Origin of the sequence: Mesorhizobium sp. ES1-6, assembly GCF_020164775.1 — a bacterium.
Lineage (GTDB): Bacteria > Pseudomonadota > Alphaproteobacteria > Rhizobiales > Rhizobiaceae > Mesorhizobium.
This window is the reverse complement of the sequence record NZ_JAIUGU010000001.1, coordinates 838,159-893,578: the sequence shown is the minus strand read 5'-3', so window position 1 is coordinate 893,578 and position 55,420 is coordinate 838,159. Positions and strand designations below refer to the sequence as shown.

At 64.0% G+C, this 55,420-nt stretch carries 53 protein-coding genes and 2 tRNA genes (2 of these 55 running past the window's edge); 23 read left to right on the top strand and 32 right to left on the bottom strand.

Features of this window, described 5'->3' with window-relative positions; translation table 11 throughout:
* Together LB564_RS04525 and LB564_RS04520 are read right to left on the bottom strand one after the other, a co-directional pair.
* Positions 1-43 carry the start of a hypothetical protein gene (locus LB564_RS04525; RefSeq protein ID WP_080511798.1) on the bottom strand. Its footprint begins 128 nt before the window's first position, so the window shows 43 of its 171 coding nt (coding positions 1-43); it begins with the start codon at positions 41-43; the stop codon falls past the left edge of the window.
* A 51-nt stretch (positions 44-94) separates the two neighbouring features.
* Entirely contained in the window at positions 95-880 is a 786-nt protein-coding gene (locus LB564_RS04520; protein WP_224535267.1) for a TSUP family transporter, read from the bottom strand.
* A gap of 116 nt (positions 881-996) precedes the next feature.
* Here LB564_RS04520 and LB564_RS04515 point away from each other — a divergent pair, with 116 nt between their 5' ends.
* Positions 997-1,428, top strand: a complete 432-nt coding sequence (locus LB564_RS04515; protein WP_224535265.1) for a TerB family tellurite resistance protein — start codon at positions 997-999, stop codon at positions 1,426-1,428.
* Between the two features lie 13 nt (positions 1,429-1,441).
* Here LB564_RS04515 and LB564_RS04510 read toward each other — a convergent pair whose 3' ends face one another.
* From LB564_RS04510 to LB564_RS04490, 5 genes are all read right to left on the bottom strand, one after another.
* Entirely contained in the window at positions 1,442-3,064 is a 1,623-nt protein-coding gene (locus tag LB564_RS04510; protein ID WP_224535263.1) for an ABC transporter ATP-binding protein, read from the bottom strand.
* Positions 3,061-3,930 (bottom strand): ABC transporter permease, encoded by an 870-nt coding sequence (locus LB564_RS04505; protein ID WP_224535261.1) that lies wholly within the window; start codon positions 3,928-3,930, stop codon positions 3,061-3,063. The genes LB564_RS04510 and LB564_RS04505 overlap by 4 nt, the downstream gene beginning before the upstream one ends.
* Positions 3,927-4,874 carry an ABC transporter permease gene (locus LB564_RS04500; protein ID WP_224535259.1) on the bottom strand — a complete coding sequence of 316 codons (948 nt, stop codon included), beginning with the start codon at positions 4,872-4,874 and terminating at the stop codon, positions 3,927-3,929. The genes LB564_RS04505 and LB564_RS04500 overlap by 4 nt, the downstream gene beginning before the upstream one ends.
* A 34-nt stretch (positions 4,875-4,908) precedes the next feature.
* A complete protein-coding gene (locus tag LB564_RS04495) occupies positions 4,909-6,387 on the bottom strand; it encodes an ABC transporter substrate-binding protein (RefSeq protein WP_224535257.1) in 1,479 nt (492 codons plus the stop codon).
* A gap of 161 nt (positions 6,388-6,548) precedes the next feature.
* Entirely contained in the window at positions 6,549-7,829 is a 1,281-nt protein-coding gene (locus tag LB564_RS04490) for an acetylornithine deacetylase/succinyl-diaminopimelate desuccinylase family protein (RefSeq protein ID WP_224535255.1), read from the bottom strand.
* Between the two features lie 220 nt (positions 7,830-8,049).
* On the opposite strand from LB564_RS04490, the gene LB564_RS04485 reads away from it, so the two are divergent.
* On the top strand, positions 8,050-8,478 hold the full coding sequence (locus LB564_RS04485; protein WP_224535254.1) for a L,D-transpeptidase: 429 nt from the start codon (positions 8,050-8,052) through the stop codon (positions 8,476-8,478).
* 169 nt (positions 8,479-8,647) lie between these two features.
* On the opposite strand, the gene LB564_RS04480 is transcribed toward LB564_RS04485, so the two are convergent.
* The 10 genes from LB564_RS04480 to LB564_RS04435 all read right to left on the bottom strand — a co-directional run bounded on the left by LB564_RS04480 (position 8,648) and on the right by LB564_RS04435 (position 19,385).
* Entirely contained in the window at positions 8,648-9,631 is a 984-nt protein-coding gene (locus tag LB564_RS04480; protein WP_224535252.1) for a lipid A biosynthesis lauroyl acyltransferase, read from the bottom strand.
* Between the two features lie 126 nt (positions 9,632-9,757).
* Positions 9,758-10,786, bottom strand: coding sequence for a zinc-binding dehydrogenase (locus LB564_RS04475; protein ID WP_140701675.1), 1,029 nt, complete (start codon positions 10,784-10,786; stop codon positions 9,758-9,760).
* 36 nt (positions 10,787-10,822) lie between these two features.
* Positions 10,823-12,094 (bottom strand): beta-ketoacyl-ACP synthase, encoded by a 1,272-nt coding sequence (locus LB564_RS04470; RefSeq protein WP_224535250.1) that lies wholly within the window; start codon positions 12,092-12,094, stop codon positions 10,823-10,825.
* Positions 12,095-12,140: 46 nt separating this feature from the next.
* Positions 12,141-13,331 carry a beta-ketoacyl-ACP synthase gene (locus tag LB564_RS04465; RefSeq protein ID WP_224535248.1) on the bottom strand — a complete coding sequence of 397 codons (1,191 nt, stop codon included), beginning with the start codon at positions 13,329-13,331 and terminating at the stop codon, positions 12,141-12,143.
* 55 nt (positions 13,332-13,386) lie between these two features.
* Complete coding sequence (locus LB564_RS04460) at positions 13,387-13,668, bottom strand: acyl carrier protein (RefSeq protein ID WP_010909964.1); 282 nt, start codon at positions 13,666-13,668, stop codon at positions 13,387-13,389.
* A gap of 177 nt (positions 13,669-13,845) precedes the next feature.
* Positions 13,846-14,988, bottom strand: coding sequence for a slipin family protein (locus tag LB564_RS04455; RefSeq protein ID WP_224535246.1), 1,143 nt, complete (start codon positions 14,986-14,988; stop codon positions 13,846-13,848).
* A gap of 356 nt (positions 14,989-15,344) precedes the next feature.
* Positions 15,345-15,412 (bottom strand) — tRNA-Met (locus LB564_RS04450).
* A gap of 2 nt (positions 15,413-15,414) precedes the next feature.
* Positions 15,415-15,488: transfer RNA gene (locus LB564_RS04445), tRNA-Tyr, on the bottom strand.
* Positions 15,489-15,715: 227 nt separating this feature from the next.
* Complete coding sequence (locus tag LB564_RS04440; protein WP_140701672.1) at positions 15,716-16,264, bottom strand: histidine phosphatase family protein; 549 nt, start codon at positions 16,262-16,264, stop codon at positions 15,716-15,718.
* Positions 16,265-16,364: 100 nt separating this feature from the next.
* The gene (locus LB564_RS04435) at positions 16,365-19,385 is read right to left on the bottom strand and encodes a caspase family protein (protein ID WP_224535243.1); all 3,021 of its coding nucleotides are present in this window, start codon (positions 19,383-19,385) and stop codon (positions 16,365-16,367) included.
* Positions 19,386-19,491: 106 nt separating this feature from the next.
* Between LB564_RS04435 and LB564_RS04430 the strand changes: the two genes are divergently transcribed.
* The 3 genes from LB564_RS04430 to LB564_RS04420 all read left to right on the top strand — a co-directional run bounded on the left by LB564_RS04430 (position 19,492) and on the right by LB564_RS04420 (position 23,190).
* Positions 19,492-20,442: an AEC family transporter gene (locus tag LB564_RS04430; RefSeq protein WP_224535241.1), complete on the top strand. Its 951-nt coding sequence runs from the start codon at positions 19,492-19,494 to the stop codon at positions 20,440-20,442.
* A 183-nt stretch (positions 20,443-20,625) separates the two neighbouring features.
* Complete coding sequence (locus LB564_RS04425) at positions 20,626-22,083, top strand: NAD-dependent succinate-semialdehyde dehydrogenase (protein ID WP_224535239.1); 1,458 nt, start codon at positions 20,626-20,628, stop codon at positions 22,081-22,083.
* 84 nt (positions 22,084-22,167) lie between these two features.
* A complete protein-coding gene (locus LB564_RS04420) occupies positions 22,168-23,190 on the top strand; it encodes an aldose epimerase family protein (protein WP_224535237.1) in 1,023 nt (340 codons plus the stop codon).
* 4 nt (positions 23,191-23,194) lie between these two features.
* On the opposite strand, the gene LB564_RS04415 is transcribed toward LB564_RS04420, so the two are convergent.
* Positions 23,195-24,118: a sugar kinase gene (locus LB564_RS04415; RefSeq protein WP_224535235.1), complete on the bottom strand. Its 924-nt coding sequence runs from the start codon at positions 24,116-24,118 to the stop codon at positions 23,195-23,197.
* A gap of 151 nt (positions 24,119-24,269) precedes the next feature.
* Between LB564_RS04415 and LB564_RS04410 the strand changes: the two genes are divergently transcribed.
* The 4 genes from LB564_RS04410 to LB564_RS04395 are packed head-to-tail and all read left to right on the top strand — an operon-like array spanning position 24,270 to position 26,618.
* Positions 24,270-24,719 (top strand): FixH family protein, encoded by a 450-nt coding sequence (locus tag LB564_RS04410; protein ID WP_224535233.1) that lies wholly within the window; start codon positions 24,270-24,272, stop codon positions 24,717-24,719.
* Between the two features lie 7 nt (positions 24,720-24,726).
* Positions 24,727-25,926 (top strand): cytochrome-c peroxidase, encoded by a 1,200-nt coding sequence (locus LB564_RS04405; protein WP_224535231.1) that lies wholly within the window; start codon positions 24,727-24,729, stop codon positions 25,924-25,926.
* Positions 25,927-25,983: 57 nt separating this feature from the next.
* On the top strand, positions 25,984-26,307 hold the full coding sequence (locus tag LB564_RS04400; RefSeq protein WP_224535228.1) for a type II toxin-antitoxin system RelE/ParE family toxin: 324 nt from the start codon (positions 25,984-25,986) through the stop codon (positions 26,305-26,307).
* Positions 26,304-26,618, top strand: a complete 315-nt coding sequence (locus LB564_RS04395; RefSeq protein WP_140701663.1) for a helix-turn-helix domain-containing protein — start codon at positions 26,304-26,306, stop codon at positions 26,616-26,618. The genes LB564_RS04400 and LB564_RS04395 overlap by 4 nt, the downstream gene beginning before the upstream one ends.
* 4 nt (positions 26,619-26,622) lie before the next feature.
* Here the strand turns inward: LB564_RS04395 and LB564_RS04390 are convergent, their stop codons facing one another.
* Positions 26,623-27,075 carry an Lrp/AsnC family transcriptional regulator gene (locus LB564_RS04390; RefSeq protein ID WP_127872699.1) on the bottom strand — a complete coding sequence of 151 codons (453 nt, stop codon included), beginning with the start codon at positions 27,073-27,075 and terminating at the stop codon, positions 26,623-26,625.
* A gap of 163 nt (positions 27,076-27,238) precedes the next feature.
* Here LB564_RS04390 and putA point away from each other — a divergent pair, with 163 nt between their 5' ends.
* A complete protein-coding gene (gene putA, locus LB564_RS04385) occupies positions 27,239-30,847 on the top strand; it encodes a bifunctional proline dehydrogenase/L-glutamate gamma-semialdehyde dehydrogenase PutA (RefSeq protein WP_224535227.1) in 3,609 nt (1,202 codons plus the stop codon).
* A gap of 12 nt (positions 30,848-30,859) precedes the next feature.
* Here the strand turns inward: putA and LB564_RS04380 are convergent, their stop codons facing one another.
* From LB564_RS04380 to LB564_RS04365, 4 genes are all read right to left on the bottom strand, one after another.
* Positions 30,860-31,174 (bottom strand): antibiotic biosynthesis monooxygenase family protein, encoded by a 315-nt coding sequence (locus tag LB564_RS04380; protein WP_224535225.1) that lies wholly within the window; start codon positions 31,172-31,174, stop codon positions 30,860-30,862.
* A gap of 65 nt (positions 31,175-31,239) precedes the next feature.
* Positions 31,240-32,277 carry an energy transducer TonB gene (locus tag LB564_RS04375; protein WP_224535223.1) on the bottom strand — a complete coding sequence of 346 codons (1,038 nt, stop codon included), beginning with the start codon at positions 32,275-32,277 and terminating at the stop codon, positions 31,240-31,242.
* Between the two features lie 91 nt (positions 32,278-32,368).
* On the bottom strand, positions 32,369-32,806 hold the full coding sequence (locus LB564_RS04370) for a hypothetical protein (protein ID WP_224535221.1): 438 nt from the start codon (positions 32,804-32,806) through the stop codon (positions 32,369-32,371).
* Between the two features lie 6 nt (positions 32,807-32,812).
* The gene (locus tag LB564_RS04365; protein WP_224535219.1) at positions 32,813-35,002 is read right to left on the bottom strand and encodes a TonB-dependent hemoglobin/transferrin/lactoferrin family receptor; all 2,190 of its coding nucleotides are present in this window, start codon (positions 35,000-35,002) and stop codon (positions 32,813-32,815) included.
* A gap of 199 nt (positions 35,003-35,201) precedes the next feature.
* Here LB564_RS04365 and hemP point away from each other — a divergent pair, with 199 nt between their 5' ends.
* The 5 genes from hemP to LB564_RS04340 are packed head-to-tail and all read left to right on the top strand — an operon-like array spanning position 35,202 to position 39,334.
* Positions 35,202-35,408, top strand: coding sequence for a hemin uptake protein HemP (hemP, locus tag LB564_RS04360; RefSeq protein ID WP_140701659.1), 207 nt, complete (start codon positions 35,202-35,204; stop codon positions 35,406-35,408).
* 22 nt (positions 35,409-35,430) lie between these two features.
* Positions 35,431-36,492: a hemin-degrading factor gene (locus LB564_RS04355; RefSeq protein WP_224535217.1), complete on the top strand. Its 1,062-nt coding sequence runs from the start codon at positions 35,431-35,433 to the stop codon at positions 36,490-36,492.
* A gap of 11 nt (positions 36,493-36,503) precedes the next feature.
* Positions 36,504-37,397, top strand: a complete 894-nt coding sequence (locus LB564_RS04350; RefSeq protein WP_224535215.1) for a hemin ABC transporter substrate-binding protein — start codon at positions 36,504-36,506, stop codon at positions 37,395-37,397.
* 5 nt (positions 37,398-37,402) lie between these two features.
* The gene (locus tag LB564_RS04345; protein WP_224535426.1) at positions 37,403-38,503 is read left to right on the top strand and encodes a FecCD family ABC transporter permease; all 1,101 of its coding nucleotides are present in this window, start codon (positions 37,403-37,405) and stop codon (positions 38,501-38,503) included.
* Between the two features lie 39 nt (positions 38,504-38,542).
* Entirely contained in the window at positions 38,543-39,334 is a 792-nt protein-coding gene (locus LB564_RS04340) for a heme ABC transporter ATP-binding protein (RefSeq protein WP_224535213.1), read from the top strand.
* A gap of 21 nt (positions 39,335-39,355) precedes the next feature.
* Here the strand turns inward: LB564_RS04340 and rirA are convergent, their stop codons facing one another.
* Positions 39,356-39,820 carry an iron-responsive transcriptional regulator RirA gene (gene rirA / locus LB564_RS04335; RefSeq protein ID WP_224535210.1) on the bottom strand — a complete coding sequence of 155 codons (465 nt, stop codon included), beginning with the start codon at positions 39,818-39,820 and terminating at the stop codon, positions 39,356-39,358.
* 265 nt (positions 39,821-40,085) lie between these two features.
* Between rirA and LB564_RS04330 the strand changes: the two genes are divergently transcribed.
* The 3 genes from LB564_RS04330 (at position 40,086) to LB564_RS04320 (ending at position 42,670) form a co-directional block, all read left to right on the top strand.
* Positions 40,086-41,381, top strand: a complete 1,296-nt coding sequence (locus LB564_RS04330; protein WP_224535208.1) for a DUF445 domain-containing protein — start codon at positions 40,086-40,088, stop codon at positions 41,379-41,381.
* 106 nt (positions 41,382-41,487) lie between these two features.
* Positions 41,488-41,916, top strand: a complete 429-nt coding sequence (locus LB564_RS04325; protein ID WP_224535206.1) for a phasin family protein — start codon at positions 41,488-41,490, stop codon at positions 41,914-41,916.
* Positions 41,917-42,172: 256 nt separating this feature from the next.
* Positions 42,173-42,670, top strand: coding sequence for a MaoC family dehydratase (locus LB564_RS04320; RefSeq protein WP_224535204.1), 498 nt, complete (start codon positions 42,173-42,175; stop codon positions 42,668-42,670).
* A gap of 34 nt (positions 42,671-42,704) precedes the next feature.
* Here the strand turns inward: LB564_RS04320 and cml are convergent, their stop codons facing one another.
* Positions 42,705-43,922: a CmlA/FloR family chloramphenicol efflux MFS transporter gene (gene cml / locus LB564_RS04315; RefSeq protein ID WP_224535202.1), complete on the bottom strand. Its 1,218-nt coding sequence runs from the start codon at positions 43,920-43,922 to the stop codon at positions 42,705-42,707.
* A gap of 244 nt (positions 43,923-44,166) precedes the next feature.
* A complete protein-coding gene (locus tag LB564_RS04310) occupies positions 44,167-45,618 on the bottom strand; it encodes an MFS transporter (protein ID WP_224535200.1) in 1,452 nt (483 codons plus the stop codon).
* 131 nt (positions 45,619-45,749) lie between these two features.
* On the opposite strand from LB564_RS04310, the gene LB564_RS04305 reads away from it, so the two are divergent.
* Positions 45,750-46,640: a LysR family transcriptional regulator gene (locus tag LB564_RS04305; RefSeq protein WP_224535199.1), complete on the top strand. Its 891-nt coding sequence runs from the start codon at positions 45,750-45,752 to the stop codon at positions 46,638-46,640.
* Positions 46,641-46,644: 4 nt separating this feature from the next.
* On the opposite strand, the gene LB564_RS04300 is transcribed toward LB564_RS04305, so the two are convergent.
* On the bottom strand, positions 46,645-47,994 hold the full coding sequence (locus tag LB564_RS04300) for a PLP-dependent aminotransferase family protein (RefSeq protein ID WP_411910156.1): 1,350 nt from the start codon (positions 47,992-47,994) through the stop codon (positions 46,645-46,647).
* 150 nt (positions 47,995-48,144) lie between these two features.
* On the opposite strand from LB564_RS04300, the gene LB564_RS04295 reads away from it, so the two are divergent.
* Entirely contained in the window at positions 48,145-49,035 is an 891-nt protein-coding gene (locus tag LB564_RS04295) for a DMT family transporter (protein WP_224535195.1), read from the top strand.
* 6 nt (positions 49,036-49,041) lie between these two features.
* Here the strand turns inward: LB564_RS04295 and LB564_RS04290 are convergent, their stop codons facing one another.
* Positions 49,042-50,082, bottom strand: coding sequence for a zinc-dependent alcohol dehydrogenase family protein (locus LB564_RS04290; protein ID WP_224535193.1), 1,041 nt, complete (start codon positions 50,080-50,082; stop codon positions 49,042-49,044).
* A 24-nt stretch (positions 50,083-50,106) separates the two neighbouring features.
* On the opposite strand from LB564_RS04290, the gene LB564_RS04285 reads away from it, so the two are divergent.
* Positions 50,107-50,280, top strand: coding sequence for a hypothetical protein (locus LB564_RS04285; RefSeq protein ID WP_224535191.1), 174 nt, complete (start codon positions 50,107-50,109; stop codon positions 50,278-50,280).
* Between the two features lie 3 nt (positions 50,281-50,283).
* Here LB564_RS04285 and maiA read toward each other — a convergent pair whose 3' ends face one another.
* Both maiA and LB564_RS04275 read right to left on the bottom strand, forming a co-directional pair.
* The gene (gene maiA / locus LB564_RS04280; protein WP_224535189.1) at positions 50,284-50,934 is read right to left on the bottom strand and encodes a maleylacetoacetate isomerase; all 651 of its coding nucleotides are present in this window, start codon (positions 50,932-50,934) and stop codon (positions 50,284-50,286) included.
* Positions 50,934-51,629, bottom strand: coding sequence for a fumarylacetoacetate hydrolase family protein (locus LB564_RS04275; RefSeq protein ID WP_224535187.1), 696 nt, complete (start codon positions 51,627-51,629; stop codon positions 50,934-50,936). The genes maiA and LB564_RS04275 overlap by 1 nt, the downstream gene beginning before the upstream one ends.
* 227 nt (positions 51,630-51,856) lie before the next feature.
* Between LB564_RS04275 and LB564_RS04270 the strand changes: the two genes are divergently transcribed.
* The gene (locus LB564_RS04270) at positions 51,857-52,540 is read left to right on the top strand and encodes a response regulator (RefSeq protein WP_140701642.1); all 684 of its coding nucleotides are present in this window, start codon (positions 51,857-51,859) and stop codon (positions 52,538-52,540) included.
* A gap of 24 nt (positions 52,541-52,564) precedes the next feature.
* On the opposite strand, the gene LB564_RS04265 is transcribed toward LB564_RS04270, so the two are convergent.
* Complete coding sequence (locus LB564_RS04265; RefSeq protein ID WP_224535185.1) at positions 52,565-53,905, bottom strand: hybrid sensor histidine kinase/response regulator; 1,341 nt, start codon at positions 53,903-53,905, stop codon at positions 52,565-52,567.
* Between the two features lie 13 nt (positions 53,906-53,918).
* Positions 53,919-55,055, bottom strand: coding sequence for an FIST signal transduction protein (locus LB564_RS04260; RefSeq protein WP_224535183.1), 1,137 nt, complete (start codon positions 55,053-55,055; stop codon positions 53,919-53,921).
* A gap of 297 nt (positions 55,056-55,352) precedes the next feature.
* Here LB564_RS04260 and LB564_RS04255 point away from each other — a divergent pair, with 297 nt between their 5' ends.
* Positions 55,353-55,420 carry the beginning of a (2Fe-2S)-binding protein gene (locus LB564_RS04255; protein ID WP_224535181.1) on the top strand. It continues 433 nt past the right edge of the window, so the window shows 68 of its 501 coding nt (coding positions 1-68); the start codon lies at positions 55,353-55,355; its stop codon lies beyond the right edge, outside the window.

Sequence of the window (55,420 nt, the reverse complement as noted above, 5' to 3'; positions counted from 1 at the left end):
GAGAAATGATGAAAACAATCTGGGTAGGCGCGCTGAGATTCATGTCTGGTCCCTCCAACATGATTCGAACAATGTCATTGTAACAGGCGCGTGATCACACACCAATCATGACACGCAGAGGGTTGGCTGGATCGGCAAGCAGCTTCACCGCCAGGGCCACGCAGACGATGACCAGCAGCGGCTTGATCAATCTCGCGCCGATGCGCATGGCAAGGCTGGCGCCGAGCCGGGCGCCGAGAAACTGGGCAACGCCCATCATCAGGCCGATCTTCCACGAGATGACGCCGACGGCGGCAAAGACGATGAAGCCGCCGATGTTGGAGGCGAAGTTGAGCAGCTTGGTATGCGCCGTCGCCTTGAGCACGCCGTAGCCGGCAAGGGCGACGAAGGCGAGCATGTAGAAAGAACCGGCGCCCGGACCGAACAGGCCGTCATAGAAGCCGATTGCCGGCACCAGGGTCAGCCCAAACAGGAAGGGCGACAGGCGCTCGGCGCGGTCGATATCGTTCATGTTGGGCTTGAGCGCGAAATAGAGCGCAATGGCGATCAGCACCAGCGGCAGGGCCGCGCGCAACAGGTCGCCAGGCACGATGGTGGCCAGCAAGGCGCCGATGGCGCTTCCGGCAAGCGCCAGCAGCGCCGATGGCAATTGCCGGCGCAGGTCGACATGGCCCTTCGAGGCATAGTGGATCGTCGCCGAGCCGGAGCCGAACATGCCTTGCAGCTTGTTGGTTCCAAGCGCTTCGACGGGCGAGAAACCGGCCAACAGCAGTGCGGGAATGGTGATCAGTCCGCCACCGCCGGCAATCGAATCGACAAAGCCCGCCGCAAAGCCGGCGAAGGCGAGCATGGCGATGGTTTGGGTGGTGAGGTCGATCATCTGGCGCCGGGAGACATTTAGCTGGCTGGATATCCGGCGTTCGACCACGACGGCCCTGTTTGCGCAAGGCCGATTCCGCGCTAACTCTATGCATGAGGAATCGGAAAGGGTCGCCCATGGCGTTCGCATTGCTGGACCAGATACGCTCCATCTTCGACGGCGACCCGGGCGTGCGCAAGGTGGCGGACGATCCCGTCCTGTCGGCGGAACTGCTGATGCTGTTCCGCATGATCCTGGCCGACGGCACTGTGAGCGAGAGCGAGATGATTGCCTTCCGGCGCATCTGCAAGGATGCCTTCGACATTCCGGAGACCAGCATCGACGCCGTCATCGAATATCTCAACGAGTTCGGCTACGAGACCAACGGCTCGCAGGCGATCGCGCTGTTTCGCGACCTCGACATCGAGCGGCGCAGGCAACTGGCGCAGCACATGGCGGAGATCGCCAAGGCGGATTCGCAACTGGCCGAGAGCGAGGTGCGCCTGCTGCGCCGCACGCTCGATTTGCTCGACATCAGCCCGGTCGACGTGGTGAAGCCGCAAGACTAAGGGGAACGGCCGCTCACCCCTGTTCCTGCATGCGTCGCGCGATCGCGCGATGCAAATCCGGGGCAGCGGCAACAAGCGCCTGCGCCGCCTCGGATTGCGGGCGGTCCAGCACCTCGTTCGTCTTGCCGCGCTCGACGATCTTGCCGTCATGCATGACCAGCACCTCGTCCGTAATAGCGCGTGCGACGGTCAGGTCGTGGGTGATGAAGAGATAGGCGATGCCGAGCTTCTGGTTGAGCCCGGCGAACAGGTCGAGGATTTGGGCACGGATCGAGACGTCGAGGGCCGAGACCGGCTCGTCGGCGACCACCAGTTTGGGGCGGGTGATGATGGCGCGGGCGATCGACAGGCGCTGGCGCTGGCCGCCCGAGAATTCGTGCGGGTATTTGTCCATGTCAAGCTGGTCGAGGCCGACCTCGTGCAGCGCATGCGCCACCATCTCGCGGCGTTCGGCGCGCGTCGGTTTTTTCTCCAGTACATGCAGGGGTTCGGCGACCAGTTTTTCGACCTTCTGGCGCGGGTCGAAGGAGCCGTAGGGATCCTGGAAGACGACCTGCATGTCGCGCCTGGCCGGCTTCAACTCGGCTTCGCTCGTGCCGGTAATGGTTTCGCCGCGAAAGCGGATTGCGCCTGAACTCGGCCGGTCCAGCGCCAGGATCATGCGGGCAAGGGTGGACTTGCCGCAGCCGGATCGGCCGACCAGCGCCACCGACTGGCCCGGCGCGATCGACAGCGAGACGTCGTCGACGGCACGGATGTCAGGCGCGCGCCTGAACAGCGAGGTTCGGCGGCCGCGGTAGTCACGGGTGATGCCTTCGACCTGGAGCAAGGGTTGGTCCGTGCCGACGGGATGGGGCCTGGCGCGCGCCGGGACGTGCATCGAGGCCTGCGCCAGTTGGCGCGTATAGGGGTGGAGCTGTTCGGACAGCGTGCGCGCCGTGTCGCCGGCCTCCATCACCTCGCCATGCCGCAGGATGGTGATGCGATCGGCCATCTCGGTGACGACGGCAAGGTCGTGCGAGATCAGCAGCAGGCCCATGCGGCTCTCCGCGACGAGGTCGCGCAGGAGGTCGAGAATCTGTGCCTGCAGCACCACGTCGAGCGCCGTCGTCGGCTCGTCGGCGATCAAGAGCTTGGGTTTCAGCGCGCAGGCGACGGCGATGACGACGCGCTGGCGCTGGCCGCCGGACAGTTCGTGCGGATAGCGCGACAGCGGGAATTTCGCTTCGGGCAGCCCGACGCGGTCGAGCATTTTTCGCGCCCGATCCTCAGCTTCCGCACGTGTAGCCTTCGTGTGCCAGCGTATGCCTTCGGCGACCTGTTCGCCGATCGTCTTGACCGGATTGAGCGCCGCCATCGGTTCCTGGAACACCATGCCGATGTCGTCGCCGCGCAGGGCGCACATCTGGCCCTCGGTTGCCGTCAGGATATCGATGCCGTCGAATGTGACGCGCCCGGTGGCGCGGGCAGCGTGTGGCAGGAGCCGCATCACCGTCAGCGCGGTCATCGACTTGCCGGAGCCGGATTCGCCGACCAGCCCCATGACCTCGCCGGGCGCGACGGAGAGTTCAATGCTCTTCAGGATCTGCGTGTCGCCGATGGTCAGCGACAGATTGTCGATTTCAAGCAGGCTCATCGCTGCCGCCGCGATTTCGGGTCGAGAATGTCGGCGATGCCGTCGCCCAGGAGGTTCAGCCCAAGCACGGTGACGACGATCGCCATGCCCGGGAAAATCGCCATCCACGGCGCCACCACCATGCGCGTCTGCGCGTCGAACAGCATGCGGCCCCAGCTCGGCATCGGCGGCTGCGCGCCGAGGCCGAGATAGGAAAGCCCGGCCTCGGCCAGGATGCCCAGCGCGAACTGGATCGTGCCTTGCACCAGGAGCAGCGTGGCGATGTTGGGCAGCACATGTTCGATCGATATCTGCGTACTGCTCTTGCCGGCGGCGCGCGCGGCCAGGATGAATTCGCGCGGCCAGATCGCAAGCGCGCCGGCGCGGGCGACGCGGGCAAAGACCGGGATGTTGAATATGCCGATGGCGATGATGGCGTTGACGGCGCCAGGCCCGAAGATGGCGGTGATCATGATGGCCGACAGCAGCGCGGGGAAAGCGAAGACGAGATCGTTGACGCGCATCAGCGCCTCGTCGACGAGGCCGCCGCGCGCCGCGGCGAAGGCGCCGAGCGGCACGCCGACGCCCATGCCGATGCCGACCGCGACCAGCGCCACGGCGATCGAGTTGCGGGCGCCGACCATGACCATCGACAGGATATCGCGGCCGAAATGGTCAGTGCCGAACCAGTGCGCCAGAGAGGGTCCTTGCGTCTTGTCGGCTATAACAAGCCTGGTCACATCGTAAGGTGTCCAGACGTAGGACAGGATCGCCATCGCCAGGATCAGCAATGTGATGACGAAGCCGGTCACGAAAGCCGTGTTCCTGAAAGCCTTGGCCAGGATGCCTGCCAATGTCTCATCGGGGATGTCGACATGCATCGTCATGACCGGGTTCTCAAGCGGGGATCGACGACCGCATAGGAGAGGTCGACGAGGAGGTTGACGGCGATGACGGCCGCGACCAGCAGCATGACGACGCTTTCAACGACGATCAGGTCGCGCTGGGTGATCGCCTGGAACACCAGCCGGCCGAGACCGGGCAGATAGAAGACATTCTCGATGATGATGGTACCGGCGAGCAGGAAGGCGAATTGCAGGCCAAGGATAGTCAGCACCGGGATCATGGCGTTGCGCAGCGCGTGCCGCCACAGCACGGCCCGATAGGGCAGGCCCTTGGCGCGGGCGGTGCGGATATAGTCCTCGTTCAGCACCTCGATCAGAGCCGAACGGGTGACACGCGCCAGGATAGCGGCTTGCGGCAAGGCAAGCGCAATCGCCGGCAACAGCAGCGATTTCAGCGCCGCCCAGGCGCCGGCGCCCCAGCCGGGAAAACCACCGGCCGGGACCAGACGCAGCCAGACGGCGAAGACATAGATCAGCATCAGCGCGAACCAGAAATTGGGTACGGCGACGCCGAGCTGCGCCGCGCCCATCGCCACCGTGTCGCCGGCCCGTCCGCGACGGCTGGCGGAATAAAGCCCGACCGGAATGGCGATGATCGTGGAAAGAGCAAGCGCGATCAGCGCCAGCGGCAGCGAGACGGCAAGCCGTTCACGCACGAGATCGATGACTGGTACCGAATAGGTATAGGAGCGGCCGAAATCGAGGCTGAGCAGGCCGCCGGCCCAGTGCAGATAGCGCAGCACGAGCGGCGCGTTGAGGCCCATCTGGGTGCGCAAGAGCTCGACCTGGTCGGCGCTGGCATTCATGCCCAGCATCAGCCGCGCCGGATCGCCGGGAAGGATTTCCAGCACGGCGAACACCACCATCGAGGCAAGCACCAGCGTCGCGAAGGCGATGGCAACGCGCTTGAGGAGGTAGGCGGTCATGGGAGGCGAGGAAGCCGCGCGCGCACCACGAGCCTCACTCGCTCCACTTCACCTTGGTCAGGTCATTGGCCTGGATCGGCGCGTTTTCCCACAGTCCCTGCAATTTGGCGTCCCAGACGCCGACCTTGGGCAATTCGTAGAGGAAGCCGACCACGGCGTCGTCGGCGAGGATCTTCTGTGCCTCGCCCAGCAATTCCTTGCGCTTGGCCTCGTCGGAGGTGAGGTTGAGGTCGGCGATCACCTTGTCGAAGGTCGGATTGTCGTAGTTGAAGTAGTAGTCCTTGCGCGAATAGATATCGATATCGTTCGGCTCGGTGTGGGAGACGATGGTCAGGTCGTAGTCCTTCTTGGTGAACACCTGGTCCAGCCACTGCGCCCATTCGACCGGGATGATCTCAAGATTGATGCCGACGTCGCGGAGTTCCGAGGCGATGATCTCGCCGCCGAGCCTGGCATAGCCTGGCGGCGGCAGTTTCAGCGTCGCCTTGAAGCCGTTCTCCAGCCCGGCCTCCTTCAGCAGTTCCTTGGCCTTGTCGACATTATGCGGATAGAGGCCGGTGAGGTCGACATAGTCCTTGTTGGCCGGCGACATGTGTGAGCCGATCGGCAGGCCAAGCCCGGCCGAGGCGCCGTCGATGATCGCCTTGCGGTCGAGCGCGTAGGAGATCGCCTGCCTGACCTGCAGCTTGTCGAAAGGCGGCTTCTTGTTGTTGATCGACAGGATGGTTTCGCCTTCGGTCGAACCGATCACCACCTTGAAACGCGGATCGTCCTTGACCTGCGCCAGACTGTCGGGGTCGAAGAAGGGGAAGGCCTGGATGTCGCCGGACAAAAGGGCCGGCACATAGGCCGCGGCATCCGGCACTATGCGGAATTCGACCTTGTCGAGGAACGCTGGAGCACCCCAGTAATGGTCTGATTTCACCAGCGTGATCGACGATCCCTTGGCCCAGTTCTGGAACTTGAACGGACCGGTGCCAACCGGGTTTTCCTTGTTGGTATCGGCTGACTTTGGCGACACCATCACCGCGTCGCCCCAGCCCATATTGTAGAGGAAGGACCCTTGCGGGTTCTTCAGCGTGACCTTGACCGTTGCCGGATCGATGACGTCCACCTTGTCGATGGCCGCGAACAGGCCCTTCTGTGCATTGACCGAATTGTCGGCGCGGGCGCGGTCGAGCGAGAATTTCACGTCGTCGGCGCTGAAATCGGCGCCGTCGTGGAATTTGACGCCGGTGTGCAGCTTGAAGGTATAGACCTTGCCGTCATCGGAAATGGTCCAGCTCTCGGCCAGATCCGGCAACACTTCGCCATTGGGGCCAATCCGGGTCAGGCCCTCGAAGACATTGGCGTAGAGCACCTCCTTGATCGCCGCCGCGGCACCCGCGGTCGGATCGAGATGCGGAGGTTCGAGCGGAATGCCGATGACCAGGTCGGTCCGGGCCGCGAAGGCGGAGGTTCCAGCGGCCAGTGCAAGAACCGCGGCGGCCAGAATGGTTTTCCACAATCTCATCGTGCAACTCCCCATGCGTTCAGGACATGTGCTCAAACCGAGCGATAGAAGCGTGATTTCGCGCGGGAGTAAATTGCGTTTCGTGCTGCCAGGCAGGATGGCCGGGAATGTTTTTGCCGCAGCGGCCCTGTCGGCGGGTCGAAGCTTGTCGCGACGCAAGCTTATCCCGTGGCGGTGCCACGCAGCAGCACGTTGAGCCCGATCGCCATCACCTTGGCCGATTCCACCATGTCGCATATGCCGACCCACTCGTCCGGCCGGTGCGCGAGGTCGAGAATGCCCGGGCCATAGGCGATGCAGTCGTAGATGTGGCCGATGCGGGCTATGTGCTTCTGATCGTAGGTGCCGGGCGAGATGACGTAATCGGGCTCGCGGTCGAAGATCGCATGGATGCCTTGCGCGATGGCCTTGACCACCGGCGCGTCGCGCTCGGTCATCAGCGGCAGTACTTCCATCAGATCGCGGATTTCGTAATCGAACTTTTTGCGCTCGCGCTTCAGCCGGTCGAGAATGCCGGTCACCTCACTTTTGACCGTGGCCAGATCCTCCTCGAGCAGGAAGCGGCGGTCGATGGTCAGCCGGCAGGAATCGGGCACGTTGGGCGAGGGCAGGCCGGGGCGGAAATCCTCGGTCTGCCCGCCATGGATGGAATTGATGTTCATGGTCGAGCGCCTGGCGCCCTCCGGCACCACCGGCATACGCGTCATCTTGCGGTCGAGTGCGGGGAACAGGTCGTCCTCGAAGGCCCTAAGGACGGCGCCCATGTGGCGTACGGCATTGTCGCCGAGAAACGGCATCGAGCCGTGCGCGATCTCGCCCTTGGTCTCGATCTCCGCCCACCAGACGCCGCGATGGCCAAGGCAGATGCGGTCTTTGTTGAGAGGCTCGGGGATGATGACGTGATCGACCCTGGGTTTGGAGAAATAGCCAAGCCCGGCCAGATGGGCGACGCCGCCGAAGCCGCCGGATTCCTCGTCCACGGTGCCCGAGATCTCGATGGCGCCGGGAAAGTCGGGGAAGACTTCCAAGAAGGCCTCGACAGCGATGATGGAGGCGGCCAGGCCGCCCTTCATGTCGCAGGCGCCGCGGCCATAGACCTTGCCGTCCCTGACAACGCCGGCAAAGGGATCCACGGACCAGCCTTCGCCGGCCTCGACCACGTCGATATGCGAGTTGAAGTGGACGCAGGCGCCGGGGGAGCGGCCGTCGAAACGGGCAACGACATTGACGCGCGGATAGCGGTCAGTGTCGCCGGGCGTGCCTTCGGCGCGGATGAACTCGGTTTCGAAACCACGTTTCCTTAGCCGCGCACCAATGTACTCGGCGCATGGCCGGTAGGCTTCGCCGGGTGGGTTGATGGTGGGAAAACGGATGAGGTCGGCGGTCAGCGCGACGACATCGTCTCGCCTGGCATCGATTGCGTGAAGGAGTCGTTCGATCATCGGGAGAGTTGAGCAACGATCAGCGCTTTATTGCAAGCCCGCTGGCAACCAAGGGCGTGCGACGTGTCGTTGCGGCAACTGTCGCGGGAAATCGTTCAAATTCGCTGCTTTGAATTGGCGAATTGATCAATGTGTGTGTGTTATCCCGTTCACCTGCCATTAAAAAGATGAAAAACATCGTGAGGGCAGGCAGATAGGGCAATCAAAGGGGTTTGGTCGCATGAGAACGTCGTTCTTCAAGGCAGCGGTGCTGGCAACCGCGCTGTTTGGTGCATCGGTCGCGAGTGAGGCAGCCACATTGGTGGCGAATATCGACGTGTCGTCGCAGACGATGACGGTTCGATATGGTTCGGCGGTTTACCGTTGGGCCGTGTCCACCGCCCGTCGGGGCTATTTCACGCCGCGCGGAACGTACCGGCCGCAGCGGACCGCGCGGATGTGGTATTCGCGCAAATACGACATGTCGCCGATGCCGTATTCGGTGTTCTTCCGCGGCGGCTATGCCATCCATGGAACCGGTGCAGTCCGGCAACTCGGCCGCCCGGCTTCGCATGGCTGCGTGCGGCTGCATACGGCAAATGCCGCGGCCTTCTATGCGATGGTGCGCGAAGTCGGCTTCGGCAATACGCGCATCGTCGTCACCAACTAGAGCAATTCCAGGAAAAGTGTGTAACGGTTTTCCGTCCGGAATTGCGTGAAAACAAAGAGTTAGAGCGGGTCGGCGATTCCATCAAACGCTGAACCGCTCTAGGCGACAGGCGGTTCACTGATATTGGCTTTGTCGCTGGCGAGGAACGCACGTTCCCGCCGGCGGCTGTTCAAGTGTTTGCGACGGGGGCCGGTGCCGGCCGCTTCTTGCGCCGCCAGTTGCTGATCTCCCACCTTTTGTGGAACCACATCCACTGGCCGGGATCCTCGCGCACCCAGCGCTCGACGACGTCGTTCAGCATCTGGGTGGTGGCGTGGACGTCGACGCTGCCGTCGACGGTGCGCGGCAGGACCAGCTTGTCCTCGATCTCGAGCCGGAAGCGGTTGCCCGGCAACCTGACGCAGCGCGCCGGGTAGACGTCGCAGTCATAGTGACGGGCAAGGGTGCCGAGCACGCGGTTGCTCTGGCAGGGACGGCCGAAGAAGGTCGTGTCCAGGCCGTTGGAGAATTTCTGGTCGACGAGAACGCCGATATTGCCGCCATTCTCCAATACGCCGGCCAGGGCGAACGAGGCGCCGGCCATCGACGGCAGCAAGCCTCCCATGCTCGAGCGCCTCGTCGAAAGGATGTAGTCGGCGAGGTAGGGGTTGTTGGGCGGGCGAAACAGCGCCGTGATGTTCATGCCGAAGGTCGCGGCCGCCACCGGCAGCAGCTCGAAATTGCCGAGATGGCCGGTGAAGACGATGTGCGGCTGCTTCTCGGCCGCGATCTCGACGAAATGCTCCGTTCCCTTGACCTCGACGCGGCCGGGCTTGCCAGCGGCGGGGTCATAGTCGAACAGGGCGTCGAGAAAAATGTATTCGGCGGCAAGCCGGGCCATGTTGCCCCACATGTCTGAGGCGATGGCCTGGATTTCGCCATCGCTCTTTTCCGGATAGGCCTTGCGCAGGTTGTCGATGGCGACGTGGTGACGTCCGACCCTTGGGCCGATGAGGCGAGCGACGCGGTCGGCAAAATTGAGCGCGCTGTCGACCGGCAGCAGGCGCAGCAGCGACATGATGATCATCGCGGCCCGCGCAACGAGCCAGTAATTCACCTGGCGCAGTTGCCTGCCATAGCGAAATTTCAGGTCCCGGCGAAGTTTCTTCAACACTGAAATCGAGGCTCTAGAGCATGATGCCGAAAAGTGTGAAGCGGTTTTCGGATGACATCATGCTCTATTCCTTGATTTAGAGGCGGATTCAGATTTCAGGTCGATTCGACCTGAAATCATCCGACTCTAGGCGACGCGAAGGATGATCTTGCCGAAGACGTCGCGGCCTTCCATGCGCTTCAGCGCGGCATCGATATCGTCGAAGCCGACCTCGGTGTCGATGACGGGTGCTACCTGCCCCGCCGCCATCTTCTGCATGGCGTTGGCCATGTTCTCCATGCGGCAGCCGAAGGATCCGAGCAGTTTCAACTGCTGCTGGAAGAGCTGCATCAGGTTGATCTGCGTCGACACGCCCGAGGTCGAGCCGCAGGTCACCAGGCGGCCGCCGCGCTTCAGGCACAGCATCGAGCCGGCAAAGGTGTCGGAGCCGACATGTTCGAAGACGACATCGACGCCCTTCTTCTTGGTCAGCTTGCGTACGACGCCCTCGAAGCGGTCGTCGCGGTAGTTGATGACATGGTCGGCGCCGAGCGCCTTGGCCTTGTCGATCTTATCGTTCGAACCGACGGTGGTGATGATGGTGCAGCCCATCCGCTTGGCCAGCTGGATCGCCGCCGAGCCGATGCCGGATCCGCCGGCATGGACGAGGATCGTCTCGCCAGGCTGCAGCCTGGCATTGTCAAATAGCATGTGCTCGACGGTGCCGAAGGTGACGGGCGCCACGGCGGCGCCAATGTCAGTCACGCCCGGTGGGGCGGGGACCAGCAGGCGCGCCGGCAGGTTGATCTTCTCCTGCGCGAAGCCGTCGAGATGGAAGCCATGAACCCCCGAGACATGTTCGCAGAGATTGTCGCGGCCTTCGCGGCAGGCGCGGCAGAGGCCGCAGGTGCGTGCGCCATAGATCGACACCAATTGTCCAGGCAGCAGGCTGGACACGCCGGGGCCGACCGCCTCGACCTCGCCGGAGGCTTCGGCACCCACGACCAGCGGCAGCTTGCGCTTGGCGAAGGCCATGCCGCGCCAGCCCCAGACGTCAATATGGTTCAGCGCCACCGCCTTGATGCGCAACGTCACTTCACCCAGAGCGGGTGGCGGGGGAGGCGGCAGGTCCACCGTTTCAAGACGGCGGTCCTCGATAAGTTGCAGTGCGCGCATGAAGCCTGTCGGTTCTGTTAAGCGGAAAGGGCTCGCTTAGACCGGTTCCCGCGCCATGACAAGGCAAGTATTCTGGCCGCCGAAGCCGAAGGAGTTCGACAAAACGGTGCGGACCTGCGCATCGCGCTTCTTGTTCGGCACGACGTCGAGCACGATCGCCGGGTCGGGATTGTCATAGTTGATGGTCGGCGGAATGACGCTTTCGCGCATCGTCATCAGCGAAAAAGCCGCTTCAACCGCGCCCGCAGCCGACAGCGTGTGGCCGATCATCGACTTGTTGGACGAGATCGGCATCGAGCCGATCCGCTCGCCAAACACCGTCGACAGCGACAGGTGTTCCATCTTGTCGTTTTCCGGCGTCGAGGTGCCGTGGGCGTTGACATAATCGATCTCGTCTTCGCCGAGGCCCGCATCGGCAAGGGCGGCCCGGACAGCGGCAATCGCCGGCGAGCCGTCCGGCTTGGAGCGGGTGCGGTGGAAATCGTCGGCCTTTTCACCACAGCCGCTGAGGATGCCGAGAACCGAGGCCCCGCGGGCAAGCGCTGCCTCCAGCGATTCCAGCACCAGGACGCCGGACCCCTCCGCCAATACGAAGCCGTCACGGTCCTTGGAAAAGGGCTTGGAAGCCTTTTCCGGGTTGTCGTTGTGGGTGGAAAGGGCTGACAGCAGCGAGAAGCGGATCAGCGCCTCGGCGGTCGCCGAGCCGTCGGCGCCGATCGACAGCGCCCGGTCGCATTCACCACGGCGGATCGCCTCGACGCCGAGCTGGATGGCGGTGGCGCCGGAGGCGCAAGCGGTCGACAGCGTGATCGGCAGGCCGCGTGTGCCGAACCGGTCGGCCAGCCGGTCGGCGATCGAGCCGAACTGGGTGGTTTCGAAGACGTCGAGCTCCTTCAAGCCGCGCGCTACGCGCAGAAGCCTTTCGGCGCCGGAATCCTGCTTGTCGGAATTGTAGAGCGCGAAGCGCTCGTGCCAGTCGAGCTCGACCGGCGGCGAAGCAAGAAAGAGCGGTCCGCCGAAATCACCGGAATCGAGACCAGATTCGGCCATGGCCTCACGCGCGGCGGTCTCGGCCAGTTCATAGGTGAGGGGGCTGGCACCCTTCGAACTCGATGCCAGGAAATCGACCATGCCGGAGATGCGCGTGTTGAGGTGATCGACCGGGAAACGGGTGATCGGGTGGATGCCCGACTTGCCCGAGGTCAGCGCCGCCCAATTGTCAGCCTTGCCGACGCCGAGCGAGGTCACCACGCCAATGCCGGTGACGGCGACGACGGGCCTGCCCATGTGATCTCTGAAATTGGCCATTCGGGAAGCCCTCTTGATCTCCGCGGCACGATCGCCAAACGCCGCCTCAAGCGGCGTTGACCAGCGCCATGCCCTCGAATTGGTGATAGCCGATCGCCGTTGCAAGGACGCTCGCGGGAATGCCGTCAAATGGCTTCTCGGCAGTGGCGTCAAAGACAGGGTAGGCGGCCTTGCGGTTGACGGCGAGCGCCGCCAGCGCCACGGCGAAGGGAAATTGTGCTTCCTTCATGTGACCGGTCAGCGTCGCGAAACCGCGCGCCGATATCGCCTCGACGGCATCGAGCGCCGCCTTTTCGGCTGATGTCGCCGCGTGCGCGCCGGATGCGCCCGACATGGCGAGCAGCTTGCCGTTTGGCAGCGCCGCCTGTTTGAGCAGGGTAGCGATCTCAGTATCGAGTTCGCCGCGAGAGCGCCTGGCGCGGCCGGAGACGACAGGTCCAAGCTCGGCGTAGATCTTGCGCCCGCGGCTTGTCGCGTGTTCGCGCTGCTCCAGCACCAGGAAGGCGCCGCCGGAACCCGAGACCACACCGCCACCCTCGGCGCCCTGCCTTTGCCAGACAGGTTTCCAGGGGCCGCGATGCAGATAGCCGGCGAGTTCATAGCCGAGCAGCATGTCGGAATGTTCGGTCTGGAAGGCGCCGCCGACCAGAATGTGGGTCGACTGGCCGGAGCGGATACGCGCGGCGGCCGTCTCGACGGCGGCGACGCCGGCGCCTTCCTCACCCATGAAGGTTCTGGACGAACCCGTCACCTTGTGGACGATGGAGATGTTGCCGGCGAGCAGATTGGAAAGCTGCGCCAGGAACAGGGTTGGGCGCAGCTCGGTGGTCAGCTTCTCGTTGAGCAGCACGTCGCGGTCGTTGCGGCTCTCGGACGCGGCGAGAATGTCGGCGTCGACCGCCTCGTCGCGCTCGCCGCCGCCGGCGGCCACCACCATGTCCATGGTGGTGCAGAGCTCGTCATTGCCCTTGATGCCGGCGTCGTCCAGCGCAAGGCCAGCCGCATAGGTGCCGAGCCGCTGCCAGGTTTCCATCTGCCGCTGGTCGCCGCGCTTGGCGATCTGCAGGTTCCAGTCGATTTGGGGCAGCGGATGGACCGTGTAGGGCGCAAAGCGCGCGGCTTCGAGCACCGGCTTCTGGCCGGGTTGCGTCAGCTTCTGCCAATGGGCATCAGGACCTTCCCCCAGCGAGGAAACAAGGCCGATACCTGTGATGACGACGTCGTGGGGGCTGCTCATGAGCGGCTTTGTGGGTCAGGCGGCCGAGCGCGTCAAGTCACGCGCCCTGACGGCCTCAGGCGGTCTTGGCGGCGACCAGCGCGTCGATCTTGGCGCACAGGTTCTTCATGACGAAATAGTCGTCGGTCGAAGCCTTGCCGTCATTGACTTCCTGGGTCCACTTTTCCAGCGGCACCTTGATGCCGAATTCCTTGTCGATGGCGAAGACGATGTCGAGGAAATCGAGACTGTCGATGCCGAGATCGTCGATGGTGTGGCTCTCGGGCGTAATGGTGTCGATATCGATCTCGCTGGTGTCGGCAATGATCTTGGCGACTTTGTCGAACGTGGTGGACAAGGGGCTTTTCCTTCTTTGCGGGCGGAATCTGTCCGCAGCTTGTTTGGGCGCTGTCTAATCGGTTTTTCCCGGCAGGAAAAGGCCTGATGAGCCGGGCGCAGATGGGTAGCGGTCTCCAGAAACGCAAGAAGGGCCGCGGTTTGACCCGGCGGCCCTTCCTGCTGACGTTGGGTAAGCTCAGCTGTCGCGGAGCTTGACCAAGTCGTTGAGCAGCCCGCCCGTCCCGTTGTGGACGGTCAGCCGCTCGACCTTGCCGGCGATGGTTTCCAGAGCCTCGAGCTCCTTCAGCCGCAGCATCACCGGGTTTTCGGCCATCACCCTGGCCGTGTTGAGCAGCGAACGCGTGGCGTTCGTCTCCTCGCGGCGGCGGATGACGTTGGCCTCGGCCTGCTTTTCGGCCGAAACCACCTGGTTGAGGATCTCGCGCATCTCGCCCGGCAGGATCACGTCCTTGAGCGCGATGTCGCTGACCTCTACGCCGATCTCGGCCATATCGGCACGGACCTTGGCCGCGGCTTCCTCGTCGACCGTCACCTTCTTCTCGAGGATCTGGTCGAGGGTGAGCCCGCCCAGCGTCTTGCGGAAGGCGTACTGCAGGGCGCGGTAGAGGGCCTCGGAGAAGTCCTTCACGGCGCTCACTGCCTTGACCGGATCGACGACCCGGTATTCGGCCGCGATGTTGACGCGGATCGTGACGCGATCCTTGGTCAGCACTTCCTGCCCGGCGACATCGAGCGACTGGCGCTTGAGGTCGACGACCTTGATCTGCACCATGCGTCCGACATTCCAGAAGCCGTGCACGCCAGCGGCAAGCGTCCGTACCAGGACACCGTCGATGAACAGCAGTCCGGCCTGTCCATCGACGACCGGGTGGACGGACATCAGCTCCACCTTCCTGGCCTGGCCGAGCCGGCGCATGAGCGCCGGATCGATGGCCAGGTCAGCCGACGTGTCGACCGTCGTCACCTTCCACGGCCCGGCATCGGTCCACAGGACGAGCTTGCGATCCGGCGCCAGCACGGCATGCAAATTGCCGTCGCGCTCGATGACGGCGACTTCCGTGCGCCCGGTGCGGACGACGGTGAAATGACGCGCGGCCACGTTCGGGAGCTTGTCGAACAACGCCTTCTCGTACGCCGAAACGAATTCCGGGTTCCTCAGATCGTGCCGCGAGACTTCAAGGCTGCCGCGCCGGTTGGCGAGCCAGTGCTCACCCGGCAGCAGGACGGCCTTGATCTCTCCCTTGTACAGGGTGAGGGCACGCTCATTTTCCTTTACGAGGACGCGCTCGCGCCCAAGAACTGTATCGAGAATAGTCATTGTCTTACTCCTGTCGGGCATGGCCCCATGCGAGGCGTCAAATCATGCGTCGATCTTCCCTTCATTTCTCGTTTCACTTCCAATTCCGGCACGAATGATCCGGGGACTGGTGGCATCAATCCGTGGCGGGCCTTCGGGAGCGGATCGCGGGGCAATGAGGCGGGCTCGGGAAGCCTTGGCCTCCCTTGCCGGCGACACAGCGCCTTGATCATCACCGCGAGCCTAGCCGCGAGCCGATGGCGTCAAACCTTTCGATCCGGCCTCGGCCCGAAGGCTTCGGCCGTCCGTCGGACTTGAAGCATTCCAGTCCCCGGACCGTTTTCAGATAACACCTGGCAGGGTGCTGGCTTATCAGGCCAATGGAGAAGGACTCGAACCTTCGACAGTCAGATTATGAGTCTGATGCTCTCCCAACTGAGCTATCCGTGGTGCGGATGAAGGGACTCGAACCCCCGACCTCCGGATTATGTCCGGCGCTCTCCCAACTGAGCTACACCCACGATCCCAATCCCTAAAGCGGCGCCGTATACAGGGCGGCAAAGCCGCCTGCACGGGCGGAGACGAAAGCTCCAACCGTTGTGCTCGCTTCGGTTTTCGTGACCGGGAGCGCGCCTATAGCCCCTGCGACGGGTTGTCGCAAGCGACATTGTCGGGGTGGATTCGCGGCTTCTTCCGGAAGTGGCATTTAAGCCACACCGGCTCATCCAGACTTGTGAATGGAATCACTTCAGAAAGTGACGCGGCCGAGCACGCGCAGACCGTCGCCTTGCGGTTCGACGACCACAGCTTCGCCTTCACGTGGCGAGATGCCGGTCAGCGCGACGATATTTTCCAGATGGGTGACCATGACCAGATTGTCGGAGCCGGAATAGGCGTGGATTTCCTTCATGATGGCGGCGATCTGCGCTGCCTTCTGGGCATCGTCGCCCTTCAGGAGATCAAGCGGTGCGAACAGTTCCGGCTCGGCCTCGAACGCGATGCGCGCGGTGTCGAGGCATCGGCAGTAGCGGCTGGACAGGACGCGCTCGACGGGAGCCGCTCGCGCGGCGAACAGGGCGCCGATCTTGCTTGCCTGTTGCTTGCCGCGTGCCGACAGATTGACCTGGGTGGAACAGCTGTCGATATCGAAGTTGGCCGGGTCGGTGGTGCCGGTGGTCATGGCGTGGCGCAGCAGCACGACATGCCCGCCGTCACGCAACAGCGCCCATCCGGCGTCCGTCGCATGCGCGGCGGCGGGGACGACAAGCAGGAACAACGCCAAGGCAAATCGGATCATCGCCACCCTTCCAGGAGCCCGCAGCGGACTCCGACCATTCGCATATAGGGATTGGAAAGCGGGTACAAAGACAAGCCGGAGATCGGCAGCGTCTCAGGTCTCACTTTTTGGCGAGTTGCTGCTTCACCAGATCGATCTTCTGGTCGGTGAGCGGGATGGGGATGGTGTAGCCGGCTTCGGTAAAGCCCTGCTTGGCGTTCTCGAAGAACGCGATGGCCTTGAGATACTCCGGCTTGCCACCGCCATAGCTGGCGCGGTTCCAGCTGACGTCGCCAAGATTGTTCTGCTCAAAGGCCCACTGCATCGGCTGGCTTTGCCTCGTGAACACCTTCAGTGTCGCGGTGAAAGCCGCCTCGGCCTCGTCGAGATATTTGCCGGTCCGTTCGATATTGCCGAGGTTGAGCAGGCTCATGCCGATGCCGTTCTGGGCGTTGGCCCAGTCGACCGGTGCGGTCTCCATGGTCAGCACTTCGAGCGCCGCACGCCGCGCGGCGATCGAATCTTGCAAGGTTTTGGGGTCGGCATTGCTCATGCTCAACCAGTGCAGCGTTGAGCCTAGGCCAGCCTGGGTCAGCGCCCATTGCCGCGGGTTGGTTTCGCGCTTGTATTCGCGCAAGGCGTTGCGGTAGGCCTCGACCGCCTCGCTGTAGTGCTCGGGCTTGTCGGTCACGCCGCCAAGAAGCTGCAGCGTGTTGCCGAGATTGTAGTAGCTCATTGCCCAGTCCAGCGGGAATTTTCGCCTGACATAGACCTGGCGGGCCGCCTGGAATGCCGCAACCGACTGCTCCAGCCTGGTCGCGTCGCGGGTGCGCTGGCCAAGCGTCTGGTAGATCGAGCCGAGATTGTTCTGCGCCGACGCCCAGTCCATCGGGAAGCGCTGCCGGGTAAACACCGCCAGCGCGTCGTCATAGGCCGCCGCCGCTTCTTCGAGCGTGCCGGTGCCCATGTCGAAGCGGGCGACGCCGCTCAGCGCATTGCCGAGGTTAAGACGGCTGGTGGCCCAGGAGACCGGGAAGGTTTCACGGGTTCTGACCTCGAGCGCGGCGCGAAAAGCGTCGGCCGCCTCGTTGATCCTCGCCTTGTCGTTGAGCTGGATGCCAAGGGTCACAAGCGTGTTGCCGAGATTGTTCTCGACCATCGCCCACTCGACCGGCGTTTTTGCGCGCGTGTATTCCTCGAGCGCCAGCCGGTAGGCCGCTTCCGCCTGCGTCAGATGCTCGCCGGCGGGTTCACGTTCGGAGAGCGCATAGAGCGCGAGGCCAAGATTGTTCTGCGACGACGCCCAGTCGAGGGGAACCTTGTCGCGCGGGCGCTTCTCCAGCGTGGCGCGCATCGCCGCCACCGCCTCGTTCAGGCGCTTCGGGTCGCTCTCGCGTTCGCCGATCTTCAGCAGCACATTGCCGAGATTGTTCTGCGCGGCGGCCCAGTTGAGATCGTCTTTCACACGTTCGAACACCGCAAGCGAATCGCGAAAGATCTGGGCTGCCTCTTCGAGATGCGCGGTCTCGGTCTCGCGCTCGCCGATGTTCTGCAGCACCACCGCCATGTTGTTGCGGGTGATGGCCCAGTCGCGGTTCTGTTCGCCGTTGGGAATGAAATTCAAAATAGTGCGATAGGCTGCGATCGCGCCCTGCAGCGAATCCAGGTCGCCGGTGGCGTAGCCGTGGGAATTAAGCGCCTCCGCTTCCTGGTTCTTGTAGTTCCAGCGCAGCTTGTCATCCCATTTCTCGGCCAGCGAGAACGCCTTGGCGTAATCGTTGGCGGCCGATTTGTAATCGAAGACCAGCGCCGAGGCGTCGCCCCGCTTGGCATAGATCGCGGCGTCGGCAATGCGCTTCTGCTTGATCAATTCCTCGGCCTGATCGACCGTGTCGTTTGTCTCTTCGACCCGCCCAACGGCGTCATCGAGGAATTTGCGCGCGGTGGCGATCGCGCCTTGGCCGATGGCCTTGTCGGCGGACGCCACCAGGCGTTTGATCTCCGGGTCGTCGGTGCGCAACGCGGCGCGCTCGGACATCATCTTCTTCAGGCGCTCGGCCTGCGCATCGAGCACTTTTTGCAGGTCGGTCGGATCTTCGGGGATTTTCTCCGTGCCGAGCGCTTTCAGCACGCCGTAGAGCGCGTCGAGCGGGACGCCTTCCTGCAGCGAGGCCAGTTCCACCTGCGCCCGTTTGGGGTCGGGCAGGTCGGAGATCGTCAGCAGCAACTGCCGCCGTTCGCCGGTGATCAGACCGTCGTCGCCGGTCGGTTCGGGCGGCGCGACACCGAAATAGAGCAGGCGGCGCAGGCTTTCATTGACCCAGGGACGCTGCCTGGCCTTGGTGTCGAGATAGACCTCTTCCGTCACCATGCGCATGACCGAACCGAACTCGGTGCCTTTCATCGCCGCGAGATGGCGCAGCAAAGCCGCCGCGTAGGGGCTGTTTTCGCCAGCGGCGCCATCGAGCGCCGGACGGCCGGGCTCGGCGGCGAAGCCGATCACCGTGCCGAGGCTCGCGTCGGCGGCCTGCGCGTTGCCGAGGGCCTTGGCGCCGCGTACCGGTTCCAGCCCGCCGGCGCCGATCGGCTCGGCCGAAGCCGTCGGTGCGCGCCGCACCGTGGCATCGGCAGGAAACGGATTGGTGCGGCAGGCGTCGAGCAGCATGATCGTCACCGGCACGGTCTTCTTCAATTCGTCCATGACGGCGGAAATCGGCACCAGCGCCTGATCGGCATCCTTGAGCGACGACATGTCGGCGTCGACCGGAACCAGATAATTCTCGCCGCCGGCCTCGATCCCGTGACCCGAATAGTAGATGAGAGCGACGTCGGCGCCCTCGGCGTCCTCGACGAAGCGTTCGAGATCGCGCTTCAGCTTGCCGGCGTCGCGGTCGCTGACGTTGCGGGCGTCGAAGCCGAGATCGGTCAGCATCTTGGCCATGTCGCGGGCATCATTGGCCGGGTTGGGCAGCGCGGCGATGTGTTCGTATCTGGATTGGCCCACGATCAGCGCCACGCCCTTGAGGTCTTTTGCCTCGGTTGGCTGAAGCATCGACGCTGCAAGGGAGACAAGCATGGCGACAAACAACGTCAGCCACGCACGCCGGAAAAGACGCAGTTTCGAGGTGTCGACAAAGGTCATTTGTCGTTCCGCCCTGATGATCCAAGCCCTCTATAACCCTGCCAGCCGACGATGATCAAATTCAGGCGCGATTGCGCCCTGAGCGTGGCTCGCCTATCCCTGAAAAATGTCTCCGCTTACCGAAACCGTCCTGTTCGTCTTCAGTCTTGTCGCGCTCGGCTATCTCGCCGGGCTTACGGGCTATCTCAGACCGGCGAGCGGCGAGGGGATATCCGATTTCGCGGTCTCGGTGGCCATGCCGCTGCTTCTGTTCCAGACCATGGTCAATGCCGATTTCCACGGCGTCGCGCCATGGCCGCTGTGGGGTGCCTATTTCACCGCCGTGGCGATCACCTGGGCCGCCGGCCATATTGTCACCACGCGGGTCTTCGGCCGTGACGCGCGCGCCGGCGTCGTCGGCGGCGTATCGTCCGCCTACTCCAATGTGGTGCTGCTCGGAGCCCCCTTCATTCTTGGCATATTCGGTCCGAGCGGTTTCGAAGTGCTGTCGCTGCTTGTCTCGGTACATCTGCCGATCATGATGATGGCTTCGATCGTGCTGTTCGAGATGTTCGGCCGCGGCAGCGGCGAACAGGTCCATCCCTTGCGCGTCGTCAGAAGTTTCCTGCGGCGGCTGTTCATCAATCCGTTGATCATCGGCATTCTCCTGGGCCTCGCATGGCGCCTGAGTGGCGTGCCGCTGCCGAACCTCGCCATGCGGTTGGTCGATGCACTGGCCGACACCGCCGGGCCGGTGGCGCTGTTTGCCATGGGGCTCAGCCTGCGCCGCTTCGGCATATCGGGCAATGTGCGGCCGGCGCTGGCGCTTTCGGCGCTGAAGCTGTTCCTGATGCCTGCGCTGGTTCTTGCCTTCGTCTGGCTGCTCGGCCTGCCGCCGCTGACGGCCAAGGTGGCGGTCGTGGTGGCGGCACTGCCATCGGGCATCAATTCCTATCTCATCGCCGTCCAGTTCAACACCGGCCAGGCGCTGGCGTCGAACCAGATGACCATCGCTACCGCCTGCGCGGCCGTCACCACGGCTTTCTGGCTGACGGTCGTGCTGCATGTTTTCGGGTGAGGTTGACGGCGTCGTGCGCCGCCCCGCTCTCGTTTCGGGCTGGTCCAACCCCTATATGCCATCTTGCGATTGCTTGCGGGGCTTTCCCTAGGTTAAGAGCAATGGCTCCAGCGTGCGGCCCTGCCTGCGCTTTACCGAAGACATCCAGATAGCGGCCCGTGAGCGCCGAACGGAGGCTAGACCATGCTTCAGAAAACCAGCCATTTCATGCGCCAGGCCAATCTCATCAACGGCGAATGGGTGCAGGCCGACAGCGGCCAGACGGTCGATGTGAACAATCCGGCCACCGGCCTCAAGATCGGCACCGTGCCGAAGTCGGGCAAGGCCGAGACCCGCCGCGCCATCGAGGCCGCCGACGAGGCGTTCAAGACCTGGCGCAAGACGACCGCGCTCGAGCGCTCCAAGCTGCTGCGCAAGCTGCATGACGCGATGATGGACAATCAGGACGTGCTGGCCGAACTGCTCACCATCGAGCAGGGCAAGTCGCTGTTCGAATCGAAGGGCGAGATCGGCTCGGCCGCGTCCTATATCCTGTGGTTCGCCGAAGAAGGGCGCCGCACTTATGGCGACGTCGTGCCCTCGCCATGGGCGGATCGCCGCATCCTGGTGACCAAGGAACCGGTCGGCGTCATTGCCGCCATCACGCCGTGGAATTTCCCGTCCTCGATGCTGGCCCGCAAGCTCGGTCCCGCACTTGCCGCCGGCTGCACCGCCGTGGTCAAGCCGGCGTCGCAGACGCCGTATTCGGGTCTCGCCTGGGGCGCGCTGGCCGAGGAAGTCGGTTTTCCCAAGGGTGTCGTCAACATCCTGACCGGTGCCGCCGGTGAGATCGGCGACGAGATTTGCGCCAATCCGCTCGTCAAGAAGATCACCTTCACCGGCTCGACCGAGGTCGGCAAGATCCTGATCCAGAAATCGTCGGTCACGGTCAAGAAGGTGTCGATGGAGCTCGGCGGCAACGCGCCGTTCATCGTCTTCGACGACGCCGATATCGAGCGTGCCGTTGCTGGCGCGATCACCGCCAAATATCGCAATTCCGGCCAGACCTGCGTCTGCACCAACCGCTTCCTGGTCCAGGCCGGCGTCTATGACAAGTTCGTCGAGAAGCTCGCCGCGGCCAGCAATGGACTGAAGGTCGGTTCCGGCCTCGAAGAGGGCGTCCAGCAGGGGCCGCTGATCGATGAGAAGGCGGTCGAGAAGGTCGAGGAGCTGATCGCCGACGCCACCGCCAAGGGTGGCAAGGTCGTCGCCGGCGGTCATCGCCATGCTCTGGGCGGTTCGTTCTTCCAGCCGACGGTCATCGCCAATGCGACGCCGAAAATGCGGTTCATGAAGGAAGAGATCTTTGGGCCGGTCGCACCCGTGTTCAAGTTCGAGACCGAGGAAGAGGCCGTCGCGCTCGCCAACGACACCGAGTTCGGCCTCGCCTGCTATTTCTATACCGGCGATCTCGGCCGTGCCTTCCGAGTCATGGAAGGCCTGAAATACGGCATGGTCGGCGTCAATGAAGGGCTGATCACCACACCGGAAGCGCCGTTCGGCGGCGTCAAGGAATCGGGGCTCGGCAAGGAAGGCGGCCATCAGGGCATCGAGGACTACCTCGATACCAAATATGTGTGCATCGGCGGCCTCGGCCTCTGATAGGCTGGTGCTGGGGCAGGCTGGTAAACCTGCCCCAGGCTGACCACCAGCCGAAGTCCTTTGGATCCACTGGCATTTGCGGGCATGACGATGAAGGACGGCGAGGTTTTCGGCACGACGCAGGCGGGCGAACCGGTCCGCCGCTTCACCATCAGGGGCGGCGGCCTTACCGCCAACATCATCGGGCTCGGCGCCATCGTCCAGGATCTGCGCCTGACCGGGCACGACGCGCCGCTGGTCCTCGGCTACAACAATCTGGAAGCCTATGAGACCGACACCGGCTTCTTCGGGGCGGTGGTCGGGCGCTACGCCAACCGCATCGGCGATGGCCGTTTCACCATTGGCGGCAACCGCTACCAGACCGAGCGCAACTTCCTCGACAAGCATACGCTGCATGGCGGCTCGCAAGGCTATTCCCACAGACCATGGACGGTTTCGCTGCATGGCAGGGATTTCGTCACGCTGACGCTGCATGATCCCGACGGCGCGATGGGCTTTCCCGGCGCGCTCGACGTCACCTGCACCTACCGGCTGAAGATTCCCGGAACGCTCAGCGTCGAGCTGACGGCGACCTGCGAGGAGCCGACGCTGTGCAATCTCACCCAGCATTCCTATTTCAACCTCGATGATGGCGGCACCGGCGACATTCTCGACCATCGCATGATGCTGAACGCCGGCGCCTATCTGCCCGTCGACGGCGACATGATCCCGACCGGCGTGGTCAAGCCGGTTGACGGCACGCCCTTCGATTTTCGCCAGGCGCGGCCGTTGCGGATGGAAACGGAGGGCGAGCAGTTGCCCTACGACCAGAATTTCTGCCTTGCCTCGGCGCGCGGTCCGCTCAAGCAGGCGGCATGGGTGCAAGGGGCGAATTCCGGCGTCGAGATGGAAGTGTGGACCACGGAGCCCGGCGTGCAGCTCTATACCGGGCAATATGTGACGCCGCGCACCGGCCTGGAAGGACGGAACTACAAGGCCTTCAGCGGCTTCTGCCTGGAGCCGCAAATATGGCCGGACGCGCCGAACCGGCCCTATTTCCCGCAGGCGACGCTATGGCCTGGCGCGATCTATCACCACGTGACCGAATACCGCTTCCGGCAGGGTTAGCTTTTCAAGACTTGTCGAACGCTGCACGCAGCGTCTCGAACGGCGCCAGCGCCCCTCGAACCTGGACGACGGCAGCGGCAACGCGATGGCCCCGGCGGGCGGCTTCCTGCGGACTGTGACCGGCAAGACGAGCGGCGAGATAGCCGCCATTGAAGGAATCGCCGGCGCCGGTCGTGTCGGCGGGCATCGCGACATGGATTGCAGGCACGTCCTGCAATGATCCGTTTTCGGCAATCAGTGCCGGCTGCTCGCCGTTCTTGACCGCGACCTCTTTGACCAATTGAGCGAGGCGATCGGCGGTCGCCTGTGGTGTCTCATCTCCAAACAGCATCTGCTCGTCCGGAAAGGTCGGCAGCGCGATATCGGTGACGGCAAGCGCTTCGACGATCGCTGCCTGTGCGTCGTCGCGGCTGCGCCACAGCCGTGGCCGGTAGTTGGGATCGAAGGCGACCGTCGAGCCGGCCGCGCGCGCCTTCGCCACGGCCGCCAGAAGTGTGGCACGCGCGGCCTCGTCCAGAATTGCCAAAGTGATTCCGGAAAAGTACACAAGAGATTGATTTTGCAGATTTTCCGATAGTGCTGCCGGATCCGACGCGAGCTGCCGGGCGGCGGCGTCGCCGCGCCAGTAGGTGAAGGAGCGTTCGGCGCCGGTCAGCGTGATGGCATAGAGGCCTGGCCGCGCGCCTGGTATGACCGGGCTGGAGCCGATGCCGATGCCGTTTTCGGCGAAGAAAGCGATCTGGCCCTGCGAGAAAGGATCGTCGCCGAACGCCGAGACATAGGTTGCGGGCCGGTCGCCGTTCAGCGCATGCAGCGCCCACAGCGTGTTGAACGTGTCGCCGGCAAACCCCATGCGCCAGTTCGGCCCGGTCTGGCCGGAAAGTTCGAGCATGCACTCGCCGATCGACGCAATGCCGTTTCCCACCATCTGCGATCCTCCAGTGATTTCGGTGCTGTAGCTTTTTGCCGGACGCAGCGCCATGCTTGGCAAGCAGGCATTTTTGCGCCACAGCGTTTTCCCACAGGCTGGCGGGATGCGATCCGCCCGGCGGAGCGTTGTCCGCAGAAGAGGAACCGGTTTGGCATCGTTATGGCGTTATCTCCTGGCAGGTCTTGGTCTGGCTGCTTTGCTGGCCGGCGTACTCGCGGCCGTCTACCTGACCGCGCCGCAGTCGGGGCAACCGCTCGGACCGGATGTCTCGCGGACGAAGAAAACAGACAATGGACTCTACGTGACGAGCTTCGTGCCGGAACGTGGTGTCGTGCGGCAGGGCGAACTGGAAGCCTGGGTGCTGACGCTGAAAACCAAGACCGGGGCTTCGGTGGAGCGCGCCGCGATCGCCATCTCCGGCGGCATGCCGCTACACAATCACGGTTTGCCGACCAGCCCGCAGGTCACCGATTATCTCGGCGAGGGCCGTTACCGCATCGAGGGACTGAAATTCACCATGAGCGGCTGGTGGCAGCTGCGTTTCGCCATATCGTCCGGCGCGGGCTCCGATACGGTGCTGTTCAACGTGGTGCTGTGAGCGGTCGATGAGGCGCCTTTTCTGCTCTCTGGCGCTGGCCATGGCCGCCATTCTTGCTGGTTGCGGCAAGCCGGATTTTTCCGATGCGGAGAAGCAGACGATCGCTTCGCTCGCGCTGAACACGCTACCGGCGCTGAAGCCCGACACCACCAACCGGTTCGCCGATATGCCGGCCGCCGCGGCACTCGGCTCGACGCTGTTCTTCGATGTCGGGATGAGCCACGACGGCACGGTGTCCTGCTCGACCTGCCACAAGATCGACCGCCAGTTCCAGGACGACCTGCCGCAGGCGGTGGGCGTTGGCCGCACCAACCGGCGCACCATGCCGCTGGCCGGTGTGGCGCGCGACCCCTGGTTCTTCTGGGATGGCCGCCGCGACAGCCTGTGGGCGCAGGCGCTGACACCGCTCGAAAATCCGCTGGAACAGGCGGGAAACCGCACGGCCTATGCACATTACATGAAGGCGCGTTTCGGCGAACGCTACGATCGCATCTTTGGGCCATTGCCTGATTTTTCCGGCATTCCGCCGAATGCCAGCCCGCTCGGAAGCGATGCCGAAAAGGCTGCCTGGAACGCGATGAGCGATACGCAGCGCGATGCGGTCAACCGCGTCTATGCCAATATCGGCAAGGCGATCGCTGCTTTCGAACGCTCGATCGAGCCGGCGCCGACGCGCTTCGACCGTTTCGCGCTGGACCTTTCCACGGGCGCCGAGCCGAAAGGCGATGCCATCTTTTCCAGAGAGGAAATCCTCGGGCTGAAACTGTTCATCGGCAAGGCCAATTGCGTGACCTGCCATAACGGCCCGCGCTTCACCGACAACAGCTTTCACAACACCGGTGTGCCGCCTGTCGCGGACCTGCCGCCGGATCGCGGGCGCGTCGATGCGGTGGCCCAGGTCGAGGCCGATCCGTTCAACTGCTTCGGCGCCTATCGCGACGGCGACGCCAGTGCCTGCGGCGAGCTGCGCTTCATGGTCAAGGATGCGCCGGAACTGGTGCGTGCCTACAAGACACCATCGCTGCGTGGGGCTGCGACACGGCCGCCTTACATGCACGCCGGGCAGTTTTCATCGCTCGACGAGGTGGTGGCTCACTATGCCAAGGCTGCACCAAGCGTCGAAGGCACCTCCGAGGTTCATCCGCTGGAACTCTCTGACCGCGAGCGTGCGGAACTGGTAGCGTTTTTAAAGACGCTGGCGGAGTGAGAGGCAGCGGGCAAGTCGGTGTTGAAATAATATTGCAAAAAAGGTATATTTCGTGCGATGAGCTGGACCGTTGCGTTTCTCAATGTTGAGGTGAGGCAGGAGCTCGAAGCTCAGCCGAAAGATATCCTGGCCAGCTTCCTTCGAATATCGCGTTTGGTCGAAGAGCATGGGCTGCAAAAGGTCCACGAGCCCTATGTAAAGCATCTGGAAGGCAGGCTTTGGGAGATGCGCATGAAGGGTCGTGATGGTATCGCCCGTGCTATTTATGTAACTGCTGCCGAACGTCGAGTGGTTGTGGTGCGAGTATTCGCTAAAAAGACCCAGAAGACGCCTCGAAGCGAGGTCGAGCTGGCCCTCAAGCGAGCAAAGGAGGTTCTATGAGCCGGAAAACAATTCTCGTTGAGGACGCCGCAAAGGAGTGGTTCAAGGACCCGGAGTTCGTTGCCGAATATGAGGCGCTGGACGAGGAGTTCGCGATCGCCGAAGCTTTGATCAAGGCCCGTGGCGAAGCGGATATGACGCAGGAAGAGGTCGCTGTCGCCATGGGCACCACGCAGGCGGTGATTGCTCGCTTGGAGAGCGGTCGAAACATGCCTTCCACTCGGACCCTGCAGCGTTTTGCCAAGGCGACGGGCTCGAAGCTTCGCATCCGCTTTGAGCCCGGGAAGCCAAAGTCACGTACTGGCCACTGAACCCCTATCTGTCCTTCACCGTCTCCATCGCCACGAAGGTCGAGGTCTGGGCGACATGCGGCAAGGCCGAGATGCGCTCGCCGAGCACGCGGCGGTAGGCGGCGATGTCCCGGGTGCGGACCTTCAGGAGATAATCGAAGCTCGACGCCATCATGTGGCACTGCTCGATCTCCGGCACGGCCTGGACGGACCGGTTGAAAGCATCGAGCGCGGCGGATCGGGTGTCAGACAATTTCACCTGGACGAAGGCGACATGGCCTTCACCCATGCGCTCGCGGTCGATGATCGCCTGATAGCCTCTGATGTAGCCGTCCTTCTCCAGCCGCTTCACGCGCGCCTGCACCGGCGTCTTGGACAGACCGACCTTTGCCGCGAGCTCCGACATGGAAAGCCGGCCATTGCCGGCCAGCGCTGACAGGATGTTCCTGTCGATGCGGTCCAATTGGTCTTCTATCATCGAAAACGTAGCCTAAATCCGTGATTTCTGGCCATATGATAGACCGATTGAACTTCCATGTCGATTTTTTCGGACCGCCTGAAATCCAGCACTTGTGCTAGCTTGCGCCATTCGGTCCGGTGACCGCCGGTCCGCTCCCTGATGCTTGCTTCACAGGACCGCCATGCCGCTCGACGCCATCCGCCAGCAGATCCGCGCCAACTATTTGCCCGACGAAGACGAGGCTGTCAGACGATTGGCCGAGGCAACCGGGCTTTCGGCCGGAGACCGCAAGGCGATCTCGACTCGCGCGGCCGACCTGGTGCGGGCGGTTCGGGGCTCCACCGACCCCCGGCTGATGGAAGTTTTTCTTTCGGCCTACGGTCTCTCCACCAAGGAAGGCGTGGCGCTGATGTGCCTGGCCGAGGCGCTGCTGCGCGTGCCCGATACCGAGACGATGGACGACCTCATCGCCGACAAGATCGCGCCGCACGACTGGTCGGCGCATTCGGGCGGTTCGAGCTCGATCTTCGTCAACGCCTCGACCTGGGCGCTGATGCTGACCGGCCGCGTGCTCGATGAAGGCGAGGGCGGCATCGAAGGCACGCTGCGCTCGATGGTGCGCCGTCTGGGAGAGCCGGTCATCCGCAAGGCGGTGGCCGCCGCCATGCGCGAGATGGGCGAGCAGTTCGTGCTCGGTCGCACCATCGCGGAAGCCGTCAAGCGCGGCCGGCAGATGACGCAGAAGGGTTATCTCTATTCCTTCGACATGCTGGGCGAGGCCGCCCGCACCGAGGCGGATGCGCTGCGTTATCACAAGGCCTATGCCGACGCCATTTCCTCGCTCGATGCCGGCTCCAACGGCCCCGATATCCGCTACAACCACGGCATCTCGGTCAAGCTCTCGGCGTTGCATCCGCGCTACGAGGTGGCGCAGAAGGAAGAAATGCTGCCCATGATGGCCGGGCGGCTGCTGTCGCTGGCGCTCGCGGCCAGGCATTCGCGGATGGGACTCAACATCGATGCCGAGGAGGCGGATCGCCTCGATCTGTCGCTCGATGTGATCGAGCGGGTGCTGGCCGAACCGGAACTTTCTGGCTGGAACGGTTTTGGCGTCGTTGTGCAGGCCTATGGGCCGCGCGCGGCCTTCACCATCGACTGGCTCTATGCGCTGGCGAAAAAGTACAACCGCAACATCATGGTGCGGCTGGTGAAGGGCGCGTATTGGGACACCGAGATCAAGCGGGCGCAGACGCTTGGGCTCACTGGTTATCCCGTCTTCACGCGCAAGGCCAACACCGACGTGTCCTACATGGCATGCGCGAAGAAACTGCTTGGCATGACCGACCGCATCTATCCGCAGTTCGCCACGCACAATGCCCACACCGTCGCCGCCATCCTGTCCATGGCCGACAACCGCGACACCTTCGAGTTCCAGCGCCTGCATGGCATGGGCGAGGCCTTGCACGAAACCGTGCGCCGGTCGGAGGGCACGCGCTGTCGCATCTATGCGCCGGTCGGCGCGCATTCGGACCTGCTTGCCTATCTGGTCCGCCGTCTGCTCGAGAACGGCGCCAATTCCTCCTTCGTGCACCAATTGACCGATGAGGAGGTGGAGCCGGAAGATATCGCGCGCGATCCGCTGGAGACGATCGAGAGCCAGGGTCCCGCCGCCAATCCGGCGATTGCCAGGCCATCCCAGATCTTTGGGATCGGGCGCCGCAACTCGAAAGGATTCGACATTACCGACACCGTGACGCTGGCTGCAATCGACAAGGCCAAAGCGGCTTTTGCCGGGCCGGATCGCTGGCACGCCAAGCCGATCACGCGCGCCGCCGGCTATGGCAAGCAACGCCCGATCGTCAATCCGGCAAAGCCTTCCGAGGTCGTCGGCACGGTTCACGAGGCCGCCGCCAAGCAGGTCGCGACCGCCGTGCGCATCGCTGTCGAGGCGCAGCCGGCCTGGGCAAAACGGCCGGTTGCCGAGCGTGCCGCGATCCTCAACCGCGCGGCCGACCTTTACGAGGCCAACGCGGTCGAGTTCTTCGCGCTCGCCACCCGCGAGGCCGGCAAGTCGCTTGCCGACGGCGTCGCCGAGGTGCGCGAGGCCATCGACTTCCTGCGCTACTACGCGGCGGAAGCGGTGAATGCCGAGGCCGGCACGCAAGCGCGCGGTGCCATCGTGTGCATCTCGCCATGGAATTTCCCGCTCGCCATCTTCACCGGCCAGATCGCGGCAGCGCTCGTCACCGGCAATTCGGTGATCGCCAAGCCCGCCGAGCAGACGCCGCTGATCGCCTTCCGCGCGGTCGAGATGCTGCGCGAGGCCGGCGTGCCGGAAGACATCATCCAGCTTCTGCCGGGTGACGGTCCCTCTGTCGGCGCTCCGCTGACGGCGGATCCGCGCATCGCCGGCGTCTGCTTCACCGGCTCGACCGAGGTCGCCAAGCTGATCGAAAAACAGCTGGCCGAGACGGCGGCGCCTGATGCCATGCTGATCGCCGAGACCGGTGGTCTCAACGCCATGATCGTCGATTCCACCGCGCTGCCCGAACAGGCGGTGCGCGATATCCTGGCCTCGTCCTTCCAGAGTGCCGGCCAGCGCTGTTCGGCGCTGCGCGTGCTCTATGTGCAAAAGGACGTCGAGAAGAAGATGCTGGAGATGCTGAAGGGCGCCATGGAAGCGCTCAACATCGGCGATCCCTGGCTGATCTCGACCGATGTCGGCCCGGTCATCGACGACGAGGCGCAAAGCTCCATCCGCGACTACTGCACGAAGATGGGCCTGCAGGGCCGGCTGCTCGCCAAGCTCGAAGCCCCGAAAGACGGGCGCTTCGTTGCGCCGCATGTCTTCCGGGTCAAGGGCATCGAGGAGATGGAACGCGAAGTGTTCGGGCCGGTGCTGCATGTCGCCAGTTTCGACGCCGACCAGATCGACAGCGTCATCGCCGCCATCAACCGCAAGGGTTATGGCCTGACCTTCGGCCTGCACACCCGCATCGAGGGTCGCGTTCAGCATTTCGTCGACGGCATTCATGCCGGCAACATCTACGTCAACCGCAACCAGATCGGCGCCGTCGTCGGCTCGCAGCCCTTTGGCGGCGAAGGCCTTTCAGGCACCGGACCGAAGGCCGGCGGGCCGCACTATCTCAGGCGTTTCCGCAAGGGACCGGAAGCCGGCACGGAAGTCGGCGAGGGCCACAAGGTGACGGCCACCGAACTCGCCGACAATCTGCCCGATCCGGCGCTCGGCGGCTGGTCGACACGGCCGGACCGGATCGCCATCCTGAGGAAGCATCTGCGCGGCAAGGGCGCGGCGGCGATCGGTGCGGCGGCAAGCATCGATTTCGGCCAGGTCGATTTGCCCGGGCCGACCGGCGAGGCCAACACGCTGTCGCTATCGCCGCGCGGCCGGGTGCTGTGCCTGGGTCCGGACGGCGACACGCTGCTGGCGCAGACCATTCAGGCACTTGCCGCCGGCAATGCGGTGCTGGCCGTCGCGCCAGGCGCCCCGGCGGCGCTCTCCGCGTTGACCGGCAAAGGCCTGCCGCTGGCGGCCATCGACGGCCGCCCCGATCCCGTCGAGGCGCGCTCGCTGCGTGTCGACGTCGTTGCCTTCTCTGGCACGCCCGAGGCGGCGCGTATCGTGCGCAAGGTGATCGCCGAGCGTTCGGGCCCGATCATGCCGCTGGTCAGCGAAGTGCTTTATCCGGCTGCTTATGCGCATGAGCGGGCCGTCTGCGTCGACACCACTGCGGCGGGCGGCAATGCCAGCCTGCTTGCCGCGGCGTAGACTGGCCGGTTCTCAGGCACCCTCGACGACGGAAAAGCCCTCGAATTGCGGGTGGCCGAGATAGTGGACTTTCGTCGTGCCGACATTGCGGTGGGCGGCGCGAAAATTCTCCGATCTGGTCCAGGCGACGAAATCCTCATGGCTCGCCCACACCATGTGCGACGCAAACAGCGTATAACCTTCGGTCTCGTTGACCGGGCCGCGCAGCAGATGGAACTCGCGAAAGCCTTTCATCTCGGCAAGGCTGGAATCGCGGTTCTTCCATACGGCTTCGAAATCGGCCTCGGAGCCGGTCCGCACCTTGAAGCGGTTCATGGCGATGTACATGGAATTCCTTTCTGATCGTTGGATCGCGCTGATTGGCGAATGGTTTGAGCGGCAAGGCAGGACCCTCAGAACGGTCCAATTGCGCCTGTGAACACCAGGCTGTTGCCTACCTTGGGTGGGATGGGCGGGAAGGGCGCTGCCTTGCGCACGATGCCGAGCACGACCTGATCGAAGTTTGGCGATCCAGAGCTTTGCAGGATACGCAGATCGTCGATGCCGCCGCGGCTGCCGATGACGAATGTCACGACAGCATTGTTGAGCGCTGTGAGCTGCACCGCTGGAGGCACTGCACGATTGACCCCGCTGAGCTTGCGGATGACGTCGCTGCGATAGCTGTCCTCCGTGGCGCTGCCCACCTCTTTTTGCTTTTTGCCTTTGCTAGCCGTCCGCGCGGAGCGGACTTGGCCGTCGGCCGTGCCGCGCTTGTCGTCCACTTCGCTTGCCGCGACGGCTGGCGGACTTGGCCTGGGGCTGGGCACAGGAGGTTGTGTGATGGCGGCGACTGTGTCTGGGGTCTCGGGTTGAACCTCCGGCTGTGCCGGCTCTTCGATTTTTGCCGCAACGCTCTGATTGTCATCGCGAGGGACGTCGGTCACCAGTATATCGGGCGTTGACGAGGCCTGCCTTGCCGGCTCGGGTGACGGTGGCCTGGCCGCTTCACGGACAGGTTGAGACGGCTCGAGCGGCTTCTCGGGCGAGGCCGTGGCTTGCCGGGCAGGTGGTGGTTGGGGCGATGGAGCGGGACGAGCCGGTGCCGGTTTGGCCGGTTGTGGGTCGGGCACGAGTGTGACGTTCATCGCCTGCGATTCGCGATCCAGCGCGCTGCCCGCCACCTTGTCGCCGGCTTGGTCGCTGCCTTGCGACTGCGCCGTATCCGGCAAGTCGGCAGCGCCTTTGGGCGAGATCAGGAAAGCCGCCACCACGCCGGCGTGAAGCAGGCAGGACGCGACGATCGCCGCCGGCCATCTGCCTTTGGCTGCGGGTGGCATCCAGCCGATCGGCTCTGCGGGCACGATGGCCAACTCGTCGCCGGCGTCGGGGAGGGGACTGATTTCCTGCATGTCGCGCGGCGGAAATTGCAGCGGCCGGCGCAGACTTGTCAAATCAAGATCGATTGCCCCGCTCCGAGACATCGAGACGCCGCCCAGCGGGCGGGCCGAGGTCTTTCCCAGGGATGCTGGATGCAGCCCCACCTCAGACGCCGAAAGCGATGCCGGTCTTGGTGTCCGTCTTCAGCTTGCGCATGCAGGCGGCCGGCTCGACGCCTGAGCCCACGCATTCGGTCGCGCTGTTGATCAGCACGCGGCTGACCTTCGCGCAGTCGGCGCCGGCAAGGTCAAAGCGCGTCACCTTTGTCTTGCCGGAAGGCAGGTCCTTGAAGTCGAGCACGGTCAGCCGGTCGACAACACCGGCCTCGTTGAACAACGCGATCTCGAACGCCGCCTTGGTGACGTCGGCGCCGAGACTGTTGTTGACCAGGAAGGTCAGCCGGCAGCCCTTTTCCGAAGGCTGCGCGGCATTGAGTTCGAGGGTCAGGACCGGCGCGGACTGCTCAGTCCACGCCGGAAGCGTCGCAAGCGACATCGCCAGCGTCGAGGTCAGCAGACGAAGCGATGCCGTCAAGCTCGTCATGGTGGATCAGCCTCCAAAACGCATGGTTGCCGCCAGTTTCAGCGTGATGCCGGGTTCATAGACCGCGACTGTCGTGCTGCCGTTGAGCGGGTTGGCGTATTTGACGTCGAACAGATTGTCGGCGCGGAAATCGACCTTCAGATTGTCGGTCGCCTGATAGCTGGCGAAGGCGTTGACCAGCGTGTAGTCCGTGGCCACCGCATTGCCCTTCGGCTTGCCATTGTACTGCACTTCACCGCCAACGGTCAGCTTGTCCTCGAGGAAGCGCAGGCCCAACTGAGCGGTGACCTGAGAGGAGGGGATGGTGGCGAGGTCGGCTTCCACGCCCTTGTAGGAAACGGTGTGACCGTTGGTGATCGAGGCGGAAAGCCCGGCATAGCCCCATGCCGCGTCGTAGACGCCTTCCAACTCGAAGCCGTCGATCTTGGCCTTGGCGAAATTCTGATATTGGAAGCAGATCGGGATGCCGGGGCCGAACGGGCAGCCGCTGCCTGGAGCGAACGGTGACAGGGTCACGCCGTCGATATAGTCGTCGACATCGTTGTTGAAATAGGCTGCCTTCAGGCGCAGGGCGTCGCCCGGCTCGAAAATATCGTTCTGCCTGTAATTGACGCCGAATTCGGTTGTCTTGCCCGTTTCAGGCCGCAGATTTGGATTGGGCAGGAACGGGAAGCTGACGCCGGCGGGATGATTGCCGCTGATCAGCGTCTCCGTGATCGACGGCGAGCGGTAACCTTCCGCGTAGGTGCCGTAGAATTGCAGGCCCGCAAGCCCGGCGCTCTCGAAAGGCGAGACACCGACCGTGACGCGCGGCGATAGCCTGTCGCCGGAAACATCGTGCGTGTCGTCCTTCAGGCTGTAGCTGTCGTAGCGCAAGCCGGCGATGACTTCGAGCCATTCCCAGGTGAGTTTGTCCTGGACGTAGGCGCCGGAGACGTTCCGCTTGCCCGATGGGGTGTAGAAACTGTCGCCGCCGGCCGCGCCGCCGGTCTCGACATTGTCGCCGACCCAGTCGCCGCCATAGGTCAGTTCATGCGCGACGCCGCTCGTTTCGAACCGTGACGTGTTCCAGATATCGATGCCGGTCGTGCCGACATCGAATGTCGACCGCGACCCTGCTGGCAGCACCACGGGAAGACCGGTCACCGGATCGAAGCGGTTCTGCGGGACAAGACTGGTCAGATCGAGATTGGTCTTGTTGTAGGAGGTGTTGATGTGGAGATCGAGCCAGCTCTTGTCCTCGTCCGTGATGTTGTAGCGGGCCGTGAAGGTGTTCGACTTCAGGTCGACATCATTCACAGGCACGCCGCCGCTGGTCTCGTCCCAGCCGTCGCTCGAGCCGACCCAGCCAAGCTTCAGCTCACTGTTCTCGGTCGGCCGGATGGTGGTCTTGAGCAGGCCGCTCAGCACGTCGAAGCCAGTGCCGTTGACCGTGTCGCCATCGCCATCCTTGTAGTTGTCGTAGTCGCGATAGACGATGTTGCCCAACACGTCCCAGTTTTCATTGATGCGGTAGGCACCGGTGGCACTGGTAGTCCAGCCCTTGCCGTTGCTCTCGTAGCGTCCGGTGACGGAACCGGCCCAGGTCTCTTCCGGCTTGAGGAAGTCCTGGGCATCCTTGGTGTCGAAGAACACGACACCGCCAATGGCGCCCGAACCATAGGTGTTGGCGACCGGGCCACGGATCACGTCGACGGATTTGACGAGCTCGGGATCGATGTAGAAGGTCGACTGCGTGCCGTGGTCGGAGCGCTGGAAATTCTGGCGCGCGCCATCGACGATGACAGCGACGCGGCCGAAATCCTGCAGGCCGCGGATGTTGATGCTGGTGCTGACACGCCTGGCATCGGCCTGCGTGGCGACACCCGGCACACCGAGCAGCATCTCGTTCGGCGTCGTGGCCATGCGCCGATCGAGCTGTTCCTGGTCGACATGGCTTGCCGAGGCCAGCGATTGGATCGCGGTCTCGCCGGTGCGGCTCAACACCAGGATCTTGTCGAGCAGCGTCGCGCCGGCGGGGGCTGCTTTTTCCTGGTCAGTCTTCTTCGATTGATCGGCCTGCTCGCCCGCCGGCCGCGTCGCCTGTTGCGCGTGCGCGAACGGCGCGGACAGGGCGACCACCGCCACGCTTGCGAGCAAAGCCGCCGCACCGTTCGCCGCCGATCGGCCGCGCCGTTCCCAAATCATCAACCCCATGCCCCAACTCCAAATCCCAGGTTCCATGCTGGCTGGCCCGGGGCTTGCTGGCATTTTTGATCGTATCCGGCATCTTAAATATTGACTCATTTAGTCCGGTATTGCACTGACTAGTAAACATGATTATTCAAGTCAAGAAATGAATCGGCAATTTCGCAACGCCTAGCCAGATGCCCGGCACAGGAAGGGATCGACCCAGATGAACACGCACAATCCCAACGATTTTCGCTATCGCGTCCGCCGTTCCGATGAGGCCTCGGCGCGTTTCGATCGGATTCCGCTCGCGGTGCGAACGCTGTCCAGCAACACGCTGTTCCAGGGCGAGCACGAGATCGGCATCGAGCATCACGGCGCGCTCTATCGGTTGAAGATCACCCGGCAGGGCAAGCTCATTCTCAACAAGTAAGACAAGGCGACAGGGGTAAGACATGGATCAGCGCGTAAAACCCGCCCCGCATGAAATCCGGCGGGCACGGACAGAGAATCCGAAAACGCGCGAGCGTGACCTGGCCGGCCAGCTCGGCATCTCGGAGGCCGAACTGGTCGCCGCGCATTGCGGCGATGGCGTCGTGCGGGTCGAACCCCGCGTCAACGACCTTCTGACAGGTCTCGAGGCCGTTGGCGAGGTCATGGCGCTGACTCGCAACGAAAGTGCCGTCCACGAGAAGATCGGCGTCTACGACAAGGTCGTCACCGGCAACCACAATGCCATGGTGCTCGGCGAGAACATCGACCTGCGCATCTTCCCGAAAGTCTGGGCGCACGGTTTTGCCGTGGAAAAGCGCGACGGCGACGAGATCCGCCGCAGCCTGCAGTTCTTCGATGCGGCGGGCGAGGCGGTGCACAAGGTGCATCTGCGACCGGCGTCCAGTCTGTATGCCTACCAGAAGCTGGTCGCCTCGCTGGAATCACCGAACCAGGAGCCGACGATCGAGATTTCAGGGTCCGTTCTCGATGAGGAAAGCGAGACCGCGACATCGACCGCGAGCCTGGACGATCTGCGCGACCGCTGGAGCCGGCTGACGGACGTGCACCAGTTCTTCGGCATGCTGAAGACGTTGAAGCTCAGCCGTCGCCAGGCGGTGCGCATGGTCGGCCAGGACTATGCCTGGCTGCTCGACAATGATGCGGTGCGCGCCATGTTCCACCACGCCGCCGAAGGCGAGATGCCGATCATGTGTTTTGTGGGCAACCGCGGCTGCATCCAGATCCATTCCGGTCCGGTCAAGTCGATCAAGCCGATGGGGCCGTGGATCAACGTGCTCGACGAGACCTTCCACCTGCATCTGCGCACCGACCACATCCATGAGGTCTGGGCGGTGCGCAAGCCGACCAAGGACGGTCATGTCACATCGCTCGAGGTCTATGGCGCCAATGGCGAGATGATCATCCAGTTTTTCGGCAAGCGCCACGAGGGCGAAAGCGAGCGCGACGACTGGCGCTTCCTGGCCGAGCACCTGCCGCGCCTTCCAAACCCGACGGCAGCCTGAGGAAGAACCCAATGCGTGTTGTTTTCAGTTTACGCGCCGCGCTGGCGCCGATGGTTGGCGCCTTGCTCGCTTTGACGGCCTTGCCCGTCGGCGCCAACGAAGGCGCAACGGTCTTTTCCGACACGTCGCGGATCGCCTCCATCGGCGGTTCGATCACCGAAATCGTCTATGCGCTCGGCGAGGAGGGCCGCCTGGTTGCACGCGATTCGACGAGTTCTTACCCCGAGGAAGCATCGAAGCTTCCCGATGTCGGCTATATGCGCCAGCTGTCGCCCGAGGGCGTTCTGTCGGTCAATCCGTCCGGCATTCTGGCGCTCCATGGCAGCGGCCCGCAGGAAGCGATCGACGTGCTCAAGAAGTCGAGGGTGGCTTACATAGAGGTGCCCGAGCATTTCACCCATGAAGGCATTCTGGAGAAGATCCGGGTCGTGGGTAAGGCGCTGGGTGTCGACGCCAAGGCCGACAGGCTGGTCGCCGAGACGGATGCGAAGCTCTCGGCCGCCGAAAAACAGGCAGCCTCGATCAAGGAGCGCAAGCGCGTCCTTTTCGTGCTCTCGACGCAAGGCGGCAAGATTCTTGCCGCGGGCAGCGACACCGCCGCAGAGGGCATCATCAAGCTCGCCGGCGCGGTCAACGCGGTCGAGGGCTTCTCCGGCTACAAGCCGGTGTCCGACGAGGCGATCGTGACTGCCAGGCCGGACGTCATCCTGACGATGAAGGGTGGTGGACCGCCTATCTCCGAAGAGGAGTTGTTTGCCAACCCCGCCATTGCTTCGACCCCGGCGGGCACCGGCCGCAAGTTGATCAGCATGTGGGGCGGCTACCTGCTCGGCTTCGGGCCGCGCACGGCCGACGCTATCCACGATCTCACGGCTTCGCTCTACGGCACGCAGGGCACGGACTGAGCATGATGGTCGATCAATCGATCGCCGGTACGGTCAAGGTGACGGGTGTGTCCGAAGGCGATCGTTCGGCCCGCGCCCGCGCGGTCGTCCTTTTGCTGTGCCTCGGCCTGGCAATCGCCGTCTTGCTTTCGCTCACGGCAGGGGCGTCGGACGCATCCGCCGTGAACGTCATCAGGGATTGGCTCCTTGGCACCGTCCCCGGCGATGCGGCACGCAACGCCCGTGACGAGCTGATCGTCTACGACATCCGGCTGCCGCGCGTTATCCTGGGCATGCTGGTGGGGGCGGCTCTCGCTGTCTGTGGCGCCGTCATGCAGGGGCTGTTCCGCAATCCGCTCGCCGACCCCGGCCTGATCGGGGTTTCAGCTGGTTCCAGCCTCGGCGCGGTGGCGATCATCGTGCTGGGCGGGACCATTTTGGCGCCGGTGACCGCATTGCTCGGAACGCTTGCGCTGCCGCTCGCGGCATTCTTCGGCGGTCTTGCAACGACATTGGTGCTTTATCAGGTCGCCACGCGACGCGGGCAAACCTCGGTCGCCACCATGTTGCTCGCGGGCATCGCCCTGGCGGCGCTTGCCATGGCGCTGACCGGAATCCTGATCTTCATGGCCGACGATCGCCAGTTGCGCGATCTGACGTTCTGGTCACTGGGATCGCTCGGCGGTGCGACATGGGCCAAGATCGCTTCCGTCGGGCCCATCATCGTCCTGGCACTCGCGGCGATGCCGTTCCTGGCCCGCGGCCTCAACGCGCTGGCGCTCGGCGAGGCCACCGCCGGCCATCTCGGCATTCCGGTGCAGCGGCTGAAATACACGGCCATTGTCGGTGTTTCGGCGGCAGTCGGCGCGTCGGTGGCCGTCAGCGGCGGCATCGGCTTCGTCGGCATCGTGGTGCCGCACCTGCTGCGCCTGCTGATTGGCCCGGACAATCGCTATCTGCTGCCGGCCTCGGCGCTGCTCGGCGCCTCGTTGCTGCTGCTTGCCGACGCGGTCGCCCGCACCATCGTGGCACCCGCCGAGCTGCCGATCGGCATCGTTACCGCGATTGCGGGCGCGCCGTTCTTCCTGTGGATATTGCTGCGCAAGCGCGGCGTGGTCGATTTGTGAGACTTGGGATTTGTGAGGCTCGGGATTTGTGAGGTTGGGATGATCGAGGCAAGGGACGTTTCGGTCGATATCGCCGGCAAGCGTATCGTCGCCAATGTCGATTTCGACGCTCGCCCGGGCGAAATCGCGGCCATCGTCGGCCCGAACGGTTCGGGCAAGACGACCTTCCTCAAGGCGCTGTCGGGCGAACTCGCCTATGCCGGAACCGTCATTCTCAACGGCCGCGACCTCTCGGCGATGAAGCCGGTGGGGGTTGCCGTCCAGCGGGCCGTGCTGCCGCAGGCGACGGTGCTGTCGTTTCCGTTCACGGTGCGGGAAGTCGTCAGGCTTGGCCTTGTCGGCGGCCGCTCGGGTGTGTTGCCGGGCGAGGACACGCGGCTGCCCGAGCGCGCGCTGGCGCGGGTCGACCTCGATGGTTTTGCCGGGCGTTTCTACCAGGAGCTTTCAGGCGGCGAGCAGCAGCGCGTCCAACTCGCGCGGGTGCTGTGCCAGGTCTGGGCGCCGGTGCTCGACGGCAGGCCGCGTTATCTCTTCCTCGACGAGCCGGTGTCCAGCCTCGACATCAAGCACCAACTGATCATCATGAACATCGCCCGCGACTTCGCCAGAAGGGGCGGCGGCGTGGTCGCTATCCTGCATGATCTCAATCTGACGGCGATGTTCGCCGACCGGATTTTCGTCATGCATCGCGGCCGGCTGGCCGCGACCGGTTCGCCGCGCGACGTACTGAGTGACGATCTGATCGAGAAGGTGTTCGATTGCCGGCTCAAGGTCGGCGTGCTGCCGGCCGGCAACATGCCGTTCGTGCTGCCGCAATCGGCGGTCGGTTGATTTCAGGCAGCGCGACGGGGATCAAGCAGCCGGGGCGCGGCGTTCCACCAGCATGTCAATGCCAAGCAGATTGCGGACATTCGGCCGTGCCGCGACCAGATCGGCGATGGTGTAACGGGCAAGCACGGCGAAGAAGGCGTTGAGCGCCTCGCGAAGGGCCGAGTTCAATGCGCAGCTGTCGACCAGCGGACATTCCGCGGCGTCGTTCTCGAAGCACTCCGCCATGGCAAAGCTTTCCTCGGTCACGCGCACGACGTCGAACAGGCTGATCGCTTCGGCGGCACGGCCGAGCCGTACTCCGCCATTCCTGCCGCGCACCGTCTCGACCAGGCCATTCTCGACCAAGGGCTGCAGGATCTTGAACAGGAACAGTTCGGAGACCGAATAGGCGGCCGCGATCTCCGGAATGCGGCTCAACCGGTCATTGTTGGCGGCACAATACATCAGGATGCGCATGGCATAGTTGGTTTGGCGGGTAAGCCGCATTTCATCCTCACAAAGCGCTGGCTTGGTAAACCATGCCAGGGTCTAGACTTTGCCGGCGCGGCTTCACCCGGATTTCGGAGTCGCGCTACTGGCCTCGACCGAATATGGCCTATACCTTGGAATAATTCCAGACTGGCTTCGCATTATAGCTGAATATTCTCGTCAACTTTATGTGCGTGCCGGGCAAGACCCGGGGGATCGCCGTCACGGGCATTTTGGCGGTCGAATCCCTAAATAGGCTGAGATCGACGAGGAGCGGCCGTCCATGGCTCAATCGACCCAGTCCCTGGCCCCAGTGCGGTTCGATGCCGACGCAGCCGCCAAGCTTTCCGCGCTGCGGCGGACAAAGTTCGTCGCCACGGCGGCACTGGCGCTCTGCGTGCTGGTCTTTGCCTTGGCCAAGTCCTTCCAGGGCAGCTATCCGTGGCTCGGCTTCGTCGCCGCCTTCGCCGAGGCGGCGACCATTGGCGGCCTTGCCGACTGGTATGCGGTGGTGGCGCTGTTCAAGCGGCCGCTCGGGCTGCCGATCCCGCACACCGCCATCATCCCGGAAAACCAGGACCGCATCGCCGACAATCTCGGGCGTTTCATCGAGGTCAATTTCCTGGCACCGGAGCCGGTGCGTGAAAAACTCGCCGAGGTCGATTTTTCGGCGCTCGTCGCCGACTGGCTGGCCGATGCCGAGCGCGCCGCCGGCCTGTCGCGCTTCGTCGTGCGGCTGGTGCCGCGGACACTTGCGGCCGTCGAACAATCGGGCCTGCGCGGGTTTGTCACCAGCCGGATGCTCGAACAGATCGAAAAGGTGCCGCTGGCGCCGCTGGCCGCCGAACTCCTGTCGGCGCTCACCGACGATCGCCGCCACCAGAAACTGTTCGACGAGTTCATCAAGGTCATCGGCCGCTTCCTCAACGACGAACAGGCGCTGGCGACGATGCGCGACAAGATCCGCGAGGAACTGCCGTCGCTGTTCAACCTGTTCCGCGCCGACGCCTATCTGCTGAAGAAGATCGTCGCCTCGGCGGGCTCCTTGCTGGACGAGGTGCGGGCCGATCCTGACCACCCGATGCGGGCCGAATTCGACCGTTTCGCGCAAGGCTTCGTCGAGCGGCTGCGGACCTCGAAGCAGTATGCCAAGCGCGCGGAAAAGATGAAGCGCGATTTCCTCGCCAGGCCCGAGGTCAAAGCGCTGGCCGGCGACATGTGGGAGAGCCTCAGCCTGTTCATCGAGCAGGACGCCAAGGCGTCGAATTCCCTGATCCGGGAGCATCTCGCCAACATGTTCGTCGAGGTCGGCCGCCATCTTGCCGGCGATGCGCAGATCCGGGCCGATATGAACCAGGGGTTCGTGGTGGCGCTGGCGTCCTTCGTGGAAAGCCAGAAGAGCGGGGTGTCGAAGTTCATCGCCGACCAGGTCAAGCGCTGGGATCTGGCGCAACTGACGCGGCTGATCGAGATGAACATCGGCAGGGACCTGCAATATATCAGGTTCAACGGCATGATCATCGGCGGGCTGGCGGGCATAGTGCTCTACACGATCGAACTGCTGCTCCCGGTCAATTGATGCCTATCGATCGCGCAGGCCCGTGTTCGAAATGGACATGAGGCGTTCGAGTGCTATTCTCCCAGACGAGGGCGTCCGCGACCGCGGCAAAGGGGAGAAGACAATCATGGCCAGACAATCGGAATCCGATTCCTTCACGGAAATGTTCGGCAGGCTCGGCCGTGACCTGAAGCTGCCCAACGTCGATGTCGAGGCGATCCTCGGACATCACCGCAAGAACCTGGAGGCGCTGGAGAAATCGGCGCGGGCAAGCGCCGCCGGGGCGACCTCGCTGCTGTCGAGGCAACGCGAAATGCTGCAGGACACGTTGCGCGAGATCGCCGACATGGCGCAGAGCTACCGCGCACCGGGCAATCCGCAGGAGCTCATGGCCAAGCAGACGGAGTTTGCCAGGAAATCCTTCGAGGCCGCGCTCAAGAACGCCGGTGAAGTGGCTGAATTGGCGAGGAAATCGGGTACCGAATCGATCGACATCCTGCGCGCGCGCATCAAGGAGGCGATGGAAGAGGTCCGCTCCGGTTACGAAAAGAAGTAGGTTGTTTGGACCTATCGCTTCGTCTTCCGGCAGACGCCAGGTTCGCAATTCCGCGACCTTGCACATAGTTGCATTAGCGCCACGCCATAAGCTCCCGCAGCCCCAGAAGGTTGGAAAATCCGAATTCGGCCTGCCATCGCATGCTAAGCCATGGCACGAGTGAGCTCGAATCCGCCGGAACGGATTCAGGCAGGACGAATTGACAGAGGCCGCCGGTCGTGATCCGGAAGCTTCGGAAGCGATCGGGAAAGCAGGAATGACGGAAGCACGGCCTAAAACGCCGCCAACCTACGAGCAGTTGAGAACGATGTCCGGACAGGAGCTCGGCGTCTCGGAATGGACCACGGTCGACCAGAACCGTATCAACCAATTCGCCGAATGCACCGGCGACCATCAATGGATCCACGTCGATCCTGAACGGGCGCGGCGGCAAAGCCCGTTTCGCACGACGATCGCGCATGGTTATCTGACATTGTCGATCATCGGCGCGCTGGCCCTCGAAATGGGGATCGTGCCCGAAAATACGCAGGCCGCCTTCAACTATGGTTTCGACAAGGTGCGTTTCCTGGCGCCGGTCAAGGTCGGCGCACGCATCCGCCTGCGCACGACGCTGCTTTCCATGGAAGACCGGGGCCCCGGCCAATATCTGATGAAGGCCGCCAACAGGGTCGAGATCGAAGGCGAGGAAAAACCGGCCCTGATGGCTGAAACACTCGTCATGCTTTACGAACGCCGCAAACGGGCAGGGGCCTGAACGGCGGTCCATCAGGCCCCGTGCGTCATTTCCTTCAGCTGTTGCTGTCCTGCCTTGCCTGCATGCTCCGCAAAAGCTCGAGCGCAAGCAGCGTTATTACCGCGAAAATGGCGGCATAGCAGGCCAGGGGCCACGCCGTGTCGCCGCCAAGCAGGAGCACGAACAACGTTCCGGCGATGCCGACGATCAGGCTCTGGACGCAGAAATAGAGCGCCACGGCAGCGCCCGCGACATCGCCGAAGGCTTCAAGCGCGCCATTGGCCGTGACCGATCCGGCAAAGACGATGCCCACGGCCATCACCCACATGGGCAGGACGAAGGTCGTGAAGGAAGGGGCGGCGAAGATCTGGCCCAGTGCCAGCATCGCCGCGCCGAGAAGCAACATCGCCATGCCGCGGGCGAGGCTGCCGGGCACGCCCCATCGGGCGATGAACGACCTGGCAAATCGCGTCGTTGCGATCATCACCAGTGCCGCCGTGGCAAAGGCGACGCTGAAGGCGATCTGCGAGAAGCCGGCGCGATCGATCAGCACCCTGGGCGCCGTCGAGAAGAACACGAAGAACGTGCCCATCGCCGTGGCGAAGCCGAGCGTGTAGGTCCAGAAGGCGAAGCTGCCCAGGATCGTGCCGAATGCAGGACGTGGACCCGAGCTGTTCGAGGGCCGCGTCTCATGCCATCGGAGCCACGCGTTGAGCGTGGCCGCCGCGGCCAGGATAGCGAGCGTGACGAAGATGGCACGCCAGCCGAATCCCTTGGCGATCAGGGCGCCGGCGACCGGTCCCAATGCCGGCACGAATGCCAGCATGGAACTGAACAGTCCATAGATGACGGTGCCCTCCGGCCGTCCGGCATAGACATCCCGGACCGTGGCGAAGGTTGCGACCAGAACAGCCGATGCACCCATGGCCTGCACGACACGCAGTACGACAAAGGGCGTGCCGTGCGACGTGACGGAGAGCAGGACGGAAGCGCCCGCGAACAGCAGCCCGCCACCGATCAGCACCGGGCGCCTGCCGACCCGGTCGGAGACCGGGCCGAACACGACCTGGCCGAGGCCGAGGGTCACCATATAGAGGCTGAGAGTCAGCTGAATGATGGCGGGCGATGTGCCGAGAGCCTCCGGCATCGCCGGAACCACCGGCAAATAGATATCCATGGCCAGCGAGGCAAGGATGTCGAAAGGCGCCATCAGCAGGAGTGCCGAGGGCAAGGCATAAGCCCATGTCGGGGAGGGTCGTTTTTGAAAAGGCATGATTGAGCATCCGCACAAATGGTGAGATTTGGCGGCGATCTGCCGTTTCATGAATGGTCTGATTTGACGGGGCAGAAGGCCGCAACAACAAGGTGTTGTCGCGGCTTACTTGTCTGCTGACTTGGTGGTTCCCATAACACTGTCCCGAATTGGCGTCGCGGACATGAGTCCGCAGGGCGTCAGTACCAGCCTGAGCCCGGTGCGGCAACCTTCGCGGCTCCATGAGCTCTCAGACGGTCGCGGCTCAAGGCAGGTTGGGTTTTCGCCCGGCGCGGGCGGAGAGCAGGGCAATCACCAGCGCGGCCAGCGCCAGGGCCGTGGCTGTCCGAAAGGTGACCTGCATGCCTCGGGCCGCGGCCGCGGAACTGGAGAGTTGTTGCCCGATCCCATGCCGGGCGTCACTCGACGCCATCGCGAATATGGCGCCCATCAGCGATGCGCCGGTGATGAGGCCGAGATTGCGCGACAGGTTGAGCAGGCCGGAAACGAGGCCACGTTCGTTTGCGCTTATGCCGCCCATGACGGCTGCGTTGTTGGCGGTCTGGAAGAGGGCGTAGCCGAAGCAGGTGACGGCGATTGGAACGACATAGCTGGCAATGCCGAGGCGCGTCAGCGCAAGCGACAACAGGAGCGTCCCCGTGGCGAGGATCGCCAAGCCGGTGGCCGTCATCCCGTGGGCTCCGAAGCGATCGGTCAGGCGTCCAGCCAGCAGCGCCGAGAGGGTCGAGACAAGCGGTCCGGTCGACAGCACCATGCCGACCATCGCGGCATCCAATCCGAGCCCGCGCGTCACGTAGAACGGAGCAACCACCAGGGTTGCCATCATCACCGTGGCGACGATCAAGCTCGCGGCGAGGCCGGCACTCAGCCGCGGGTCGCGGAGCCTCGCTGGTTGGACAAGAGGCATCTTCGCTTTTGCCTGCGCGATGGCGAATAAGATGACGCCGACACCGGCCGCGACCAGAAGACCCAGATTGAGCACGCCGAAATTGCCTCGGCCAAGCGTCAATGCCAGGGCATAGGCGCCCAAGGTAAGGGCCAGCAGGGCGGTGCCGATCACGTCAAACGTGCCTCGACCGGTCTCCACCGTGCTGCCGCGTGCCGGCAAGCCACGCCAGGCGAGAGCGAAGGTCAGGAGGCCCAGCGGGACATTGACGAGAAAGATCGTCCGCCAGCCGAGGCTGGCGATCAACAAGCCGCCAAGCGACGGGCCGAGGGTCGTGCCGACGGCTGACATGGCGCCGAGCAGGCCCATGGCGCTGCCGCTTCGCTCCTTGCTCACGGTTTGCGCAACGAAGGCCAGCGTCAGCGCCATCATCAGCGCGGCGCCAAGCCCCTGCACGGCCCGCGCCGCGATCAGCAGCCAGAGCGTCGGCGCCAGGCCGCAGACGACCGATGCCAGCGTGAACAGCGCGATCCCGCCAAGCAGCAAATGCCGACGCCCGAACATGTCGGCCAGCCGTCCGGCGCCGACGATCAGTGTGGTGATGGCGAGCAGATAGGCAAGAACCACCCATTGCACGGCCTGGAACGATGCATCGAAGGCTTGCATCAGCGAAGGCAAGCCGACGCTGGCAATGCTGGTTCCCAATGACGACAGCAGCGTGGCGAGCGACAGGCTCGCCAGCGTCAGGCCGGCGGACCGGGCCGGTTGCGGCGCCGATATCAGTTCCCGATTTTGCTCAACGACTGCCAAGGCGATCTCCTTTCTGCCTGCTCCGGAACCGGAGCTGTCGGAGATCTAGTCCTGTGTCTGATGCGGCGGAAGACGCAGCATTTGCATCATATTCGTGCGTTGGACGCCGCATAATATGCTATGATCGACCCATGACCTCGCCCGATCTCAATCTGCTGTTTGCTCTCGACGTTCTGCTGGCCGAAGGCAGCGTGGCACGCGCGGCGCGCCGGCTGCGGCTCAGCCCCTCGGCGATGAGCCGGACGCTGGCGCGGCTGCGCGAGGCAACGGGCGATCCTCTGCTGGTGCGCGCCGGGCGCGGCTTGGTGGCGACACCGCGCGCGGAAGAGTTGCGGCGACAGGTCGGCCGCGTCGTCCAGGACGCGGAAGGGTTGCTGCGCCCCGCCGAATTGCTTGATCTCCGGAGCCTGGACCGGATCTTCACGTTGCGCACCAACGAGAGTTTCGTCGAGGAGTTCGGGCCTCGCCTCGTCACCCGCATCGAGGCCGATGCGCCAGCGGTGCGGCTGCGGTTCGCGCCGAAGTCCGGCAAGGATGCGATGTCGCTGCGCGAAGCGGCGCTCGATCTGGAAATCGGCGTTGCCGGCGAGACCGGGCCGGAAGTGCGCATCCAGGCGCTGTTTCGCGACCGCTTCGTCGGCGCCGTGCGAGCCGGGCATCCCCTGGCCGAGAGTAAGGTGACGCCCGAACGCTACGCGGCGGGGCGTCACATCAGCGTCTCGCGGCGCGGCCGCGAGACGGGGCCAATCGACGAGGCCCTGCGCGGACTTGGCTTGCAGCGGACGGTCGTGTGCATGGTCTCGGGGTTCTCGGCGGCACTTGCCATGGCGCGGGCCTCTGATCTTATCGCCAGCGTGCCCGAGCGGCATACGACAGGAGCGCGCGCCGGCATGTACAGTTTTGCGCTGCCGGTCACGACCCTGGACGTCACCATCTCCCTGCTCTGGCATCCGCGTCTCGATGCGGATCCGGCGCAGCGCTGGTTGCGGGACTGCGTGCGGGAAGTCTGTGCGGGTCGCTGAGCGATCAGCGCGACATCGCCGTTTCGAGCACCTTGAAAATCCGCTCGTCCGTGCACTGGGCGACGTTGAAGCGCAGGAAGCGGCTGGCGGATTGCGACAGGCTGAATGCATTGCCGGGTGCCAGCACGATGTTGTCGGCCAGGGCGCGGCGGGCGACGTCGGCCGCATCCACCCCGTCCGGCAGGCTGCACCACAGAAAGAGCCCGGCCGGCTGCTCGATCCAGGGCGTGATGCCGATCGCCTTCAACCGGGCGTTCGTCTCACCCATGGCGCGCGCGAGCCGTGCGCGCAGTAAATCCATATGCTTGCGGTAGCTGCCGTCCCTGAGCAAGGTGAACACCAGTTCGGCCGCCAGCCGTCCGCCGCCGAAGGTCGTGGCGATCTTGAGGTCGGTCAGGCCTTCGATCCAGTCGCGGGGCGCGGCGATGAAGCCGCAGCGGACCGAGGCGGACAACGTCTTTGAGAAACTGCCGATATGGACGACGCGGCTGAGGCCATCGAATGCCGCAAGCCTCGGGGCAGGGCTGTGTTCGAAATCGGCGAAGATGTCATCCTCGACGATGGTCAGGTCGGCCTGGTCGGCAAGCTTGAGCAAGCGGTGCGCCGTCACCGGAGACAGGATCGCGCCGGTCGGGTTGTGGATAGCGGAGTTGGTGATGTAGAGGCGCGGCCGATGCTCCGCCAGCGCGTGCGCGAACAGCTCGATGTCTGGCCCCGACGGCGTGTAGGGAACGCTGACGACCTTGGCCTGATGGGCGCGCAGCAAGGCGTGGAAATTGAAATAGCAGGGATCGTCGACCAGCACGGTGTCGCCGGGCTCGATCAGGAACCGGCAGAGCAGGTCGATCGCCTGGGTGCCCGATTCCGTCAGCATGATCTGTTCGGGCGAAGCTTCGATGCCGTGCCCGGCCATGCGGCGCGTCAGCAATTGCCGCAGTGACGGCAGGCCGAGCGGCGTGCCGTAATCGGCGAGCGCGATATCGTCGGCCCGCGCGACCGTGCGCAATGCCCGGCGCAGCCCAGCCTGTGGCATCCATGAAGCCGGCATCCAGCCGCAGCCGGGCTTCAGCACCTCCTCGCCAGCCTCCAGCGACTGGCGCGAAACCCATAGCGGATCGACGGCGCGATCGAGCCGGGGGCCGATCTCGGCCAGCGACAACGGTGCCAGCGAGCCGGCGGCGTAGAAACCGGAGCCGGGCCGGGACCGGATCGCGCCTTCGGCCGCTAGGCGCTCATAGGCCTCGACCACCGTGGATTTCGAAACCTGCATGGATTTGGCGAAGGCGCGGATAGAGGGGAGCCTTGCCCCAGGCGTCAGGCTGCGCGCGGCGATCCGCTGGCGGATGGTGGCCATGACGCCTTCGACGAGGGTTCCGACACTGTCGAGCTTTGCGTCCAACTGTACCTCCCAGAAAACCATTACAGTTTTGTCGAATTGTACTGCATTGTCTCTGGTGGCGCCATAGCCACGGGCCGATAGAGGGCGAAACAAACGGAGCCTGCAATGGACAAGACGGCGAGTGGCTGGTTGAACGGATTCGTGGGCGTGCTGATCTTCTCAGGCTCGCTGCCGGCGACGCGGGTGGCGGTGATGGATCTCGACCCGACCTTCGTGACCTCGGCTCGCGCTGTCATAGCCGGTCTGCTCGGTCTCGTGCTGCTGCTCGTGTCCCGCGAGAAGCGCCCGCAGCGTCATGACATCCTGTCCCTCGTCATCGTTGCGCTGGGGGTTGTGGTCGGCTTTCCCCTGCTGACGGCATTGGCGCTCAAACACGTCACCGCGGCCCACTCCATCATCTTCGTTGGCCTGCTGCCGCTGGCGACGGCGATCTTCGGCGTGCTGCGTGGAGGCGAACGGCCTAGGCCGGCCTTCTGGCTGTTCTCATGCCTCGGCAGTGCGCTGGTGGCGGGCTTCGCGCTTGCGCAAGGCGTGACGGCCTCGCCGGTCGGCGATGGGCTGATGCTTGCGGCCATCATCGTCTGCGGCCTCGGCTATGCGGAAGGTGCCGCACTGTCACGCAAGCTCGGCGGCTGGCAGGTGATCTGCTGGGCGCTGGTGCTGTCACTACCGGTCATGCTGGTGCTGACCCTCGTCACCTTGCCGCCGTCCTTCGCCGCGGTCGGGACGAGCGCCTGGATCGGCCTTGCCTATGTCTCGCTGTTCAGCATGCTGATCGGCTTCGTCTTCTGGTATCGCGGCCTTGTCCAGGGCGGCATCGCCGCGGTCGGCCAGCTGCAACTGCTGCAGCCGTTTTTCGGGCTCGCATTGGCGGCGACGCTGCTGCACGAGCAGGTCAGTCCGCTGATGATTGTCGTCACGCTCGGCGTGGTGGCCTGTGTGTTTGGGGCGAAGAAATTCGCCAGGCAGGATCTGCCAAGGCGCGCTGCCGCGTAGAGAGCCCTAGAACTTCGTCACCACGCCGATACCGATGCCTTCGAAGCCGCCCATCGCCATCAGCGCGGCGGGCGCCTCGTCGAGGCTGATCTTCTTGCCGACCAGCAGTTCGGGCTTCAGCTTGCCGTTGCGGATCATGCCCATCATCGCCTGGTAGCGGTAGGCCTGCATGCCGTGGCTGCCGAGGATTTCGAGCTCGAAAGCGATCACCTTGTCCATCGGCACCTGGGGACGGGCATGCTCGCCTAGCATCAGGCCGACCTGCACATGACGTCCACGCCGGCGCAGGTTGGATATCGAGTTGAACGACGTCGTGGGATGGCCGAGCGCGTCCATCGACATGTGGGCGCCGCCATTGGTGATCTGTTTGACGGCCTTGACGACGTTCGGCGTCGTGGTCGCGTTGATGGTCGCCACGGCACCGATCTTTTTGGCGAAGTCCAGTTTCTCGTCGGTGAGGTCGATGGCGATGACATTGGCGCCCATCGAGCTGGCGATCATGATCGCCGACAGGCCGACGCCGCCGCAGCCATGCACCGCCACCCATTCGCCCGGCTTCACCCGGCCCTGGTCGACGATGGCGCGGAACGAGGTGACGAAACGGCAGCCGAGGCTGGCGGCGGTGGCGAATTCCATCTCCTCGGGCAACCGCACGAGATTGGTGTCGGCATGTTCGATGGCGACATATTCGGCGAACGAGCCCCAGCCGGTGAAGCCGGGTTGCGTCTGATGCTCGCAAACCTGGTGATTGCCGGAGGTGCATTCGAAGCAGCGGCCGCAACCCACGGCGAACGGCACGGTAACGCGCTCGCCCGCTTTCCAGCGGGTGACCTGCTTGCCGGCGGCGACGACGACGCCGGCCAGTTCGTGGCCCGGCACGTGGGGCAAGGTGATGCCGTCATCATGGCCCATCCAGCCGTGCCAGTCGCTGCGGCACAGCCCTGTCGCCTCGACCTTGATGACGACGCCGTCGGCCGCCGGCTTCGGATCGGGCACGGTCTGGATCGTCGGCGCTTCGCCGAATTTCTCGAAGACCACGGCTTTCATCGGTCACTCCACCCTTGAGACGGCATGCGTCACCGGGAAGATAGCCGATTCCTTGCCTGGTCAAGCGGAAATCGATTCCACCAGGGCGGCCAGTCCGCCGAACCAGGCACGGCGTTTACCTGTTTTCCCGGCCGCGGCACCGGCATCGGCTTGCTGGCGCTGCTGTCCTGGGTGCTGATGCCGCGCGCCGGCCGGTGAACCTTACTCGGCGTCGATCTGATTCATTGGCGCGGCGTTCTGGAAGGCGGGCAGCGCCATGCAGGCCGCGTTGATGCGTGTGATGGTCGGGTATGGCGTCATATCGACGCCGAAACGGGCGTTGCTGGTGACCTGCGCGACAAGGCAGATGTCGGCCAGCCCCGGCGTGTCGCCGTGGCAGAATGTGCCGGTTTCGGGCGCAGCCGTCAGCAATGTCTCGAGTGGCCCAAAACCCTCATTGACCCAATGCCGGAACCAGTTGGCGACATCCTGGTCGCCGGCGCCGAACAGGGTGCGCAGCGAGGTCAGCACGCGCAGATTGTTCACCGGGTGGATATCGCAAGCGATCATCTGCGCCAGCATCCTCACGCGGGCGCGTCCCAGCGCATCCCCAGGCAGCAGCGGCGGCGCGGGCCGGATCTCGTCGAGATATTCGATGATGGCCAGCGACTGCGTCACAAGCGTGCCGTCGTCGAGCACCAATGCCGGCACCAGCCCCTGCGGATTGACCGCGAGATAGGATGGTTCCAGATGCTCGCCATGGCGCAGATGATGCGGGACATAGTCATAGCTCAGCCCCTTCATCTCCAGGGCGATCCGCACCCGGTAGGAGGTGGAGGAGCGAAAGTAGTTGTGCAGGACGAGGTCGCTCATCACTTCGGCTGGCTGATGGTCACTTCGATCGTGCCGATGCCGTCGACACCGCCTGATATCGTCTCGCCCGGCTTGACCGCGCCGACGCCCGCCGGCGTGCCGGTGAAGATCAGGTCGCCGGCCTGAAGTTCCACGCCCTCGCTGCAGATCGAGACGATATCGGCCACCGGCCAGATCAGTTCGGCAAGGTCGGCGTCCTGTTTCACCGCGCCGTCGACGGCGAGCCAGATACGCCCCTTGGCCGGGTGCCAGGATTTTTGCGCGGCAACCAACGGGCCGCAAGGCGCGGAACGGTCGAAGGCCTTCGACCAGTCCCAGGGCCGTGCCGCCTTCTTGGCGACATCCTGCAAATCGCGGCGGGTGAGGTCGATGCCGACGCCGTAGCCCCAGACATGGTCCAGCGCCTTGTCGCGGGAAATGCGAAAGCCTGATGTACCGATCGCCACGACCAGCTCGATCTCGAAGTGGAGGTTTGCCGTCAGCGGCGGATAGGGAATCTGCGTGCCCGAGTCGACCACCGCGTCCGCCGGTTTGGTGAAGAAGAAAGGCGGATCGCGCTCGTCATTGCCGAACTCGCGCGCATGCGCGGCATAGTTGCGGCCGACGCAGAAAATACGCCGCACGGCAAAGCGTTCGTCCGAACCCGCAATGGCGACGGAAGGCGTTGGCGGGGCGGGAAGGACAAAGGCGGTCATGGCGGTCTCTGTGTTTTGGGGAGCTGGCGGGCACATTCGGCCGAATTCGGGGGGCGGGCAAGGCGTCGCTTTTCATAAAGCATGGGCTGCGCCACGGCTGTATAAGGAATTCAGGCTTCCCATCATTTTTGCAGCGATAAATCCCGTTCAATCGGCGATAGACTAATTGCCAATAATCCGGCCATGGTCAGGAGACTATGGTGTGGTCGGTAAACCGGAACGAGCCCATGACAGCCGCTACCGATCGCGCCCGGTTCCTCATCATCGACGACCATCCGCTGTTTCGCGAGGCGCTGCACAGCGCCGTGCAAATGGCTTATCCGGAAGTCGATACGGTCGAGGCGCGCTCGATCACCGAGGCGCTGGATCTGCTGGCAGACGCCAAGCCTTTCGACCTGGCGCTTCTCGACCTCAGCATGCCCGACGTGCATGGCTTCGACGGGCTGCTGCAGCTCAGGACCCGCTATCCGCGCCTGCCGGTGGTGATCGTGTCGGGCTATGAGGAGCCGAGGATCATTTCGGAAGCGCTGTCCTATGGTGCGGCCGGCTTCATCCCGAAATCGGCGCGCAAGAGCGATCTCGCCGCCGCCATACGCTCGGTGATGGACGGCGCGATCTACGTACCGGAAACCTATGAAGGCCTGCCGCCGGGCGCCGACAGCACCGACCGCGCCGACATGCTGCAGCGGCTTTCCAAACTGACGCCGCAGCAATTGCGTGTCCTGCAGATGCTGCGCCAGGGCCTGCTCAACAAACAGATCGCTTACGAGTTGCAGGTCGGCGAGACGACGGTGAAGGCGCATGTCTCGGAGATATTGCGCAAGCTCAACGTCTATAGCCGCACACAGGCGGTGATCGAGGTGTCGAAGCTGGATAGCGCCGAGCTGTTTCGGGACCAGGTGGGGTTTTGAGCCACTACCATCCCGTAGGGGAACCTAAGCCAGCAAATGCGCCAGCAATGCCCTTAGTTGCGCGGGCTTCACCGGCTTGCGCATCAGCTCGATGCCGCCGGCGCGGGCCGCCTTGGCGACGGCTTCGGAACTGTCGGCGGTGACGATCAGCGCCGGCACGGCGCGGCCGAGATAGTCGCGGACCTCCGATATGGTGGCGGTGCCGAGGTCGCCGCCGTCGAGATGCTGGTCGGCGATGACGATGTCGGGCACCCAGTCGGTGTCGCCGAGCAGGTCCAGCGCAGCATCGGTCGAGGTCGCGGCGCGCACCAGGCACTGCCAGCGTTCGAGCAGGAAGGTCATGGCTTCCAGCACCTCGGCGTCGTTCTCGACCAGCAGCACCTTGGTGCCGAACAGGCCGTAGCCGCGCGACCGCTCAAGGCTGGTGGCGCTGGCGATGGCGTCGGCCGGCGCGCCGATGCCGACGGGGACATCGATGTGGAAGATCGTGCCGCGCCCAACCTTCGATGAGAAGGTCACGGGGTGGCCAAGCGCGCCGGCCATGCGGCGCACGATGGCAAGCCCCAGCCCGAGACCGCCGCCGTCGAGCTCGGCATTGGCAGGCAAGGTGCCGCGATGGAACTCCTCGAACACCGCCTCGCGCTGGTCCTCGGGAATGCCGCAGCCGGTATCGGCGACATCGATGCGGATCGTGTCGCCGCGATGTCTGGTGCCGACAAGGACGCCGCCCGAGCGTGTATACCCCAGCGCGTTGGAGAGGATGTTCTGCAGGATGCGGCGCAGCAGCGTCCGGTCCGAGCGGACCACGGCATTGACCGGCCGGAATTTCAGCGACAGCCGCTTCATTTCCGCCACCGGCTGGAAATCCGAACGCAGCGACGAAAACAGCGCCTCCAGGCTGACGTCGCCGATATCTGGCTGCACCACGCCGGCATCGAGCTTGGAAATGTCGAGCAAGGTGCGCAGCAGGTCCTCCATCGTTTCCAACGAACGCTCGACCTGGCGCACCAGCTTCCTGCCTTCGTCGCTGGTCTGTACCTCGGCAAGCGCCGAGACGGAGAGGTGGGCCGCGTTCAGCGGCTGCAGCACGTCATGGCTGGCGGCGGCGAGGAACCTTGTCTTGGACAGGTTCGCCAGCTCGGCGTTTTCCTTGGCGGCGCTGAGGTCGATGTTCGACTGCTCCAGCCTGCGCAAGGTCGAATGCAGTTCCTCGGTGCGCGTGCGCACCCGGTTTTCCAGCGAGATCGCGGTCTGGAACAGCGAGAAGGCGTTGCCTTGCTGGTCCATCGAGCGCTCGACGCGGCTCACCAGCGCGGCGTTGATCTTCTTCAGCCTGTCGAGATCGTTTATGTCCCTGAGCGGCATGCTGTTTCGCCGCCTATTCAGCCGCCTGGCGATCACCGAAGGCGATGCCGGTGAAAGTCTGGTTCAGGTGCATCGACCGGTATTGTTCGCCATAGGTGCCGAAGCCGACGACATTGTTGACCCGGTAGAGCTCCGAAATATCGCGAAAGACCTGCCGGTTGCGCGCATCCAGCCGGCGCAGCACGCAGTCGAAGCCAAGGATCATATCGATGCCGCCCAGCCTTTCCTCGACCTCGCGCAAGGCCGCGCGCGTCGATTCGACCATGTCCTTGGGCTGGGCGATCGACAGCACGACGCCGTCGTCGATGGCGCAGAAAAACGACAGCGAGCCATCCGCGTGCATCCGCTGGATCGAGCGGCAGTAATATTCCCCGCCCACCTTCACCACCACGGGATGCGAGGCGAAGCTGAGCGGCGTCAGGGTCTGCGGGAGGATGCCGACCGAAGCGGCATATTCCTCCGCGGCATTGGTGGCGTTGAACTCCCGCACGATGCGGTGATCGGGATCGGAGGCGGTCACCACCAGCTTTTCGTCGGTGGGAATGAAATTGTCGGTCTTGAAGACGTGGAACGGAATTTCCGTGGCGACCAGCACGATGATGGCGCTGTCGGACGAGACCTTGCCGTTGGAGATCAGGCGAGTCGTCTCGAACTTCAAATCGTCACCGGCCGAGCCGCCGAGCAGCGGTATGTCGTCAAGACCCCAGTGGATGGCCGAGCTCACCGCTTCCTCGGCATAGGACAGCCCGTCGATAAAGCAGAGCGCGAAGGTGTTCCTGGTCCGCTCGCCGCCGAGCCGGGCGCGCAGCGTGCGCCGCAGGGCCTCGACCTCTTCGGTGATCCTGTCCATGCCCGAAGTCGACAAATTCTCGACCATGGTGCTGACCGCCGTGAAGGATGCCGAGGGCAGCAGCATCGCCAGCATGTGGCCTTCCTCGAGCCCCTGCGGCGTGATCTCGCCGGCGGTGGAACAGCCGGCATGACGGAGACACGGGGCGTGGACCGAGAGTGCCCGAGACAGGGCGCCGGCCTCGACGAGGCTCTGGGAAAAGAACACAAGGGCAAAGCCCGCATTGATTGCGGCAGCTTCCGCCGCCATCGCGCGTGCAAAAACATCCGGATCGGGCTCGTCCGTCGTCAGCGCCGACAAGCCGCATGCGTAGCGCGTCAGTGAACTGGTCAGCGGCGTTCTCCCGCATTTCCTCCGACGCTGTTTTTATGCGCTTCAGGATGCGCGGGCGTCGAGGGATATTGTTGCTTCCAATCGGCGTTTTGGCAATGGGCGAGGGGAATGCATCGCTGGCCTTGCCATGACCGAAAGTACAATGATCCGCCTTTTCCGTCGTGCTGTTTTTTGTGCATTGTGCGGTGTACGAATAACGCGTGGCCGAAGTGCCAACGGCTCGTCGGCGGCGTTATGACCAAGGTTGACACCCAGGGAGGGGCTATGTCGGACGTTTCGTTGTTGGTGAACGGCAAGCGGGTTGGCGGTGCCGTCGAGGATCGAACGCTGCT

What these genes read in the sequence shown, in the direction of transcription:
- LB564_RS04330 (WP_224535208.1), top strand. Translation starts at nt 40,086, where the DNA reads ATGGCTCAATCGACCCAGTCCCTGGCCCCAGTGCGGTTCGATGCCGAC.
- rirA (WP_224535210.1), bottom strand. Translation starts at nt 39,820, where the DNA reads ATGCGGCTTACCCGCCAAACCAACTATGCCATGCGCATCCTGATGTAT.
- LB564_RS04325 (WP_224535206.1), top strand. Translation starts at nt 41,488, where the DNA reads ATGGCCAGACAATCGGAATCCGATTCCTTCACGGAAATGTTCGGCAGG.
- LB564_RS04520 (WP_224535267.1), bottom strand. Translation starts at nt 880, where the DNA reads ATGATCGACCTCACCACCCAAACCATCGCCATGCTCGCCTTCGCCGGC.
- LB564_RS04435 (WP_224535243.1), bottom strand. Translation starts at nt 19,385, where the DNA reads ATGACCTTTGTCGACACCTCGAAACTGCGTCTTTTCCGGCGTGCGTGG.
- LB564_RS04420 (WP_224535237.1), top strand. Translation starts at nt 22,168, where the DNA reads ATGACGATGAAGGACGGCGAGGTTTTCGGCACGACGCAGGCGGGCGAA.
- LB564_RS04470 (WP_224535250.1), bottom strand. Translation starts at nt 12,094, where the DNA reads ATGGCCAATTTCAGAGATCACATGGGCAGGCCCGTCGTCGCCGTCACC.
- LB564_RS04495 (WP_224535257.1), bottom strand. Translation starts at nt 6,387, where the DNA reads ATGAGATTGTGGAAAACCATTCTGGCCGCCGCGGTTCTTGCACTGGCC.
- LB564_RS04265 (WP_224535185.1), bottom strand. Translation starts at nt 53,905, where the DNA reads ATGCCGCTCAGGGACATAAACGATCTCGACAGGCTGAAGAAGATCAAC.
- maiA (WP_224535189.1), bottom strand. Translation starts at nt 50,934, where the DNA reads ATGAGCGACCTCGTCCTGCACAACTACTTTCGCTCCTCCACCTCCTAC.
- LB564_RS04350 (WP_224535215.1), top strand. Translation starts at nt 36,504, where the DNA reads ATGCGTGTTGTTTTCAGTTTACGCGCCGCGCTGGCGCCGATGGTTGGC.
- LB564_RS04355 (WP_224535217.1), top strand. Translation starts at nt 35,431, where the DNA reads ATGGATCAGCGCGTAAAACCCGCCCCGCATGAAATCCGGCGGGCACGG.
- LB564_RS04300 (WP_411910156.1), bottom strand. Translation starts at nt 47,994, where the DNA reads ATGGCCACCATCCGCCAGCGGATCGCCGCGCGCAGCCTGACGCCTGGG.
- LB564_RS04405 (WP_224535231.1), top strand. Translation starts at nt 24,727, where the DNA reads ATGAGGCGCCTTTTCTGCTCTCTGGCGCTGGCCATGGCCGCCATTCTT.
- LB564_RS04515 (WP_224535265.1), top strand. Translation starts at nt 997, where the DNA reads ATGGCGTTCGCATTGCTGGACCAGATACGCTCCATCTTCGACGGCGAC.
- LB564_RS04440 (WP_140701672.1), bottom strand. Translation starts at nt 16,264, where the DNA reads ATGATCCGATTTGCCTTGGCGTTGTTCCTGCTTGTCGTCCCCGCCGCC.
- LB564_RS04285 (WP_224535191.1), top strand. Translation starts at nt 50,107, where the DNA reads ATGCGTCACCGGGAAGATAGCCGATTCCTTGCCTGGTCAAGCGGAAAT.
- LB564_RS04425 (WP_224535239.1), top strand. Translation starts at nt 20,626, where the DNA reads ATGCTTCAGAAAACCAGCCATTTCATGCGCCAGGCCAATCTCATCAAC.
- LB564_RS04485 (WP_224535254.1), top strand. Translation starts at nt 8,050, where the DNA reads ATGAGAACGTCGTTCTTCAAGGCAGCGGTGCTGGCAACCGCGCTGTTT.
- LB564_RS04345 (WP_224535426.1), top strand. Translation starts at nt 37,403, where the DNA reads ATGGTCGATCAATCGATCGCCGGTACGGTCAAGGTGACGGGTGTGTCC.
- LB564_RS04505 (WP_224535261.1), bottom strand. Translation starts at nt 3,930, where the DNA reads ATGACGATGCATGTCGACATCCCCGATGAGACATTGGCAGGCATCCTG.
- LB564_RS04305 (WP_224535199.1), top strand. Translation starts at nt 45,750, where the DNA reads ATGACCTCGCCCGATCTCAATCTGCTGTTTGCTCTCGACGTTCTGCTG.
- LB564_RS04510 (WP_224535263.1), bottom strand. Translation starts at nt 3,064, where the DNA reads ATGAGCCTGCTTGAAATCGACAATCTGTCGCTGACCATCGGCGACACG.
- LB564_RS04295 (WP_224535195.1), top strand. Translation starts at nt 48,145, where the DNA reads ATGGACAAGACGGCGAGTGGCTGGTTGAACGGATTCGTGGGCGTGCTG.
- LB564_RS04455 (WP_224535246.1), bottom strand. Translation starts at nt 14,988, where the DNA reads ATGACTATTCTCGATACAGTTCTTGGGCGCGAGCGCGTCCTCGTAAAG.
- LB564_RS04365 (WP_224535219.1), bottom strand. Translation starts at nt 35,002, where the DNA reads ATGGGGTTGATGATTTGGGAACGGCGCGGCCGATCGGCGGCGAACGGT.
- LB564_RS04475 (WP_140701675.1), bottom strand. Translation starts at nt 10,786, where the DNA reads ATGCGCGCACTGCAACTTATCGAGGACCGCCGTCTTGAAACGGTGGAC.
- hemP (WP_140701659.1), top strand. Translation starts at nt 35,202, where the DNA reads ATGAACACGCACAATCCCAACGATTTTCGCTATCGCGTCCGCCGTTCC.
- LB564_RS04430 (WP_224535241.1), top strand. Translation starts at nt 19,492, where the DNA reads ATGTCTCCGCTTACCGAAACCGTCCTGTTCGTCTTCAGTCTTGTCGCG.
- LB564_RS04465 (WP_224535248.1), bottom strand. Translation starts at nt 13,331, where the DNA reads ATGAGCAGCCCCCACGACGTCGTCATCACAGGTATCGGCCTTGTTTCC.
- cml (WP_224535202.1), bottom strand. Translation starts at nt 43,922, where the DNA reads ATGCCTTTTCAAAAACGACCCTCCCCGACATGGGCTTATGCCTTGCCC.
- LB564_RS04380 (WP_224535225.1), bottom strand. Translation starts at nt 31,174, where the DNA reads ATGTACATCGCCATGAACCGCTTCAAGGTGCGGACCGGCTCCGAGGCC.
- LB564_RS04340 (WP_224535213.1), top strand. Translation starts at nt 38,543, where the DNA reads ATGATCGAGGCAAGGGACGTTTCGGTCGATATCGCCGGCAAGCGTATC.
- LB564_RS04370 (WP_224535221.1), bottom strand. Translation starts at nt 32,806, where the DNA reads ATGACGAGCTTGACGGCATCGCTTCGTCTGCTGACCTCGACGCTGGCG.
- LB564_RS04395 (WP_140701663.1), top strand. Translation starts at nt 26,304, where the DNA reads ATGAGCCGGAAAACAATTCTCGTTGAGGACGCCGCAAAGGAGTGGTTC.
- LB564_RS04400 (WP_224535228.1), top strand. Translation starts at nt 25,984, where the DNA reads ATGAGCTGGACCGTTGCGTTTCTCAATGTTGAGGTGAGGCAGGAGCTC.
- LB564_RS04270 (WP_140701642.1), top strand. Translation starts at nt 51,857, where the DNA reads ATGACAGCCGCTACCGATCGCGCCCGGTTCCTCATCATCGACGACCAT.
- LB564_RS04390 (WP_127872699.1), bottom strand. Translation starts at nt 27,075, where the DNA reads ATGATAGAAGACCAATTGGACCGCATCGACAGGAACATCCTGTCAGCG.
- LB564_RS04415 (WP_224535235.1), bottom strand. Translation starts at nt 24,118, where the DNA reads ATGGTGGGAAACGGCATTGCGTCGATCGGCGAGTGCATGCTCGAACTT.
- LB564_RS04500 (WP_224535259.1), bottom strand. Translation starts at nt 4,874, where the DNA reads ATGACCGCCTACCTCCTCAAGCGCGTTGCCATCGCCTTCGCGACGCTG.
- LB564_RS04290 (WP_224535193.1), bottom strand. Translation starts at nt 50,082, where the DNA reads ATGAAAGCCGTGGTCTTCGAGAAATTCGGCGAAGCGCCGACGATCCAG.
- LB564_RS04320 (WP_224535204.1), top strand. Translation starts at nt 42,173, where the DNA reads ATGACGGAAGCACGGCCTAAAACGCCGCCAACCTACGAGCAGTTGAGA.
- LB564_RS04275 (WP_224535187.1), bottom strand. Translation starts at nt 51,629, where the DNA reads ATGACCGCCTTTGTCCTTCCCGCCCCGCCAACGCCTTCCGTCGCCATT.
- LB564_RS04490 (WP_224535255.1), bottom strand. Translation starts at nt 7,829, where the DNA reads ATGATCGAACGACTCCTTCACGCAATCGATGCCAGGCGAGACGATGTC.
- putA (WP_224535227.1), top strand. Translation starts at nt 27,239, where the DNA reads ATGCCGCTCGACGCCATCCGCCAGCAGATCCGCGCCAACTATTTGCCC.